The 57671-nt window shown below is 72.7% G+C and carries 23 protein-coding genes (2 of these 23 only partly in view); 12 read left to right on the top strand and 11 right to left on the bottom strand.

Features of this window, described 5'->3' with window-relative positions:
* From G3I56_RS16100 to asnB, 6 genes are all read left to right on the top strand, one after another.
* On the top strand, nucleotides 1-4331 hold the 3' portion of the coding sequence (locus tag G3I56_RS16100; RefSeq protein WP_203690006.1) for a type I polyketide synthase. Its footprint begins 1138 nt before the window's first position; 4331 of the gene's 5469 nt are visible here — the last part of the coding sequence; the start codon falls outside the window, past its left edge; the stop codon is at nucleotides 4329-4331.
* 78 nt (nucleotides 4332-4409) lie between these two features.
* Entirely contained in the window at nucleotides 4410-10895 is a 6486-nt protein-coding gene (locus tag G3I56_RS16095; RefSeq protein WP_164409648.1) for a type I polyketide synthase, read from the top strand.
* A 49-nt stretch (nucleotides 10896-10944) separates the two neighbouring features.
* On the top strand, nucleotides 10945-16707 hold the full coding sequence (locus tag G3I56_RS16090) for a type I polyketide synthase (protein WP_343239960.1): 5763 nt from the start codon (nucleotides 10945-10947) through the stop codon (nucleotides 16705-16707).
* Nucleotides 16708-16710: 3 nt separating this feature from the next.
* Complete coding sequence (locus G3I56_RS16085) at nucleotides 16711-23790, top strand: type I polyketide synthase (RefSeq protein WP_164409646.1); 7080 nt, start codon at nucleotides 16711-16713, stop codon at nucleotides 23788-23790.
* A gap of 48 nt (nucleotides 23791-23838) precedes the next feature.
* The gene (locus G3I56_RS16080) at nucleotides 23839-24348 is read left to right on the top strand and encodes an SRPBCC family protein (protein WP_203689953.1); all 510 of its coding nucleotides are present in this window, start codon (nucleotides 23839-23841) and stop codon (nucleotides 24346-24348) included.
* Between the two features lie 54 nt (nucleotides 24349-24402).
* On the top strand, nucleotides 24403-26226 hold the full coding sequence (asnB, locus tag G3I56_RS16075; RefSeq protein ID WP_164409645.1) for an asparagine synthase (glutamine-hydrolyzing): 1824 nt from the start codon (nucleotides 24403-24405) through the stop codon (nucleotides 26224-26226).
* Between the two features lie 90 nt (nucleotides 26227-26316).
* Here asnB and G3I56_RS16070 read toward each other — a convergent pair whose 3' ends face one another.
* From G3I56_RS16070 to G3I56_RS16055, 4 genes are all read right to left on the bottom strand, one after another.
* Entirely contained in the window at nucleotides 26317-27612 is a 1296-nt protein-coding gene (locus G3I56_RS16070; protein WP_164409644.1) for a condensation domain-containing protein, read from the bottom strand.
* Between the two features lie 38 nt (nucleotides 27613-27650).
* Nucleotides 27651-30671, bottom strand: a complete 3021-nt coding sequence (locus tag G3I56_RS16065; RefSeq protein ID WP_164409643.1) for a non-ribosomal peptide synthetase — start codon at nucleotides 30669-30671, stop codon at nucleotides 27651-27653.
* 73 nt (nucleotides 30672-30744) lie between these two features.
* Nucleotides 30745-31569, bottom strand: a complete 825-nt coding sequence (locus G3I56_RS16060; RefSeq protein WP_164409642.1) for an SDR family oxidoreductase — start codon at nucleotides 31567-31569, stop codon at nucleotides 30745-30747.
* Nucleotides 31566-32273, bottom strand: coding sequence for an alpha/beta fold hydrolase (locus G3I56_RS16055; RefSeq protein WP_164409694.1), 708 nt, complete (start codon nucleotides 32271-32273; stop codon nucleotides 31566-31568). The genes G3I56_RS16060 and G3I56_RS16055 overlap by 4 nt, the downstream gene beginning before the upstream one ends.
* Before the next feature lie 620 nt (nucleotides 32274-32893).
* Between G3I56_RS16055 and G3I56_RS16050 the strand changes: the two genes are divergently transcribed.
* The 3 genes from G3I56_RS16050 (at nucleotide 32894) to G3I56_RS16040 (ending at nucleotide 46686) form a co-directional block, all read left to right on the top strand.
* Entirely contained in the window at nucleotides 32894-41764 is an 8871-nt protein-coding gene (locus tag G3I56_RS16050; protein WP_343239959.1) for an SDR family oxidoreductase, read from the top strand.
* Nucleotides 41757-45641 carry a type I polyketide synthase gene (locus G3I56_RS16045; protein ID WP_164409640.1) on the top strand — a complete coding sequence of 1295 codons (3885 nt, stop codon included), beginning with the start codon at nucleotides 41757-41759 and terminating at the stop codon, nucleotides 45639-45641. Before G3I56_RS16050 ends, G3I56_RS16045 begins: the two co-directional genes overlap by 8 nt.
* Before the next feature lie 265 nt (nucleotides 45642-45906).
* Nucleotides 45907-46686 carry an SDR family oxidoreductase gene (locus G3I56_RS16040; protein ID WP_164409639.1) on the top strand — a complete coding sequence of 260 codons (780 nt, stop codon included), beginning with the start codon at nucleotides 45907-45909 and terminating at the stop codon, nucleotides 46684-46686.
* On the opposite strand, the gene G3I56_RS16035 is transcribed toward G3I56_RS16040, so the two are convergent.
* Together G3I56_RS16035 and G3I56_RS16030 are read right to left on the bottom strand one after the other, a co-directional pair.
* A complete protein-coding gene (locus G3I56_RS16035; protein ID WP_164409638.1) occupies nucleotides 46687-47298 on the bottom strand; it encodes a response regulator transcription factor in 612 nt (203 codons plus the stop codon).
* A gap of 1982 nt (nucleotides 47299-49280) precedes the next feature.
* A complete protein-coding gene (locus G3I56_RS16030) occupies nucleotides 49281-49955 on the bottom strand; it encodes a hypothetical protein (RefSeq protein ID WP_164409637.1) in 675 nt (224 codons plus the stop codon).
* Between the two features lie 458 nt (nucleotides 49956-50413).
* On the opposite strand from G3I56_RS16030, the gene G3I56_RS16020 reads away from it, so the two are divergent.
* The gene (locus tag G3I56_RS16020; RefSeq protein ID WP_164409460.1) at nucleotides 50414-50875 is read left to right on the top strand and encodes a hypothetical protein; all 462 of its coding nucleotides are present in this window, start codon (nucleotides 50414-50416) and stop codon (nucleotides 50873-50875) included.
* Nucleotides 50876-51066: 191 nt separating this feature from the next.
* Nucleotides 51067-51906, top strand: coding sequence for an AfsR/SARP family transcriptional regulator (locus G3I56_RS16015; RefSeq protein WP_343239958.1), 840 nt, complete (start codon nucleotides 51067-51069; stop codon nucleotides 51904-51906).
* 127 nt (nucleotides 51907-52033) lie between these two features.
* On the opposite strand, the gene G3I56_RS16010 is transcribed toward G3I56_RS16015, so the two are convergent.
* From G3I56_RS16010 to ccrA, 4 genes are all read right to left on the bottom strand, one after another.
* Complete coding sequence (locus G3I56_RS16010; protein ID WP_164409635.1) at nucleotides 52034-52819, bottom strand: alpha/beta fold hydrolase; 786 nt, start codon at nucleotides 52817-52819, stop codon at nucleotides 52034-52036.
* Nucleotides 52820-52881: 62 nt separating this feature from the next.
* On the bottom strand, nucleotides 52882-53772 hold the full coding sequence (locus tag G3I56_RS16005; protein WP_164409634.1) for a 3-hydroxybutyryl-CoA dehydrogenase: 891 nt from the start codon (nucleotides 53770-53772) through the stop codon (nucleotides 52882-52884).
* Entirely contained in the window at nucleotides 53769-54767 is a 999-nt protein-coding gene (locus G3I56_RS16000) for a ketoacyl-ACP synthase III (RefSeq protein ID WP_164409633.1), read from the bottom strand. Before G3I56_RS16000 ends, G3I56_RS16005 begins: the two co-directional genes overlap by 4 nt.
* Nucleotides 54768-54829: 62 nt before the next feature.
* Complete coding sequence (ccrA, locus tag G3I56_RS15995) at nucleotides 54830-56176, bottom strand: crotonyl-CoA carboxylase/reductase (protein ID WP_164409632.1); 1347 nt, start codon at nucleotides 56174-56176, stop codon at nucleotides 54830-54832.
* A 384-nt stretch (nucleotides 56177-56560) separates the two neighbouring features.
* Here ccrA and G3I56_RS15990 point away from each other — a divergent pair, with 384 nt between their 5' ends.
* Entirely contained in the window at nucleotides 56561-57148 is a 588-nt protein-coding gene (locus G3I56_RS15990) for an RNA polymerase sigma factor (protein ID WP_343239957.1), read from the top strand.
* A 13-nt stretch (nucleotides 57149-57161) separates the two neighbouring features.
* Here G3I56_RS15990 and kynU read toward each other — a convergent pair whose 3' ends face one another.
* A protein-coding gene (gene kynU, locus G3I56_RS15985) for a kynureninase (RefSeq protein ID WP_343239956.1) crosses the window boundary here: on the bottom strand, nucleotides 57162-57671 show its 3' end. Its footprint extends 762 nt past the window's final position; 510 of the gene's 1272 nt are visible here — the last part of the coding sequence; the start codon falls outside the window, past its right edge; its stop codon occupies nucleotides 57162-57164.

Raw genomic sequence — 57671 nt, 5'->3', positions numbered from 1 at the left:
CGCTGTGGCTCGGCTCGCTCAAGTCCAACATCGGGCACCCGCAGGCCGCCGCCGGGGTGGCCGGCGTGATCAAGATGGTGAAGGCGATGGAGCACGGTGTGCTGCCGCGCACCCTTCACGTGGACGCGCCGAGCCCGCACGTGGACTGGTCGGCAGGCGCGGTCGAGCTGCTGACCGAGGCCCGGGACTGGCCGGACGCGGGACGCCCGCGCCGGGCCGGCGTCTCGTCGTTCGGCGTCAGCGGCACCAACGCGCACGTGGTGCTGGAGCAGCCGGAACAGCCGGAGCGGAGCGCCGATTCCGGGCCGCCCGCGGAGGCGGACCAGATACGGACGTGGCCGACCGGGGTGCCGTGGGTGCTGTCCGGGCGCAGTGGCGACGCCCTGCGGGCACAGGCCGAGCGGCTGGCGGCCCATGTGACGGAGCATCCGGAGCTGACACGTGCGGAGGTGGGCGCCGGTCTGGCGCGCGGCCGGTCGGTGTTCGAGCACCGGGCGGTGGTCCTCGGCTCCGACCGCACCGAACTGCTCGCGGGTCTGACGGCCCTGGCAGAGGGCCGGCCGGCGCCCGGGCTGTTCCACGGCCGTGTCACCTCCGACAGGCGTACCGTGCTGGTGCTCTCCGACCACGGTCTGGCGCGGGACATCGACTGGGCCGCACGGCTCGTGCTGACCTCGCCGGTGTTTTCCCGGCGGCTGGCCCACTGCCAGCGGGCGCTGGCCAAGGTCGGCGACCACGCGCTGCGCGGCGGTGCCTTTCCGGGAGGGGAACCGGCCGTGCGGTGGGCGGTGCTGGTGGCGCTCGCCGGGGTGTGGGAGGAGTACGGCATACGGCCCTCGGCGGTGGTCGGTGAGGGCGTGGGCGAGATCGCGGCGGCCTGTGTGTCCGGCGCGATGACGCTCAAGGAGGGCGCGCAGGCGGTGGCGCACGGCATCGGGGTGGAGCCCGGCGAGGGCCGGATTCCGGTGCTGGGGACGTCCACGACCCCGCTCAACGATGCCGTCCGCACGTTGAGCGCACGCGGGGCCGCGCTGTTCGTGGAGGTCGGTGCCGCCTCGTCCGTAGGTCCCCGTCTCACGGCGGCCCTGGAAGAGCACACGGCGCGGGTCGTCGTCTCACCGGTGGGCGGTGCGAGCGGGGCGGACGGGCTGCTGCCCGAGCTGGCTCGGCTGCATGTGCGCGACACGGCCGTGGCCTGGCCCGCCGCCTTCCCCGATCTGATCCTGGCGGGACGCCCGCCGGCCGACCTGCCGACGTACGCCTTCCAGCGGCGCCGGCACTGGCTGACCGACGGACCCCGCACACTCGACGCAGCCGCGGCGGGGCTCGCCCCCGCGGACCATCCGCTGCTCGGTGCGACCGTGGAGCTCCCGGAGGACTGCGGCCTGTTGTTCACCGGCCGGCTGTCGACGGCCACTCAGCCGTGGCTCGCCGACCACGTGGTGGCGGGCATGGTGCTGCTGCCGGGCACGGCGATGCTCGAACTGGCCCGGTGGGCGGGGGCGTTCACCGGCTGTGACCGGGTGGCGGAGCTGACCTTGCACAGCCCGCTCGAACTGTCCGCAGATTCGCGCGCGAGCCGGGTGATCCGGCTCCGGCTCACCGACGCCGATGCCACGGGCCGCCGGCGCCTCACCCTGTCCTCCCGGCCCGGCCCGGACGAGCCGTGGACGCGCCACGCGACGGGAACCCTGGACGCGGACGGCGCGGGCGCTGCTGCACCCCGGTCCGACCTGGTCACCTGGCCGCCCGCGGACGCCGACAGCGTGGACATCGACGGCTTCCACCGGCGGGCGGAGGCATACGGGATCGAGTACGGGCCCGCGTTCCGGGGCCTGCGGGCCGTGTGGCGGCGCGGCGACGAGGTGTTCGCCGAGGTCGCCCTGCCGGAGGGGACACGGCAGGAGGCCGGGCGGTACGGAGTGCACCCGGCGCTGCTCGACGCCGCGCTCCAGGCCTGGTACGCGGCGGGCCCCGAGGCGTTCGAGCGGCGGCTGGTGCCGTACGCCTGGCATGGCGTCACAACGTCGGGTGCCACCGGACCGAGTGTGTTGCGGGTGCGGCTCGCGCCCGTGGTCGGGTCGGCACCTGGCACGGACGGCAGCGCCACCGGCACCGGCACCGGCACCGGCACCTCAATGTCCATGGAGGTCACCGACGCGGTCGGCGTACCGGTGGCGGCGGTAGCGGCGCTGCACCTCAGGTCCCTGGGGCGGGGATCGGCCGACACCGTAGGCGCGGGCACCTCGGGCAGCGCCGGATCGGGCACCGCAGGCGCGGGCACGCTGCTGCGCACCCGGTGGGTGCCGTACGCCGGGCCGGGCCTGCCGGGCGCCGCCGGGGTGGTCGCCGCACTCGGGGGGCGGGACGCGCTGCCGGTGACCGTCGATGCCCGGTACGCCGGTCTCGACGCCCTCGGTTCGGCACTCGCCGCCGGGGCAACCGTGCCGGACGTGGTCCTGCTGCCGGTCACCTCGGACGGCGGCCTCGCGGATGTCCCGGGAGCCGTGCGCGCGGCGACCGCCGATGCCCTGGCCGCGCTGCAGTCCTGGCTCGCCGAGCCGGCGCTGAGCGCGAGCAGGCTGGTGGCCGTGGTGCGGGAGCGGGACGGCGAGGCCCGCCTCGTCGACGACGCCGTCCGCGGACTGATCCGCAGCGCGCGCACCGAGCATCCGCGCCGGTTCGGGCTGCTGTCCCTCGCCGACGGCGAGGCGCCGACGCCGGAGGTGTTCACACAGGCGCTGGGCGCCGTCCGGGAGGAGCCGGAGGTCGCCGTCCGGGACGGGCGACTGTGGGTGCCGCGCCTGTCGGAGGTGGCGGCAGCACCATATACGGGGACACCGCGCGACCAGGGCGGCGAGACCCCGGCCCGTGCCCTGGATCCCAACGGCACCGTGCTGATCACCGGTGGGACCGGCACCTTGGGCGGGCTGGTGGCCCGGCATCTGGTCGCCCGGGGAGTCCGGCACCTGGTCCTGACCGGGCGGCGCGGCGAAGCGGCGCCGGGGGCAGCCGAGTTGGCGGCGGAGCTGACCGCGGAAGGGGCCGAGGTCTCGGTGGTGGCCTGCGACGCGGCCGACGCGGACGCCCTGGCGGCGGTGCTGGACGGCGTGCCGAAGGAGCACCCGCTGACCGTCGTCGTACACGTCGCCGGTGTGACGGACGACGGGGCCCTCGCCTCACTGACCGACGACCGGCTCGGCACCGTACTGCGTCCGAAGGTGGACGCCGCCTGGCAGCTGCACGAGTTGACGCGCGGGCTGGGCCTCGCCGAGTTCGTGACGTTCTCGTCCGTGTCCGGCACGTTCGGCGCTGCCGGGCAGGCGAACTACGCGGCGGCGAACGTCTTCCTGGACGCCCTCGCCGGGTACCGGCGCGCCCAAGGCCTGCCCGGTCTGTCGCTGGCCTGGGGGCCGTGGGCCGAACGCAGCGCGCTGACCGGCGATCTGACGGAGACGGACTGGGCGCGCATCGGCCGGGACGGTGTCCGGGCCCTGGCCACGGAGGACGCTCTCGCCCTCTTCGACACCGCCCGTCTGATGACGGAGACCGTCGCGGAGCCCGTGCTCGTTCCAATGGGGCTCGACTTCGCGCAGGTGGAGAAGCGCAACGCCGCCGGTCGGCTCCTGCCGCTGCTGCGCTCGCTGGTGGGCGGTTCCGAGGGGGTTCCCGGAGCGACTTCCGGGACGGCTTCCGGGACTGGGCCGCGGCCGGGCACCGGCGCCGGGGTGAGCGGCCAGGCGCCGGCGTCCTCCTACGCCGAGCGGGTGCGGGCGATGCCGGAGGCGGAGCGCAGGCGGGTCCTGCTCGACCTGGTCCGCACGCACGCGGCGAGGGCGCTGGGCGAGGGGACGGCCGAGGACATCGAGGCGGACCGGGGCTTCGTCGACCTGGGTGTCGACTCGCTGGCCAGCCTGGACCTCCAGGAGAAGCTGCTCGAAGCCACCGGCGTCGACCTGCCGAGCACTCTGATCTTCGACCATCCGACCGCCGCCGCGCTCGCCGACCACCTGTGCGCGGAGCTTGGCGGCACGGCGGACGATGCCGTCTCCGCCGGGCCGGCCCTGGCCGAGGTGGACCGGCTGGAGGCGTTCCTGGCCACGTTCGCCGAGAGCGCTGACGCGGAGGCCAGGGAGACGGTCGCCCACCGGCTGCGGGACCTGGTGTCCCGCTGGCCCGGTGACACGGGACCGGACGACCGCGTCGGTACGGACGGCGATGGATCACAGCCGGCGGACCTCGCGTCGGCGTCCGACGACGAACTCTTCGAGGTTCTCCAGCAGATGCGCTCCGCCGACAGCGGAGCGCCCTCGAACCACCAGCGTCTTTAGGAGCAGGCTCACGTGTCGCAGTCATCGACGTCACCGTCGCAGCAATCGCCCTCACCGCAGGGGGCGTCGCAGTCGCAGGTGGACAGGTTCCGTGAGCACCTGCGCTGGGCCACCGCCGAACTGGGCGAGGCACGGCGCCGGGTGGCCGAGTTGGAGGAGGCCAAGCACGAGCCCATCGCGATCGTGGGCATGGCGTGCCGGTTCCCCGGCGGCGTCGACTCCCCCGAGTCCCTGTGGCGGCTGGTCACTGAAGGCCGGGACGCCATCGGCGCCGTACCGGCCGATCGGGGCTGGTACACCGGGGAGGTCCACGACACCGGCGACGGGCGGCCCGGCGCCTCCCACGCCTGGGAGGGCGGCTTCCTGGACCCGGTGGCCGACTTCGACCCCGCGTTCTTCGGCATCAACCCGCGCGAGGCCCTCTCCATGGACCCGCAACAGCGGCTGCTGCTGGAGGTGTCGTGGGAGGCGTTCGAACGCGCCGGCATCGATCCGACGACGCTGCGTGGCACCCGCGTCGGCGTGTACACGGGGCTGATGTACCACGACTACGCCACCCGCCTGGACGAGGCGGACGAGGACGCCGCCGGTTTCCTGGGCAGCGGCAACTGGGGCAGCGTCGCCTCCGGCCGGATCTCGTACACGCTGGGCCTGGAGGGTCCGGCCGCCACCGTCGACACCGCCTGCTCGTCGTCGCTGGTCGCCCTGCATCTGGCCGTGCAGGCGGTACGGCGTGGCGAGTGCACCATGGCGCTGGCGGGCGGTGTGACCGTGATGGCCACGCCGGGCACCTTCTTGGGCTTCGGCCGGCTGGGCGGGCTGGCACCCGACGGGCGCATCAAGTCCTTCGCCGCCTCCGCCGACGGTACGACGTGGAGCGAGGGCGCCGGCATGCTGGTCGTGGAACGGCTGTCGGACGCGCGGCGGGCCGGTCACCGGGTCCTGGCCGTCGTCCGCGGCTCCGCGGTCAACCAGGACGGCGCGACGAGCAGCCTGTCCGCGCCGAACGGTCCCTCTCAGCAGCGGGTCATCCGGGCCGCGCTGGCCGAGGCCCGGCTCTCCCCCGACCTGGTGGACGCGGTGGAGGCGCACGGTACGGGCACGAAGCTGGGTGACCCGATCGAGGCGCAGGCGCTGCTCGCGACGTACGGCCAGAACCGCGGGCGGCCGTTGTGGCTGGGCTCGATGAAGTCCAACGTCGGGCACACGCAGGCCGCCGCCGGTGTCGGCGGCGTCATCAAGATGATCATGGCCATGCGCCACGGCATCCTGCCCCGAACCCTCCACATCGACGCACCCACCCCGCACGTGGACTGGTCGGCGGGGAAGGTGCAGCTGCTGACCGAGCAGCGCGAGTGGCCCGACACGGGCCGGCCCCGCCGCGCCGCCGTGTCCTCCTTCGGCGTCAGCGGCACCAACGCGCATGTGGTGCTGGAGCAGGCGCCCGCCGAGACGCCGGAAGCGGCGGGCGAGCCTTCCGCGCCGCTGGGACCGCAGGTTCCGCTGGTGCCGCTGGTGTTCTCCGCCCGTGACACCGTCGCGCTGCACGCGCAGGCCGAGCGCCTGGCCGACCGTCTCGCCGACGGCCCGTCGGACGTACGCTCCACCGCCCGCGCCCTGCTGACCGGGCGCGCCGCGTTCGGCAACCGGGCCGTGGTCCTCGGCCGGAACCGGGACGAACTCCTCGCCGGTCTGCGGGCGCTGGCGGCCGGATCCGAAGCCCCCGGAGTCATCACCGGGCAGGGTGCGTACGAGCGTCCGGTGTTCGTCTTCCCGGGCCAGGGCTCGCAGTGGGTCGGGATGGCCACCGAGCTCCTGAAGACCTCCGAGGTGTTCGCCCGGTCCATCGCCGACTGCGACAAGGCACTGTCCGCTCATGTCGACTGGTCCCTCACCGAAGTCCTGGGCCGCGGAGAGCCGTTGACCCGGGTCGATGTCGTGCAGCCCGCTCTGTTCTCGGTGATGGTCTCCCTCGCCGCCCTGTGGCGCTCCCTGGGCATCGAACCCGCCGCCGTCATCGGCCACTCCCAGGGCGAGATCGCCGCCGCCGTCGTCGCGGGGGCCCTCACCCTGGAGGACGGTGCCAAGGTCGCCGCGCTGCGCAGCCGGGCCATCCTCAAGCTCGCCGGACACGGCGGCATGGTCTCCCTGCCCCTCCCCCACGACGAGGCCACCGACCTGGTCAACCCCTGGCGCGAGCGGATCAGCGTCGCCGCCCGCAACAGCCCCCACACCACCGTCGTCGCCGGTGACACAGAAGCGCTCGACGAACTCCTCGCCCACTGCGAGGAGAAGGAGATCCGCGCCCGCCGGATCGATGTCGACTACGCCTCCCACACCCCGCACGTCGAAGCCATCGAGGACGATCTCGCCCGCCTCCTCGCGGGCATCACCCCTCGCACCGGCACGATCCCCTTCTGCTCCACGGTCACCGGCGAACTCATCGACACCGCCGAGCTCGACACCGGCTACTGGTACACCAACCTCCGCCGGACCGTCCGTCTGACCGACGCCCTCCACACGGCACTCGCCGCGGGCCACACCGCCTACATCGAGTGCAGCCCGCACCCCGTCCTCACCCACGCCATCGACGAGGTCCTGGAGGACGCCGACGCCTTCACCGTCGGCACGCTGCGCCGCGACGAGGGCGGCTGGACCCGCTTCCTGACCTCCGCCGCCCACGCCCACGCCCATGGCCTCCCGGTCGACTGGACCGCCGTCCTGGGAACCGGCGACCGGGACCCTGACCTGCCGACCTACCCCTTCCAGCGCAAGCGCTACTGGCTGGACGCCTCGCCGAGCGCCACCGCCGACGTCCGCGCCGCCGGACTCGACCCCGCCGACCACCCCCTGCTCGGCGCCACGCTCACCCTCGCCGACGACGAGGTGGTGCTGACCGGCAGGCTGTCGTCGCAGGCGCAGCCGTGGCTCGCCGATCACACGGTGTGGGGCACGGTGCTGGTGCCGGGAACGGCTCTGCTGGACCTCGCCGTACGGGCCGCCGACCAGGTCGGGTGCACGATGCTGGAGGAACTGACGCTCCAGGCGCCGCTCGCCCTGCCCGAGGACGGTGCCCTGCGGCTCCAGGTCACGGTCGGCGGGGCCGACGACAGCGGTCGGCGGTCGGTGGCCCTCCACTCACGGCCGGAGCGGGCGGCGGGCGATACGCCCTGGACCTGCCATGCGACCGGCTTCGTCGCCCCCGGCGCCACGCGGCCGGACTGGGATCTGGCGCAGTGGCCGCCGGCCGGTGCGGAGCCGGTGGATCTGTCCGGGCTGTACCCGCGGCTCGCGGAGAGCGGGCTCGGCTACGGGCCGGTGTTCCAGGGGCTGCGCACACTGTGGCGGCGGGATGACGAACTGTTCGCCGAGGCCGTGCTCCCGCAGGAGCAGCACGACGCGGCCGGGGGTTACGGGATCCACCCGGCCCTGCTCGACGCGGCGTTGCATGCCAGTCTTGCCGAGGGCGTCGACACGGTCAGGCTGCCGTTCTCGTGGACGGGCGTCTCGCTGTACGCGACCGGTGCCACCACCCTGCGCGTACGCCTCACTTCCCGGGGCGAGGACGGGCTCTCACTGGCCGTCGCGGACCAGGACGGGGCTCCGGTCGCCGAGGTCGAGTCGCTGGTGACCCGGGCGGTGGGCGAGGAACAGCTCGATGCCGCCCGCGCGCCGGAGCGGGACGCGCTGCTGACGGTGGACTGGGCCGGGTTTCGGCTCCCGGACACCGAGCCGGACCGAGTGGTCGTCCTCGGTTCGGACGACCTGCGCCTGGGCTTCGAGAAGTGCGCCGACCTGGATGCCCTGGTGGCGCTTGCGCCCGGGGCGACGGTCGTGCTGGCCTGCGGGCCCGTGGCTGGGGCCGAGGCGGACACGGCCGGAGCGGTGCGTGCAGAGGTGCACCGTGTGCTCGGCCTCGTGCAGCGGTGGCTGGCGGACGAGCGGTTCGCCGAGGGCCGCTTTGCCGTGGTCACCCGGGGCGCGGTCGCGGCGGGCGACGGCGAGAGCGTGCGGGACCTGGTGCACGCGCCGCTGTGGGGTCTGCTGCGCTCGGCGCAGTCCGAGTACCCCGGCCGGTTCGTGCTGGCGGATGTGGACGGGCGGGAGTCCTCGCGGGCCCGGCTGGGCCGGGCCCTGGCGTCCGGTGAGCCGGAAGTCGCGCTGCGCGACGGGCGGTTGTCGGCACCTCGGCTGGTACGGGCCTCGGCCGGGCAGACGCTTCGGCCGCCGGCGGACGGCTCGACGTGGCGGCTGGACACCGCGGGCAAGGGCACGTTGGAGAACCTCGCACTGTTGCCGTACCGGGAGGCGTCGGCGCCGCTCGCCCCGGGGCAGGTGCGGCTCTCGGTGCGGGCGTCCGGCATCAACTTCCGCGATGTGCTGCTGGGCCTCGGTGTGGTCGACCAGAACATCATGGGCGGCGAGGCCGCGGGCGTGGTTGTGGAGGTGGCGCCGGACGTCACGGACCTGGCGCCCGGGGACCGGGTGATGGGCATGGTCCGGGGCTCCTTCGGTCCGGTCGTGGTCGTCGACCGCCGGCTGCTCGTGCCGCTGCCGGAGCACTGGACGTACGCGGAGGGCGCCTCGGTGCCGGTCGCGTTCCTGACCGCGTACCTCGGCCTGGTCCATCTGGCGGGCCTGCGCGCCGGTGAGTCGGTGCTGATCCACGCGGCCACCGGCGGTGTGGGACTGGCCGCGCTGCAACTGGCCCGGCATCTGGGCGCCGAGGTGTTCGCGACGGCGAGCCCCGCCAAGTGGGAGACGCTGCGCGCACTGGGTGTGCCCGAGGACCGGATCGCCTCGTCCCGGACCCTGGACTTCGAGGAACGCATCCGGTCGGCGGCCGGAGGGCGTGGCGTGGACGTCGTACTGAACTCGCTCGCGGGCGAGTTCGTGGACGCCTCGCTGAGGCTGCTCACCTCCGACGGCGGCCGGTTGCTGGAGATGGGCAAGACCGACATCCGTGACGCCGAGCGGGTCGCGGCCGACCACCCGGGCGTCGCGTACCTCTGGTACGACCTGGTCTCGGCCGACGTCGAGCACGTCGGCCGGATGCTGGCCGAGATGATGCCGCTGTTCCACAGCCGGGAGCTGCGGCCGCTTCCGACATCGGCCTGGGACGTCCGGCGCGCCGTGGACGCCTTCCGCTTCATGAGCCAGGCCCGGCACACCGGCAAGCTGGTGCTCACCATGCCGTCTACCGCGTTCGACCCGAACGGCACGGTGCTGGTCACCGGCGGTACGGGCGCACTGGGAGGGTTGGTGGCGCGCCGGCTGGTCACCGAACACGGCGTACGGCATCTGCTGCTGCTCGGCCGCCGTGGCCTCGCGGCCGAGGGCGCCGACGCCCTGTGTGCCGAACTGGTCGCGGCGGGCGCGGAGGTGACCGTCGCGGCCTGCGACAGTGCCGATCGCGAGGCGCTCGCGGCCGTCCTGGCCGAGGTGCCTCGGGAGCACCCGCTCACCGGTGTGGTGCACGCGGCCGGTGTCCTCGACGACGCAAGGGTGGGCAGGTTGACGCCGGAGCGGGTCGACGCGGTGCTGCGGCCCAAGGTGGACGCGGCCTGGCATCTGCACGAACTGACCCGGGACATGGATCTGGCCGCCTTCGTCCTGTTCTCCTCGGCGTCGGGCACGCTGGGCACCCGGGGGCAGGCCAACTACGCGGCGGCCAACGTGTTCCTCGACGCCCTCGCGGAGCAGCGGCGGGCCCAGGGTCTGCCCGGTGTCTCGGTGGCCTGGGGTCTGTGGGGGCGGGCGAGCGGGATGACCGGCCATCTGGACGCCGCCGATCTGGCACGGCTACGCCGGGTCGGGGTGGGCGCGCTGACCGATGCCGAAGGGCTGGACCTGTTCGACGCGGCGCTGAGCGCGGATCGGGCGACGGTGGTGGCGATGCGGCTCGACGTCGGCGCGGTCCGCGCGTCGGGCACCGTCCACCCCCTGCTGCGGCAACTGGTCGGCGCCCCGGCCCGGCGGGCGGTGGCGGCGGGCCCGGCGGGTGCGGTGCCGGGCGGCCAGAGTCTGCGGGACCGGCTGGCCGCGCTGCCGGCCGCGGAGCGCGGCCGGACGCTGCTGGATCTCGTACGCGATCAGGCGGCCCTCGTCCTCGGGCACGAGACGAGCGCGGCGATCGGCCTCGACCAGGCGTTCAAGGAGCTCGGCTTCGACTCCCTCACGGCGGTGGAGCTGCGCAACCGCCTGAACACGGCGACCGGTCTACGGCTCCCGGCCACGCTGATCTTCGACCATCCCACGGCGGCGGCCCTGGGCGAGCACCTGCTGCGCGAACTGGGCCCCGCCCCGGTGCCGCAGGCGCGGGCGGACATCCCCGACGACGACGTACGCCGGTTGCTCGCCACGATCGCGCCGGACCGGTTGCGGGAGTCCGGCCTGCTGGCGGCCCTGCTGGAGCTGGCCGAGCCCGCCGAGGAAGCGTCCGGCGGCCCCGCGACCACGGTCAACAGGGGCCCGGCACCTGCGGCGCACGGCGGCCCGGACGACATCGACGACCTGGACGCGGACGACCTCATCGAGCTGGCGCTCGGCGCGGGCGAGCAGTGACCGCGCACGGACTGCGGAGAGAACGACCATGAGCGGAGAAGGAATCCCCGTGACGCAGGACACACAGGACATGCCGGGCACGCGGGCCGAGGAAGGTGTCGGGACGAGCGGTCCGGGCGACGACCGGACCGAGCGGATGATGGAGGCGCTGCGCCACTCCGTGAAGGAGAACAAGCGTCTTCAGCACCAGAACCGGCAGCTGGTGGAGGCCCGCCACGAGCCGATCGCCATCGTCGGCATGGGGTGCCGCTTCCCGGGCGGCGTGTGCTCGCCCGAGGACTACTGGCAGTTGCTGGCCGAGGGGAGGGACGCGATCACGCCGTTCCCGGCGGACCGCGGCTGGGACGTGGAGTCGCTGTACGACCCGGACCCCGACCGGCCGGGCCGCACCTATGGGCGCAGCGGCGGGTTCCTGCGGGACGCCGGCCGGTTCGACGCCGGCTTCTTCGGGATCAGTCCGCGTGAGGCACTCGCCATGGACCCGCAGCAGCGGCTGCTCCTTGAGACCTCCTGGGAGACCGTCGAGCGGGCCGGTATCGACCCGACGTCGCTGCGCGGCAGCCGCACGGGCGTGTTCGTCGGCGCGGCGCAGCTCGGCTACGGCCCCGGGACGGGGACCGCGCCCGAGGGCACCGAGGGCTATGTACTGACCGGCACCACGACCAGTGTCGCCTCCGGCCGCCTCGCGTACACGTTCGGGCTGGAGGGGCCGGCGATCACCGTCGACACGGCGTGCTCGGCATCCCTGGTCGCGCTGCATCTGGCGGCGCGGTCGCTGCGGGACGACGAGTGCGAACTGGCGCTGGTCGGCGGGGCGTCCGTGATGGCCAGCCCGTTCCTGTTCATCGAGTTCGGCAGGCAGCGCGGGCTCGCGCCCGACGGCCGCGTCAAGGCGTTCGCCGCCGCCGCGGACGGCACGAACTGGGGCGAGGGCGTCGGGGTGCTGCTTGTGGAGCGGCTGTCGGACGCGCGGCGGAACGGGCACCGGGTGCTGGCGGTGCTGCGCGGCAGCGCCGTCAACCAGGACGGCGCCTCCAACGGCCTGACCTCGCCCAGCGGACCCTCCCAGCAGCGGGTGATCCGGGCGGCCCTCGCCGACGCGCGCCTCACGCCGGCCGACGTGGACGCGGTGGAGGCGCACGGCACCGGCACGAGGCTGGGCGACCCGATCGAGGCGCAGGCGCTGCTCGCCACGTACGGGCAGAACCGGGCGGAGCCGCTGTGGCTGGGCTCGGCGAAGTCCAACATCGGGCACACCTCGCACGCGGCCGGTGTCGCCGGGGTCATCAAGACCGTGCTGGCGATGCGGCACGGCGTCCTGCCCGCGACCCTGCACGTGGACGAACCGACCCCGCACGTCGACTGGTCGAGCGGGGCCGTGCGGCTGCTGTCCGAGCGGCGTGAGTGGCCCACGGCCGACCGGCCCCGTCGCGCGGCGGTGTCGTCCTTCGGGATCAGCGGCACCAACGCGCACGTCGTCCTGGAACAGGCCGAGGAGTACGACGAGGAGTGCGCCGCCGGGGAGGCCGACGCGCAGGGCACGTTCGGCGAGGAGATCCGGACCGCCGCCCCGGCGCTCGTGCCCTGGCAGCTGTCCGCCGCCGATCCGCTGGCCCTGCGCGCCCAGGCCGAGCGGCTGCACGACGCGGTCGTCGCGCATCCGGACCTCGATCCGGCCGCTCTCGCCCTGCCGCTGGCCACCGCGCGGGCGAGCCTCGCTCACCGGGCCGTGATCGTCGGTGCCGGCCGGGACGAGCTGCTCGCCGGGCTGGACGCGCTGCGCGGCACCGGTCCGGCCGAGACCGGTCGGGTCGTCACCGGCACGGCGGCGCCGGGCACCGGCCTGGCGTTCCTGTTCACCGGCCAGGGCGCGCAACGGGCCGCCATGGGGCGGGAGTTGTACGCCGCCCAGCCGGTGTTCACCGAGTCCCTCGACCGCATCTGCGCGCTGTTCGCCGAGCGGGCCGGAATGCGGCTGCGCGAGGTGCTGTTCGCCGACGAGGGATCGACGCAGGCGGCACTCCTGGACCGTACGCAGTGGACACAGGCCGCGCTTTTCGCCATCGAGGTGAGCCTGTACCGGCTGGTCGAGTCCTGGGGGCTGCGCCCCGGCCATCTGCTGGGCCACTCCGTCGGCGAACTGGCCGCCGCGCATGTCGCGGGCGTCTTCTCACTCGACGACGCGGTCACCGCGGTGGCGGCACGCGGCCGGCTCATGCAGGAACTGCCGGCCGGCGGGCTGATGGCAGCCGTGCAGGCCACCGAGGACGAGGTCACCGAACTGCTCGCCGGCCACACAGACCTGGCCGGCATCGCCGCGGTCAACGGCCCGGCCTCCGTGGTCGTGTCGGGTGACGAGAACGTCGTGCGCACGCTGGCCGAGACGCTGCGCGCGCGGGGACGACGGACGAAGGAACTGGCCGTGAGCCACGCGTTCCACTCGCCGCGCATGGACGGCATGCTGGACGCCTTCCGCACGGTCTTGTCCTCGCTGACCCTGCGCGAGCCGCAGATCCCCGTCGTCTCGAACGTCACCGGCCGCCCGGTGACAGCGGCGGAGATCCGCTCCGCCGACTACTGGGTGCGGCACGTCCGCCAGGCGGTGCGTTTCCACGACGGTGTGCGCACGCTGCTGGGCCTGGGGGTGCGCACGTTCCTGGAGCTGGGGCCGGACGGGGTGCTGTCCGCGATGACCCGCGAGGGCGTGCCGCCCCAGGAGGAGCACGCCGACGTTCTCGCGATGCCGCTGCTGCGCCGCAACCGCTCCGAGGTCCGCACGGTCCTCACCGCCGTGGCCGAGGCGCACGTCCGGGGCGTCACCGTGGACTGGCGGGCGTACCTCACGGCCGCCGGGGCCGGGGCCGGGGCCGGGGCCGGGCGGCGCCTGCCGCTGGAGCTGCCGACGTACGCGTTCCAGGGTGAGCACTACTGGTTGTCCGCGAGGGCAGCCTCGCCGGTCGGGCCGGGCGATCTGGGGCTGGACCCGGCCGGGCATCCGCTGCTCGGTGCTGTGCTCACCCCGGCGGACGGCGGCGGGCTGATCCTCACCGGCCGGCTGTCGTCCCGTACGCAGGGCTGGCTCGCCGACCACGTGGTCCTGGGCTCGACCGTGGTCCCAGGCACCGCGTACCTCGAACTGGCCCTGCACGCGGGCGGGTTGGCGGGCTGCGGCACGGTGGAGGAGCTGATCCAGGAGAGCCCGCTGATCCTCGACGAGGACGACGCCGTCCACATCCGGCTCACCGTCGGCCCGGACGACGGCGACGGCCGCCGGCGGTTCACCGTGACCTCCCGGCCGGCGTCCGCGGCGCTCGCGGAGGGCGAGGCGGCCACGCCGCCCTGGACGCGCCATGCCGACGGTGTGCTGTCCGACGCCGACACCAAGGTTGCTGTCGGCAGCGGCCTGACGGGCGCGTGGCCGCCCGCCGGGGCCGAGCCGGTGGACCTCACCGGCTTCTACGACGCGGTCGCCCTCGACGGCTTCACGTACGGGCTGTCCTTCCAGGGGCTGCGCTCGATGTGGCGCTCGGGCCGGGACCTCTTCGGCGAGGTGGAACTGCCGGAACCCTTCCGCGCTGAGGCGGCCCACTACGGCGTACACCCCGCGCTGCTGGACGCCGCCCTGCACACGGCTCTGGTCGGCGCCACCGGCGAACAGGTGCGGCTGCCCTTCGCCTGGCAGGGCGTACGGCTGCACCGCACCCGCGCCGCCGCGTTGCGGGTGCGGCTGTCGCCGGCCGGCGACAACGCGCTGGCGGTGCTGGTGACGGACGCGGACGGGGCGCCGGTCGCCTCGGTGGAGTCGCTGCGGATCCGGCCGGTCTCCGTCGAGCAGCTGCGGGCCGCCTCCCGGCCCCGGCACACGGACAGCCTGTTCCACGTCGAGTGGCAGCCGTCGGCCGCCTCCGGCGTTGGGACGGTCCGGGACGTCGTCGCCGTGGGCGACGGCACTCCCCCGGACAGCCTCCCGGACGGCCTGGTCGACGAGGCGTTCGCCGATGTGGCAGCGCTGGGGGCGGCCGTGGCGGTCGGCCGGCCGGTGCCCGGCGCGGTGGTGTGGGACTGCGCGGCGTCGGTGCCCGCCGGCGCGGACGTCCCAACGGCCGCACGGGCCGTCGAGCGTGCGGCGCGGTCCGTGCTCGTGGCCTGGGCGGCGGATGAACGGCTCACCGGGGCACGGCTGTTCGTGGTGACACGGGACGCGATCGCCGTCGACACCGCCGACGACGTACGGGGACTGCGGCAGGCACTGGTGTGGGGGCTCGTGCGGGCCGCTCAGGGCGAGCATCCCGACCGGTTCGTCCTGTTGGACGTGGACGAGGCCGCGACGCCGGACGGGGAGCTGTGGCGCGCGGCGCTCAGCTGCACCGAACCTCAACTCGCCCTGCGGAGCGGCATGTTGCTGACGCCTCAGCTCGTGCGCACCCCGGCTCCGACCCCGGACGGTTCGGCACAGGTGGCCGGGCCTGGCCCCGACGGCACAGTCCTCGTCACTGGCGGCACGGGCGCCCTCGGCGGTCTCGTCGCCCGTCGTCTCGTGACGGAGCACGGGGTGCGCAGGCTGGTCCTGCTGAGCCGCGGCGGGTCGCGGGCCGCCGGAGCCCGGGAGCTGGCCGACGCGCTGGGCGCACTGGGCGCGGACGTGACCGTGGAGGCATGCGACGCGGCCGACCGCGACGCGCTGTCGGCCGTACTGGACCGGATTCCCGCCACGCACCCGCTGACGGCGGTGATCCACGCGGCGGGTGTCGTCGACGACGGCGTGCTCGACGCGGCGACCCCCGAAGCCGTGGACGCCGTGCTGCGGCCGAAGCTCGACGCGGCCTGGCATCTGCACGAACTGACCCGGGACATGGACCTGGCCGCCTTCGTCCTGTTCTCCTCCGCCACGGCCACGCTCGGCGCAGCGGGCCAGAGTTCCTACGCGGCCGCCAACGCCTTCCTCGACGCACTCGCCCAGCACCGCGCGTCCCTGGGGCTGCCGGCGGTCTCCCTGGCCTGGGGCGCGTGGGACGCGGGCATGGCGGCCCGGCTGGACGACACGGCCGTACGGCGGATGCGGCGCTCCGGTGTCCTCGCGCTGTCTCCGGAGGACGGACTGGCTCTGTTCGACGCGGTCCTGACGACACATCAGCAGAGGCGTCGTACGCTGCTCCCGGTCCGCCTCGACACGGCCGCGCTGCGCGGCGCCGGCGGCTCCGTTCCCGCGCTGCTGCGCGGGCTGGTGCGCACGTCGGCCCCGACGGCGACGGCCGACGCACCGGCACGTGAGGACGCCTCCGGTGAACTGCGGCGGCGCCTCGTCGGCGTCGACGCGGAGGAGCGGGAGCGGATCCTGCTCGACGTGGTGCGCCGCACGGTCGCCGAGGTGCTCGGGCACACCGGCAGCTCCGCCGTCGCACCGGGGCGCGCCTTCAGCGACCTGGGCCTCGACTCGCTGACGGCCGTGGAACTGCGCAACCGGCTGGGCGCCGTCACCGGGCTCCGGCTGCCCGCGACCCTCGTCTTCGACCATCCGACGGCCCAGGCTCTCGCCCGGTATGTGGACGGCTCACTGCCGCGGGACGTCGTCCCGTCGGCCGAGCCGTTGCTGGCCGAACTCGACCGGCTGGAGCGTTCCCTGGCCGGCGTCGCGGCCGATCACCCCGACCGCGCCCGGATCACCGCGCGGCTGCGCACGGTCGTCACCGACTGGGGTCTGCAACCGGCGGCGCACACCGAACCACCGCCGGACGCGGCGGCGTTGCACCTCGACTCGGCCGACGACGACGAAGTCTTCGACTTCATCACCAACGAACTCGGGATCTCCTGACCCGTGCGGAACAGAGAGGACGGCGCCACCGTGGCGAACGGCGAGAGCACCGAGGACAAACTCCGCTACTTCCTGAAGAAGGTGACGGCCGACCTCCGCCAGAGCCGCGCACGGCTGGCGGAGCTGGAGTCCGTCGAGGGCGAGCCGATCGCCGTCGTCGGCATGTCATGCCGGTACCCGGGCGGCGTCGAGTCGGCGGACGGACTGTGGCAACTGGTCCTGGAGGGCCGGGACACGACGACCCCCTTCCCGGCCGACCGGGGCTGGGACCTCGAATCGCTGTACGACCCGGACCCGGACGTGCCGGGGACGACGTACAACCGCGAGGGCGGCTTCCTCGACGAGGCCGGTCACTTCGACGCCGGTTTCTTCGACATCGCCCCGCGCGAGGCCCTCGCCATGGATCCGCAGCAGCGGCTGCTCCTGGAGACCGCGTGGGAGGCGTTCGAGCACGCCGGCATCGACCCGACGACGCTACGGGGCAGCCGTACGGGCGTGTTCATGGGCACCGGCCAGCAGGACTACTCCGCGCTCGTGCGGCGCACCCCCGAGCTGGAGGGCTATCTGATCGGCGGCCTCGCCGCGAGCGTCCTGTCGGGACGGCTGTCGTACTTCTTCGGTCTTGAGGGCCCGGCGCTCACCGTCGACACGGCGTGCTCGGCGTCGCTGGCCGCCCTGCACGTGGCCGTTCAGTCGTTGCGGCGCGGCGAGAGCGAACTGGCCCTGGCCGGCGGGGCGACCGTGATGGCCGGGCCCGGCATGTTCACCGCGACGGCCCGCCAGCGCGGCGTGGCACCCGACGGCCGCTGCAAGGCCTTCGCCGCCGCCGCGGACGGTACGGGCTTCAGCGAGGGCGCCGGTGTCCTCGTACTGGAACGTCTGTCGGACGCGCGACGGAACGGGCACCGGGTCCTGGCCGTCGTACGCGGCAGCGCCGTCAACCAGGACGGCGCCTCCAACGGCCTGACCGCCCCCAGCGGGCCTTCCCAGCAGCGCGTCATCCAGCAGGCCCTCACCGACGCACGCCTCACCTCCGCCGACGTGGACACGGTGGAGGCGCACGGCACCGGCACCACGCTCGGTGACCCGATCGAGGCGCAGGCGCTGCTCGCGACGTACGGCCGGGACCGCGAAGAGCCTCTATGGCTGGGCTCGTTCAAGTCCAACGTCGGGCACACGCAGGCCGCCGCCGGTGTCGGCGGCGTCATCAAGATGATCATGGCCATGCGCCACGGCATCCTGCCCCGGACCCTCCACATCGACGCACCCACCCCGCACGTGGACTGGTCGGCGGGGAAGGTGGAGCTGCTGACCGAGCAGCGCGAGTGGCCCGACACGGGCCGGCCCCGCCGCGCCGCCGTGTCCTCCTTCGGCGTCAGCGGCACCAACGCGCATGTGGTGCTGGAGCAGGCGCCCGCCGAGACGCCGCAGGCGTCGGACGAGACCCCGGAGGGGTCGGACGAGGCCACTCCGTCCAACGCACCCCTCGCACCCCTCGCACCGGTCGTCCCACTCGCCCTCTCCGCCCGTGACACCGCCGCGCTCCGCGCGCAGGGCGAGCGCCTGGCCGCGCGCCTCGACGACCTGCCGGGCGTACGCGAGGTCGCCCACGCCCTCCTCACCCAGCGGGCCGCCCTCGACCACCGCGCGGTGGTCCTCGGCACCGACCGGGTCGAACTCCTGGCAGGACTTGAGGCGTTGGCCACCGGTGCCCCGGCTCCCGGGGTCATCACCGGGCAGGGTGCGTACGAGCGTCCGGTGTTCGTCTTCCCGGGCCAGGGCTCGCAGTGGGTCGGGATGGCAGCCGAACTTCTGAAGACGTCCGAGGTGTTCGCCCGGTCGATCGCCGACTGCGAGGCGGCCCTCGCCCCGTATGTCGACTGGTCCCTCACCGAGTTGCTGTGCGGCGAGGAGCGGATCTCCCGCTCCGATGTCGTGCAGCCCGCCCTGTTCTCGGTGATGGTCTCCCTCGCCGCCCTGTGGCGCTCCCTGGGCATCGAACCCGCCGCCGTCATCGGCCACTCCCAGGGCGAGATCGCCGCCGCCGTCGTCGCCGGGGCGCTCACCCTCAAGGACGCGGCCAGAATCGTCGCGCTGCGCAGCCAGGTCCTGCTCGCCGTCTCCGGACGGGGCGGTCTGGTCTCCCTCGCGGTGTCCGAGGAGCGGGCGGGCGAGCTGATCGCGCCCTGGGAGGGGCGGATGTCCGTCGCCGTCCTCAACGGTCCCGCCGCCACGGTCGTCGCCGGAGAGCCCCAGGACCTCGACGAACTCGTCGCCCTCTGCGAGGAGAAGGAGATCCGCGCCCGCCGCGTCGACGCCGACTACGCCTCCCACTCCCCGTACGTCGAACCGGTCAAGGACGACCTCGTCCGGGCCCTCTCGGGCGTCACGCCCCGTTCGAGCACGATCCCGTTCTACTCGACGGTCACCGGCGAACTCGCCGACACGGCCGGGCTCGACGCCGACTACTGGTACAGCAACCTCCGCCAGCCCGTCCGTCTCATCGACGCGGTCCGCACCGCGTTCGCCGAGGGCCACACGGCGTTCATCGAGTGCAGCCCCCACCCGGTTCTCACTCTCGCCCTGGAGGCCAACGCCGAGGAGTCGGAGCGCGATGTCTTCGTCACCGGCACCCTCCGCCGCGACGAGGGCGGCTGGACCCGTGTCCTCACCTCCGCCGCCCAGGCCCACACTCATGGACTGCCCGTCGACTGGACCGGGTTCACGACACCGCCCGGCCGGATCCTGGATCTGCCGGCCTATCCCTTCCAGCGCAGGCGCTACTGGGTGGACGCCCGGCCGGCGGACACCGTCCCCGCGCACCTGGGCGCCGTCCCCGCGTTCGCGTCGGCGGGCGTCAGCCAGGAATCCGAGGGCCACGCCGAGGGCACGGACCTGGCCCGCCGACTGGCCGGGCTGCCCGAGGCCGACCGGCAACAGCTGGTGCTGGACCTGGTGGTGGACGAGGCCACGGCCGTGCTGGGCCATCAGGCCCCCGTCGCGCCCGACAGCACCTTCAACGACCTCGGCTACGCCTCGATGACCGCGGTGGAGCTGCGCAACCGGCTGCGCGCCGCGACCGGCTCCCGGCTCCCGGCGTCCGTCGTCTTCGACTACCCGACGCCGCAGGCCCTCGCCGGGCATCTGCTCGACCGGCTCTCCGGCACCCGGGACCGTGCCCCCGTGGCACAAGCCGACGCGTCCGTGGACGGCGACCCGATCGCGATCGTCGCGATGGCCTGCCGCTATCCCGGAGGCGTACGGGGACCGGAGGACCTGTGGCGGCTGGTCGCGGACGGCACCGACGCGATCTCGTTCTTCCCCAAGGACCGCGGCTGGGACGTGGAGGCGGTCTACGACCCGGACCCGGAGCGCGTCGGCCACACGTACACCCGCGAGGCCGGCTTCATCGACGACGTCGACCGGTTCGACGCGGCGTTCTTCGGGATCAGTCCGCGTGAGGCCCTCGCCATGGACCCCCAGCAGCGGCTGCTCCTGGAGACCTCCTGGGAGCTGTTCGAGCACGCCGGCATCGACCCGACCACCCTGCGCGGCAGTCGTACCGGCGTCTTCGCGGGTATCAGTGGACAGGACTATCCGCAGCTGATGGCGGGGACGTCCGCGCGGCAGGGCGTCGAGGCCTTCATGATGACGGGCAGCGCGGCGAGCGTGCTGTCCGGCAGGCTCTCGTACACCTTCGGTCTGGAAGGCCCGGCGGTGACGGTGGACACCGCGTGCTCGTCGTCGCTGGTGGCGCTGCATCTGGCGGCGCAGTCGCTGCGGGCCGGCGAGTGCGAGATGGCGCTGGCCGGCGGCGCCACCGTACTGTCGACGCCCGAGGCGTTCATCGGTTTCAGCCGGACGCGCGGACTGTCCCCGGACGGCCGGTGCAAACCGTTCTCGGCCGACGCCGACGGTACGAGCTGGGGTGAGGGCATCGGTCTGGTGCTGCTGGAGCGGTTGTCGGACGCCCGGCGCAAGGGGCATCGCGTACTGGCCGTCGTCCGCGGCACCGCCACCAACCAGGACGGCGCCAGCAACGGGCTGTCCGCGCCCAACGGCCCCTCCCAGCAACGCGTCATCCGCCAAGCCCTGGCCAACGCCCGGCTCGTCCCCGCCGACGTGGACGCCGTGGAGGCGCACGGCACCGGCACCACGCTCGGCGACCCGATCGAGGCGCAGGCGTTGCTGGAGACCTACGGGCAGGACAGGCCGGCCGAGCGGCCACTGTGGGTGGGGTCGGTGAAGTCCAACATCGGGCACACGGCGGCCGCCGCCGGTGTGGCCGGTGTGATCAAGATGGTGAAGGCGATGGAGCGGGGCGCGCTGCCGCGCACGCTGCACCTCAGCGAGCCGACCCCGCACGTGGACTGGTCCGCGGGTGCCATGGAGCTGCTGTCCGAGGCGGTCCCGTGGCCGGAGACCGGGCGTCCCCGGCGCGCCGGTGTCTCGGCGTTCGGCATCAGCGGAACGAACGCGCACGTGATCCTGGAGCAGCCGCCCCAGGAGGACGGACCCCCGCGGGCCGAGGGGGCCACGACGGCGCCCGTGACTGGACCGGGCTCTGCACCGGGGCCCCTGCCGTGGCTGCTGTCGGCGCACAGCGCGGCGGCCCTGCGGGCGCAGGCGGAGCGCCTGCACGAGCACCTGTCCGCGTGGCCCGGGACAGACCTGGTGGCCGTGTCCGGCACGCTGGCCTTCACCCGTGCCGCCCTGCCACACCGCGCGGTGGTCGTCGGCGCGGACCGGGCTGACTTCGAGGCGGGTCTCGCGGCCTTGGCGTCGGGCGAGTCGGTTCCCGGCCTGGTGCGCGGTACGCCCGCCACCGGCCGCCTCGGTTTCCTGTTCCCCGGCGAGGGCAGCCAGTTCTCGGGCATGGGACGGGAGTTGTACGAGCGGTACCCGGTCTTCGCGCGGGCAGTGGACGAACTGTGCGCCGTGCTGGACCGCGAGCTCACCCCCAAGGGCGACGCGACCCGGGACGAGCCGCGCGAGGTGCTGAACCGCGAGGGAGACTCGCTCCGCCCCGGGCTGCGCGAGGTTCTGTTCGCCGAGGCCGGGTCCCCGGAGGCGGCCCTGCTGGACGAGACCGGGTACGCCCAGGCCGCGCTGTTCGCCGTCGGCGCCGCGTCCTTCTGGCTGCTCCAGTCCTGGGACGTCGTCCCGGACGTGCTGGGCGGCCACGCGGTCGGCGAGCTGACGGCTGCGTACGCGGCGGGCGTGCTGTCGGCCGAGGACGCCTGCCGACTGGTGGCGGCGCGCGGGCGGCTGATGCGGGCGGCGTCCGGCGGGAGCGGGCGGCAGCGGTCGTCGCGGGAGTCCAGCCCGGGTTTGCGGGAATCGCGCTCGGGTTGGCCCGACGGCGCCCTGGAGGAGTTCGGCCGGCTGGCGAGCGCGCTGGCCTTCCAGCCGCCACGCATCGCCCTGCTGTCGGGCGGCACGGCCGAGGAGACGGGCACGCCCGAGTCCTGGGTGAGCCGGCTGCGCGAGGAGGCCGGTGCCCGCGAGGTCGTGGGCGCGCTGCTGGACGCCGGGGTCACGACGGTGGTCGAGCCCGGCGCGGGCGGTGTGCTGACGGCGCTCGTCGAGGACGTGGCGGCCGAGCGCCCGGGCCCTGCCGTCGAGGCGGTGCCGCTGCTGCGGCGCGACCACCCGGAGCGGCACAGCGCGTTCGAGGCGCTGGCCCGGCTGCACGTCCGCGGGGCGCGGGTCGACTGGTCCGCCGTCCTGGACGTCCCGGCCGGCCCCCATGTCGACCTGCCCACGTACGCGTTCCAGAGCCGCCGTTTCTGGCCGGACGGCACGCTCCCGGCAGCGGGCTCGACAGCCGGCGGCGCGGGCGAGGAGCGGTCGCCCGACGACGCGGCGGCCCGCCTCCACGAACGTCTGGCCCCCCTCACTGGCGGCGCCCGCGAGGACGCCCTGCGCGCCCTGGTCGCCCAGCATGTCGCCACGGCCCTCGGCCACACCGACACCACTGAGGTCGACGAGGCGTTCAGCCTCCCGGAGCTGGGCATCGAGTCCGTCATGGCCGCGGAGATCCGCGGCCACCTCCAGACGGCCACCGGAGCGCAGTTGCCCTCCACGGCCCTCTTCGAGCACCCCACGCTCGACGGCTTCGCCGCCCACCTCCACACACTGCTGGTCACGGCCGCGCTGCTTCCGCCGCCCGGGAACGAGGAACCCGGTGAGTCCCCCGCCCCCACGCCCGAGGCACCCTGCCCGGAGCCCACCGGCGCGGGCGTCCTCGCCTCACTGGCCGCGCGGGCCGCGAAGGACGGCCGCTTCGCCGAGTTCACCACCTTCCTGGAGGACACCGCCCGGTTCCGGGAGACGTTCGACGCGGCGGACGTCGAGGCCGACACGGTACGGCGGCCCGCGCCGGTGCGGCTGACGCGCGGCGGTGCGGGACCCGCACTCGTGTGCTTCCCGTCGTTCGCGGGCAAGTCCGGCGCCCACCAGTACGCCCGGCTCGCCGTCGGCGCGCGCGGCGAGCGGGACGTGTGGGTGCTGCCCGCGCCCGGCTTCGTCGCGGGCGAACCTCTGCCCGCGGACCTCGACGCGCTGGTCCGGCTGCACGCCGACGACGTCGAACGGTGCACGGACGGCGCGCCCTTCGCCCTCCTCGGACACTCCGCCGGAGGCTGGCTCGCGAACGCGGTGGCCGCGGAGCTGGTGCGCCGGGGACCACGTCCGGCGGCCCTCGTCCTGCTGGACAGCTATGCGCCCGGCAGTCCCGTACTGCCGCACATCGGGGAGTACATCGGCCGCCGGATGGTCGAGTCCCCCGCCGAAGGTGCCGCCGCCCTACTGGACGACACCGTGCTGACCGCGATGGGCGGCATCGCCCGGGTCTTCGCCGGCTGGCGCCCGGCCGACCTCGATATCCCAGCCCTCCAGGTCCGGGCGACGGAGACGCTGCCGGAACCCGGGTTCCCCGAGGCCGGCTGGCAGGCGCACTGGCCCGGCCGACCCGCGCCCGTCGAGGTGGACGTGCCCGGCGACCACTTCACGATGATCACCGAGCACGCCGCGACCACGCTCGACACGGTCCGCGCCCACCTCGTGTCCCTGCCCCGGTGACCCTCACCGCCCTCCCCCTCCCCCCGGACTCCGGAAGGACGCCCCCCGATGCCCACCCGCTGGTACCCGGTCGAAGAGGCCGACGACTCGCTCCTGTCCACCGCGTCCCTCTACATGACGCGTTCCGTCGACATTCCCTACCCGGCCGAGGAGACCTGGGCGGCCCTGACCGACGACAGCGGCCCGGCGCACTGGACGAAGGGCGTGAAGCGGCTGACCTGGACCTCTCCCCGGCCGTTCGGGGTCGGCACGACCCGGGAGGTCGAGACGCTCGGCGGCTTCGTCCTGCGGGAGCGCTTCTACCGCTGGGACGAGGGACACCGCAAGACGTTCACCGTCGTCGCGAGCACCCGCAACCTGTTCCGGCACCTCGTGGAGGACTACGTCGTGGAGTCCACCCCCGACGGCTCCCGGCTCACCTGGCAGTGGGCCGGCGAGCTGAACCGCCCGTGGTCGTACCTGAAGCCCGTGCTGAAGCGGCTCGTCCTGGAGCCGACCGCCCGCTCCCACATCGACGGACTGCCGGCCCACATGGCGGCCATGGCCGCCGGCCGCTGACACCCGCCCGCGCCGCACCGACACCGAACGAAGCATCAGCAGGAGAGGACGCACATGTGTGGGATCGTCGGCTGGATCGCCTTCCAGCGTGACCTGGAGAAGGAACGCCCCACCCTCGACGCGATGACCGCCACCATGGCCTGCCGCGGCCCGGACGCCGGGGGCACCTGGGTGTCGCCGCACGCCGCCCTGGGGCATCGCCGACTGTCGGTCATCGACCTGGAGGGCGGTGTCCAGCCCATGTCGGTGGACACCCCGGAGGGCCCGGTGGTGATGACGTACAGCGGTGAGGCCTACAACTTCCGGGAGCTGCGCGACGAACTGCGGCGCCGTGGCCACGCGTTCCGCACCTCCAGTGACACCGAGGTCGTCCTGCGCGGCTATCTGGAGTGGGGCGAGGAGGTCGCCGACCATCTCCTCGGCATGTTCGCGCTGGGTATCTGGGACGGCCGTAAGGACCGCCTGATCCTGCTGCGCGACCAGCTAGGCATCAAGCCGCTGCATGTGTACGAGACCGAGGACGGCGTCCTGTTCGGCTCGGAGGCCAAGGCCGTCCTCGCCCACCCCGCCGTGGAGGCCGTGGTGGACGCGGACGGCTTCCGGGAAATGATGGGGTACGTCAAGGAACCGGGCCGGACGCCGTGGAAGGGCATACGGGAGGTCAAGCCGGGCACTATGCTGATCGTCGACCGGGGCGGGGTGCGCGAGCGGGTCTACTGGCGGCTGGAGGTCGAGGAGCATCACGACGACACGGAGACGACGGTACGCCGGGTCCGTGAGCTGCTGGAGGACAGCGTCAGCCGGCAGTTGGTCGCTGACGTACCGCTGTGTCTGCTGCTCTCAGGCGGTCTGGACTCCAGCGCCCTGACGGCCATGGCCGCCCGGAAGCTGGCCGAGGAGGGCCGGCAGGCCAGGACGTTCACGGTCGACTTCGACGACGCGGACGACTTCCGCGGGGACGAGTTCCGCAGTTCGCCGGACGCCCCGTTCGCCCGCGAGGTCGTGGATCACGTCGGCACGCTGCACAGCGACATCCGGCTGGACCACCAGAAGCTGGCCGACCCCGACGTACGCCGGGCCGTGATCGCGGCCCAGGACCTTCCGTTCGGCTTCGGCGAGGGCGACAACTCCCTGTATCTGCTGTTCAAGGCGATCCGCGAGCATTCGACGGTGGCCCTGTCCGGCGAGTCCGCCGACGAGACGTTCGGCGGCTACCCGTGGTTCCACATCCCCGCGGTGCAGCAGACCGCGATGTTCCCCTGGCTGACGGCCGCGCAGCCCGCCAGGACGTACGACCGGGAGCTGACGCTCGACACCCTGGACCTGCCCGGCTTCTGGGCGCAGCGCTGGTCCGACACGGTCGCGCGCGTGCCGTCCCTGCCCGGCGAGGACGCGCTCGAGCGCCGTATGCGCGAGTTCTGCTACGTCCATGTGACCAACTGGCTCGGCACGTTGCTGGACCGCAAGGACCGGATCAGCATGGCGGTCGGGCTGGAGGTGCGGGTTCCGATCTGCGACCACCGGCTGGTGCAGTACGTCTTCAACACGCCGTGGTCGATGAAGACGTTCGACGGCCGGGAGAAGAGCCTGCTGCGTGCCGCCGTGCGCGACACGCTGCCGGCCTCGGTGGCGGACCGGGTCAAGGCGAGTTTCCCGCTGACCCAGGAGCTGAGCTACCTCGGAGAGGTCCAGCGCCAGGCCGGTCAGCTGATGTCGGACGACCACCGCGCGGTGGAGTTCTTCGACCGGGCGGTGCTCGCCGAGGCCGTGCGCGGGAAGCCGGAGGCCATGACACGTGACGGCCGGGACGCGATCGAGCGTGTCCTCGACCTGGCCGTCTGGTTCGACCTCTACCGCCCCACCATCAAGCTTTCCTGACCCCGCGTCACCGAGCCCGTCGAGGGGCACGCACAACCCGAAGACCGCCGACAGGGCCTGGCCCTGTCGGCGGTCTTCGGGTTGGCGGGGTCAGACGGTGGCGGCGGGGTGCAGCTCCCCGTCGGACTTGGCGAGCGCGAGCAGGCTCGTGTGGACCTCGTCGCCCAGCTCGCGCATGAACGGCCGGCTGAAGCAGGCGGTGTGGTGCGGGAACTCGATGGCGAGGCGGCCGTCGAACGTCGCGACGCAGGCCATGATCGGGCTGCGGCCGGCCTGCGGGAAGTAGTTCTCGCGGGCGGGCGCGAGCCGTACGTCGGTGACGCGTGTGCCCTCCGGGAGGCGCGGGCCGGGCACGGGCCCCATGTTGGTGACGATGACCGTGCCGAGGTGGAGTGTCGGATGGAGCGGGGTCGACGGCATGATCCGTATCTCCTGGAAGTGGTCGCCCCGGTCGAGGAAGTCCCGCAGACCGTCGCCGACTTCACGCGCCAGCTCCAATACGTCGGTTTCCTCGCCGACGGGCAGGACCTGCAGGTGCATGGTGACGGCGGCGATCATGACGGCGGCGGACACCGGCGGCGACAGACGCGAGCGCAGATCGACCGGTGACAGGCAGCCCAGGAGGCGCGGGTCCGGGCCGTCCAGGCGCCGGCGGGCGGCGAGCAGCACGGCGGCGCTGATCAGACTGTGCACGGACACACCTTCCGCGCGGGCCCGCTCGCGCAGCCGGGCGGTCTGATCGGTGTCGAGCAGCAGCCGCCGGACCTCGATGCGGTGGGGCTCCCCGGGCACCTCCTCCGTCGACTTCACGTCGTACGGGACGAGTTCGGCCGGGTGGCGGCCGACCTTCTCCACCCGCCGTTCCAGGTACTTCGCCGTGTCGGCCGCGTCCGAGTGGGGTAGCAGCGCGCTGATGGGTTCGGGGAATTCGGCCACGGGCGGGAGCGGGGCCGAGACGCCGCCGATGAGCTCCCGGTAGCGGTCCCAGACCGTGTTGAGCAGGGCGACCGCACTGTGTCCGTCGGCGATGACGTGGTCGATGCTCAGGAACAGGGTGTGCCGCTCCTCGTCGGGGTCGGTCACGAGGACCGCCCGGGTCAACGGACCGCCCACCGTCAACGGGGTGTTGAGCTCCTCCCCGTGCACCTCCTCGCCGCCGGCGCGCACCCGCAGCCGGGGCCGCTCGGCCTCCGGGAGGAATTCGAGGGCGTGGCCGTCGCCGTCCGGGACGATGCGCGTCCGTAGCTGCGGCTGCTCCGCCGTGACCGCCTCGAACGCCGCGGACAGGACCGCCGGGTCGACGGGACCGTGCAGGGCACAGGAGAGGATCGCCCTGCTTCGCTGGGCGACATAGATGTTTTCCACGGGACACAGCACGCGTCGCATGTGAACAAGCCTTTCTGAAGAAGCGGATGCCGGACCGGTCACCGGTCCAGCAGTGCGGCGATCGCACGCGGAGTGGGATTCCGGTACATGTCACGCGTCTGCAGGGGGGGCAGGCCCTTTTCCCGGAAGACGGCCGACAGCCGAGTGGCGAGCAGGGAGTTGCCGCCGATGCCGAAGAAGTCGTTGTCGGGCCCGACGGTGAATCCGAAGACCTCGCTCCAGGTCGAGCAGACCAGTGCGAGCAGCCCGGAGTGCTCTGCTGTTTCGGATGTGGATGCTTCGGATCCGGACACCTTGTCGGCGGGTCGGGCGTTTTCGGGCATGGCGGGCCGCGGCGCCGGGAGCTTTCCGACGTCCAGCTTTCCGTTGATCGTGCGGGGGATCTCGGACATCGGCGTCCATGTGCTGGGCAGCATGTACTGCGGCAGGACCTTGGCGGCGCGCTCCTGCACCTCCGCCGTGCCGTACGCGGTGCCCGCGCCGTCACGGAAGATCAGATAGGCGTCGAGCCGGAGTCCGCCCGCGTTGTCGGGTCCGGGGATCACCACGGCGTCGGACAGTGCCGGGTCCTCCAGCAGGACGGCCCGTACCTCGTCCGTCTCGATGCGGTAGCCGCGTATCTTGACCTGGTTGTCCAGGCGGCCCAAGTGCTCGATACGGCCGTCGGGAAGAAACCTGCCGGCGTCGCCGCTGCGATACATTCGGCCGCCGGTGACCGGGTCCTGGAGAAAGCGCTCGGCCGTGAGCTCCGGGCGGTCGAGATAGCCGAGCGCCACCCCGGCCCCGCCGACGTGGATCTCGCCCCGTACGCCCTGCGGGAGCAGTCGGCCCCCGCTGTCCCGGACGGAGACGCTCCAACCCGGCAGCGGACGGCCCACCGACCGGTCACCGTGCAGTATCTCCGCCCGTGTCACGGTCTGGGCCGTGACGTGCACCGTGGTCTCGGTGATGCCGAACATGTTGACGAACCGGCACTGCGACCAGCCGTCCGCGTCCAGGCAGGGCCTGAGGATGCGGGGGTCCAGCGCCTCTCCCCCGAAGACGAGCAGCCGCACCGACACCGCCCCGTTCGCCGGAGCCGTGCTCGTGCCTGCGCCCATGTCCGCACCGCCCGCCGCGACGGGCCGGCTGAGCCGGACCAGCTCGCTGAACGCCGACGGCGTCTGGTTCAGGACGGTCACCTTCTCCGACACCAGCAGTTCGAGGAACGACTCCGGTGACCTGGCCGAGAAGTACGGGACGAGCACCAGCCGTCCCCCGGTGAGCAGACAGCCCCAGATCTCCCACACGGAGAAGTCGAACGCGACCGAATGGAACTGCGACCACACGTCACGGGCCGAGAACGCGAAGTCCGAGCGGGTGGCCTCGACGAGCGCGGTGACGTTCCGGTGCGGAACGACCACTCCCTTGGGCTGGCCGGTGGTACCGGAGGTGTAGATGACGTAGGCCGGCTGTCCGGGGTCGGTTCGGTCGGGGCCGGTTCGGTCGGTCACGGGGGTGTTCCGTAGCGGGTCGGCGCTCAGCGCCAGGTCGGCGACGGACACCGTGCGGACCGAGGGGATGCCGGGATCCGACGCGTCCTCGGGGCCGATCACGAGGCGCAGACCGGCGTCCTTCGCCGTGTAGGCGAGCCGCTCCATGGGATAGCCGACGTCCATGGGGACGTACGCCGCTCCGCTCTTCAGAACGGCCAGGAGCACCACCACCAGATCGGTGGAGCGTTCCATGCAGACGCCGACCCGGTCCCCGTGCTGCACGCCGAGGGACCTCAGCGAGTGGGCGAAGCGGTTGGCCCTCGTGTCCAGCTGCCGGTAGGTGAGCGCCTCCCGCTTGTGGCTGACCGCCACGGCGTCCGGCTGGGCGGCGGCGACCTCCTCGAAGGCATGGTGGACACAACGGGGTTCGGTGTCGAGCGGGCCGCCGTCCGCCAGTTCCCGGATCGAGGCCTCCTCGTCGTCGGCCAGGAGCCGGAGCCGGTCCACGGGCGTCGCGGGCGGCTGTGCGAGAAGTTGCCCGAGGACCGAGGCCAGGTGCAGGCAGAACTGTTCGACCAGCTCCCGGCCGTAGCGGCTCTCGTCGAAGAGGCACACCGCTTCCTCGCCGAACCAGTGGACTACGAGGGGCGTGCCGGGCCAGGTGCCGGGGAAGTACGACGCCTCGTAGCCGAGGCCGGGGCTCTCCTCGTCGAATGCCACGGTGATCCGCGACGGCCCTCGCTCGTGGCCGCCCCGGGCCAGGTCGTCGAGCGCGGTCTGCACCCGCACGAGCAACTCACCCGTCGTACCGGCCCCCGTCAGCGTCAGCGGCACCGCCTCTTCCGCCGCGCCCAGGACCGCGGCGCTCCGGTGGCGGCGCCGCACCACGCCCACGGTCACTTCCGTACGGTCGAGGTAGCGCATCGCCGTGTACGTGACCGCGGCCAGCTGCGCGGCGCGGAGTGCCGGCGCGCCCGGCGCTGTGGGGACCGTGAACCGGTGCGCCGCACGGCGGCCGGGACCGCCACCGGCGTCGGGAGCGCCGGCGTGGGCTGCCTCCGAACCGCCCGCCCCCTCGTCAACGCCCGCCCCGTCGTCCGGCCTCGTAGCCGGAAGGTCCCACCACAGCCGTCGCGTGGAGCTGTCGGGGCCACCGGCCACGGCCCGGGCGACCGAGGTGAGGGACGCGCGGTCGAGGCACCACCGAGCCGCGGTGAAGACGAGTTGGTCGGCGTCCTCGCAGCGCAGGACCACGAGGCGCACCGGCGCCGGGCCGAACCGGGGTACCGGCCGCAGCAGTTCCCGGTGCAGGGTCCGCAGCGCCCGGGGATCGTCCGACCGATACGGCACCTTCTCCAGCCACACGGTCCCGGGTTCCTCGACGCCCTGCCGAACCGCTGAGCAGAGTGCTCGCTCATCGGGCACAGGGCACCCGGCGAGGACGTCCCGCAGTCGCTCGGCGAGGGCCTGCGGGTCCACGCGCGGACCGCCGCTCAGGACGATCGCGTGATGGTCGAGGGGTCTGGCGCGCTCGGTGGGCGGGAGTGCGTCGTACGACTCGTAGGCGGTCAGGACCGCTGACATCCGGGCTCCCTGTCTGAACTGCCGTGCCTCTGTGCGGGCTCGGTTCCGAGGTGCGGGTTCGGTGCTGCCGTGCCTACTTGGCCGTGAATCCGCCGTCCACGGTGACCACGCTGCCGGTGACCCCGCGTGAGCCGTCACCGACCAGCCACAGCACCGCTTCGGCGACGTCGCCCGCCTCGACGAGCTCGTTCGTCGGCTGGGCCTGGACGAAGATCTCCTCGTGCTCGGAGACGGACACGTCCAGGGACTTGGCTATCTCGGAGAGCATCCGTCCTTCGAGCACCGGGTCGTCCCGTACCGACCCGGGGCACACCGCGTTCACGCGTACCTTGAGCGGCGCGTAGTCCAGGGCGGCGGCGCGGGTCAGACCGATCAGCCCGTGCTTGGCGGTGACGTAGGCGGCGAAGTTGCGGTAACCGACCAGCCCCGCGGTGGAGGAGATGTTCACGATGCTGCCGGAACGCTGACGGGCCATCACCTCGCCGACCGCCCGCGTCATGCGCCAGGCGCCGAAGAGGTCGACGTCCAGCATGACGCTCCACTCGTCCTCGCCGATCTCGTGGACCGCCTTACCGGAGGGGGCGGCGATGCCGGCGTTGTTCACCACAGCGTCGACGCGTCCGAAGCGCTGGACGGCCGTAGCGACCGCGGCCTCGACCGCACGGAGATCACGGACGTCGGCCGGGCAGGACAGGACGGCGGCGCCGTGCGCACGGCACAGCTTCTCCGTGTGGGCCAGCTGGCCTTCGGTGCCGAGTGGGTACGGAACGAGGGGGAGGTCGTCGGCGACATCGACCAGCACCAGATCGGCGCCTGCGGAGGCGAGCAGTTCGGCGCAGGCACGGCCGATGCCGCGGGCGGCGCCCGTCACGATGACCGTCTTGCCGCGCAAACTCATGCCCATGCCTTGAGTTCGTCGTCGATGAGCTTGAGCAGCGGCCCCGGGTACTCGGTCAGGTACATGTGGCCGCCGGGCAGTTCCTCGAATCGGAACCCGGACCGGGTGACCGGTTCCCACTGCTGTGCCTGCTCGGCCGAGACCAGTGTGTCGTCGAGGCCGCGCAGGGATGTGAGGGGCGCGTCGAGCGGTTCGTCCGCGGTCGAGACGTACGCCTCGTGCATCTCCACGTCGGCGCGGAGTGTCGGCAGCAGAAGCTCCAGCAGCTCCGGGTCCTGCAGGGTCGGGTGGTCGTATCCGGCGAACTCACGCACCCGGGCCAGGAATTCCTCGTCCGGGAGCCCGGTGGCACCGGCCTCGCGCCTGGTCGTGGGGCCGGCCGAACCGCTGACGAAGAGGTGGGCCACCGGTATCCCCTTCACCTCGCGCAGGTGGTGTGCCATTTCGTAGGCGAGTACGGCTCCGAAACTGTGGCCGAAGAGGGCCACCGGTCCCGACGCCAGGTCCGCCTCCGCGACGAGTTCGTCGGCCAGCGACTCGACCGCGGTGAGGACGTCGGGGAAGAGCGGATCGTCAAGGCGCCTCTCCCGGCCGGGGAGTTGGACGGGACGGATCCGGGTGGCCTTCAGGTCGTAACGCTGCCACGGGGTGAAGAAGCTCGCGCCTGCTCCGGCGAAAGGGAAGCACAACAGCGGGACAGTCATGGTGGGCATGGCTCCTGTCAGTCGCCTGTACAGGCTGTCGGTCGAGGGTGGGATGTCCGCGGGCGACGGGTGGTCCGTACGACAGTCACCACGGCGACGTGCCTGCCACCACGGCGTCGTGCCTGCGGCGCGCGAGGCGAATTCACCGTGCCCAGGCGTGCTCGAGCTGCCCTGGAGCCTCCCTGGAGACGACCGGACGACCGTGCCTTCGAGGTGTCCCGGACGCCCGTGACGCTCGCACAACCCGGCCGACCAGCCCGGTGTGTTCCCGCCTCGGCCGTGCCCTGCACCGTTTCTTGACCGGTGCTCTAGCCGGGGTGCCGAAGCTGGGTGTCCGCGGACGAGCGGGGTCGGCCGAGGGGAGGCGGTCCGCCATGCCTGTCGGCGGACTCTCGCCGCGGCCGGCCACCGGGGCAGGACGGCCCCCTCCGACCCGGCCGGCATCGGTTCGCGGCACCGTCCTGCCCGAGTCGGCCAGGGCCCCCCGTGCCATCGCTCCACGGCGTGCGACACCACGCAGGCCGTTGTCCATTTGTCTGACGAGGATGATAACCGTGCTCCAAGACGCAGACGGATCCAACGCTTCCGCATCGCCGCCGCGGAACGCTCCCGAGCCGACCGTGACCTCAGCCCCCGCGCCGCGGGCCGCGAAGGACCACGCGCTGCTGGGCCTGACCGGAGCACAGGGAGGCTTCTGGTACGCGCAGCAGCTCGACCCGCGGAGCCCGGCCTACAACACGGGTGAGTACCTGGAGATCCACGGACCGGTCGACACGGACCTGTTCGAGACGGCGCTGCGCCGCACCGTCGCCGAGGCGGAGGCGTTCGGGCTGCTCTTCGTCGACACGGCCGAGGGACCGCGCTGCACGCCGGCGCCCACCGCCGACTGGGTTCTGCACATGCGGGACGTGAGTGCCGCGCAGGATCCCACGGCGGCGGCCGAGGAATGGATGCGCGCCGACCGCGCCACCGCCGTGCCGGTGAGCGAGGGCCCGCTGTTCACCCATGCCCTCTTCAAGGCCGCCGACGACCGCTACCTGTGGTACATGAGGGCCCATCACATCCTCCTGGACGGTTACGGCTATCTGCTCGTCTTCCGCAGGACCGCCGAGATCTACAGCGCGCTCGCGTCCCGGCAGGAGGTGCCCGGCACGGCCTTCGCCCCCGTCCGGACACTCCTGGACGAGGAAGCCGCCTACCGGGCCTCGGACCGGTACGAGCGTGACCGCGCCTACTGGACCGAGCGCTTCGCGGGCCATTCCGGGGCCGTCACCCTCGCCGAGGGCACCGCGCCGCCGTCGCCCGCCTTTCTGCGCCGTACGGCGGCCCTGTCCGCGTCCGCCGCCGAACGGCTCTCGGCCGCCGCGTCCGCGGTGGGCGCGAGCAGGGCCGAACTGCTGCTCGCGGCCGTCGCCATGTACACGCACCGGGTGACGGCATGCGAGGACGTGATCCTCGGCGTGACCACCATGAGTCGGCTCGGTTCCGCCGCCCTGCGGACCCCGGGCACGGTGTCGAACAACCTTCCGCTGCGGTTGTCGGTGCGACCGGACACCGCCGCGGGCGAGCTGATCGCGGCGGCGACCGCCGAACTGCGTGCCGTCCGCAGGCACCAGCAGTACCGCGGTGAGGATCTCCGCCGGGATGTGAAGCTCCTCGGCGGTGACCGGCGGCTGTTCGGCCCACTCGTCAATCTGGTCCCCTTCTCCCACCGGCTGCGGTTCGACGGCCACCCCGCGACGCCGCACCACCTGTCGGGCGGCGCGGTCGACGACCTGCTGATCACCGTGCGGCCGGGCGTCGACGGCACCGGCCTGGGCTTCGCCTTCGACGCCAACCCGGCGCTCTACACCGAGGACGTGCTCGCCGGTCACCTGGAACGGTTCCTGACACTTCTGGACCAGCTGGCCGACGCCGAACCGGGGCTCACGGTCGCCGGAGCGAACCTGCTGCTGCCGGGTGAGGACCCGGCGTACGCGTCCCCCGAGCCGGTGCCCGCCACGGCGGACGCCACCGTGCCCGCGCGCTTCGAGGCCCGGGCCGCCGAAGCTCCCGAGGCCACGGCCGTCACCCACGACGGCGACGCCCTGAGCTACGCGGAACTCAACGCCCGAGCCAACCGACTGGCCCGGCTGCTGGTCGCGCGCGGGGCGGGCCCCGGCCGGACCGTGGCCGTGGCGCTGCCCCGCTCCGCGGAGCTGGTCACGGGGCAGCTGGCGGTGCTGAAGTCCGGCGCCGTCTGCCTTCCGCTGGACCCGGCGCACCCCGCCGGACGCCTGCGCGCGCAGGCGTCCGGCGCCGCGCCCGCACTGGTGTTGACCGACGTGAGTGCGGCCGGCGCGCTGTCCGGCACGGACATCCCCGCCGTCGTGCTGGGTGACCCCGCCACCGACGGCGAGTTGGCCGCACACTCCGCCGCGAACCTCTCGGACACCGACCGCGGTGCGCCGCTCACACCGGACACCGTGGCCTATGTCTTCCCCACCCCGACGGCCGATCCGGACGCCACGGGAAGCACGAAGGGTGTGCTCGTCCCGCACGGCGACCTCACCGGACTCTTCGAGGCGGCCGCCGCGCACGTGCCCTCCGGTCCTGACGACTCGTGGGCGCTGTTCCACTCGTGCGCCTCCCATGTCGGCGTCTGGGAGGTCTGGGGGGCGCTGCTGCACGGCGGCCGACTCGTCGTCGTGGACCACGACACCGCCCGGTCGCCCGAGGAACTGCTGGACCTGCTGCGCCGCGAGCGCGTCACCGTCCTCAACCAGTCGTCCTCCGCCCTGCCCGCACTGGTCCGGGCCGACCAGGAAGCCGCGCCCGGCTCCGGGCCGGGCACGCCCCGGCTCGCGCTGCGTCACCTCGTCATCGCGGGCGAGGCGCCGCCCGCCGACCTGAGCCCCTGGATCGAGCGGTACGGGGACGAGGCCCCAATCCTGGTCACCTTGTACGGCGACGCCGAGACCACTGGTCCGGTCGCCTTCCAGCGGGTGAACCGCGATCTGATCGGGCAGGGGCGCCGCGTCCTGGGCACCCCGCTGCCGGACGTACGGCTCTACGTGCTCGACCACTGCCGGCGGCCGGTGCCGCCCGGCTGGGTGGGCGAACTGTACGTGGCCGGGTCCCGCCTGGCCCGCACCACCGAGCCGGGCGACGAGCGGTTCGTCGCCGATCCCTTCGGGCGGCCTGGCGAGCGGCTGTACCGCACCGGCGACCTCGTCCGCCGGTGCGCCGACGGCATCCTGGAGTACGTCGGCCGGACCGACGAGCAGGTGCGGACCGGGGGGTTCCGCGTCGAGCCCGGTGAGATAGAAACCGCCCTCCTGCGCCATCCGGCCGTCGCGCAGGCCACCGTGGTCGCCCGGGACGGGCACGACACCGGCAGCCGGGCCCTCGTCGCCCACGCCGTGCCCGGACCGGGGCGCCGCCCGACCCGCGCGGAACTGCTCGCGCATCTGGCCCAGGTGCTGCCGGAGCACATGGTTCCCGGCGCCTGTGTGCTGGTGGACACCCTTCCGCTGACCGCCGACGGCACACCGGACCGGAAGGCGCTGGCCGCCGCCGACGCCGAGGCCCCGGGCAGCGCCGCAGCCACCGGGGCCGAGGCCCAGGTCTGCCGCCTCTTCGAGGAACTGTTGGGGTTGCCCGCGGGCGCGGTCGGTCCGGACGACGACTTCTTCGACCTCGGCGGGCAGTCCCTGCTCGCCACAAGGCTGCGGACCAAGCTGCGGGCCGTCACCGGCGCCGAGGTGTCCCTGCGGACGCTCTTCACCGAGCCGACCCCCGGCCGGATCGCCGCGCGGCTGTCGGTCCCGACCGCCACGGCGGCCCCCGCGCGGCCCGCGCTCGTACCCGCCGAGCGGGGGGACCGGATCGCGTTGTCCTCCGCCCAGCAGGGGATGTGGTTCCTCAACCAGCTCGACACCACGGCCGCGACCTACAACATGCCGCTGGTCGTGCGGCTGGAGCGACCTGTCGCCGACGAAGCCCTGCGGGCGGCCCTGTCGGACGTCGTCGACCGGCACGAGAGCCTGCGCACCCTCCTGCCGCAGGCCGACGGCACCCCGTACCAGGACATCCGCGCGCCCGGAACCGTGCGCCCGGACCTGGAGGTGGTGGACTGCCCCGCCCAGGAGGTGGAGGCGTATGTCGCGGCCGCGCTGCGCCGCCCGTTCGACCTGACGCGGGACATCCCCCTGTGGGCTGGGCTGTACGGCCCACAGAACGGGACCCGCGCGCTGGTCCTCCTCCTGCACCACAGCGCGGCCGACGGGTGGTCGCTGGTGCCGTTCGCCAAGGACCTCTCGGCGGCGTACGCCGCCCGCCTGCGGGGCCGGGCGCCGGACTGGGCGGCGCCCATGGTCCAGTACGCCGACTACACGCTGTGGCAGGAGCGGCTGCTCGACGGGCTCCGCGATCCCGCCGCCCCGATGGGCCGGCAGCTCGCGTTCTGGAAGGAGGCCCTGGCCGGGCTGCCGGAGGAGATCCCACTGCCGGCCGACCGGAGCCGTCCGGCCGTGCCCAGCCGCCGCGGCCGGGGCCTGACCATCGGCATCGACTCCGACCTTCACCGCGCCCTGCTGCGGCTGGCCGACGCCGGCGGGGCCAGCCTGTTCATGGTCCTGCAGAGCGCCCTCGCCACCCTGCTCACCCGCTGCGGCGCCGGTGGCGACATCCCCGTCGGCACTCCGGTCGCGGGACGCTCCGACGAGGCCCTGGACGACCTGATCGGCGTCGTCACCAACACCCTCGTCACCCGCACCGACACCTCGGGGGACCCCGCGTTCCGCGAACTGCTGGCCCGGGTGCAGACCTTCGACCTGGCCGCCTACGACCACCAGGACCTGCCGTTCGACCGGCTGGTGGAGGAGCTGAACCCGGCCCGCGCGGCCGCCCGGCATCCGCTGTTCCAGGTGATGCTGGCCCTGCAGAACAACACGGAGGCGGTCGTCCGGCTCGGCGGCAACGAGGCCCCCCTGCATCCCACGGCCACCGGCACCGCGAAGTTCGACCTGTTCGTCGAGTTCACCGAGCGCCGAGGCGCCGATGCGGCACCCGACGGGCTGACGTGTCATGTCGAGTACAGCACCGACCTCTTCGACGAGGCCACGGTGCGCCGGCTGGCCGACGGTCTGCACGAGACGCTCGCCGCCGTGGCCGCGGACCCGGACCTGCGGATCAGCGGGCTGCCCGACCCCGGCCCGCTGCCGTCGCGGGCCACGGCGGCGGACCAACCGTTCGACGCGCAGGCGCTGGAACGGTCGGTGCTCGCGGTGGGCGGTATCCGGGAGTGCCTGGTGCTGCCGCCGCAGGACGGCGACGCCGGCCCGCCGACCGTCCTGGCCGTACCCACCCGGGCGAACGCGGCCGGGCAGGCGGAGCGGGCACTGCGGCGTACGGCCCCGGACGGGCGGGCACCGCGGGTCGTGGCCGTATCCGACCTGCCCCGCACCGCCGACGGGGCCCTCGACGCCGCCACGTCGGCGCAGCTGCCGAGGATCGGCACGGAACAGGCGGAGCGGTGGCAGCGGGCACTGGCGGAGGTGCCCGGTGTGGACGCGGTCACCGTCGAACTGGAGGAGGACACGGAGCCCCTGGGCCGGCTGCACGCGGGGCCGGCCGCCTCCGGCCCGTCCGAACGCCCCGGCGCGGCGGCCGAGGGGTCCGAGACGATCGCGTTCGGTTCCACCGCGCGGGAGGCGGTTTTCTCGGTCAGCGAGGGGCCCACGCTGGCCGAGCCGACCGTGCGGACCTGGGCGGAGGCCCTGCGCCGGGCGGCGGCCGGCGGACCGCACGCCGAGGTGGTGCACGTGCGGGCCGACGGCAGCACCGTGCGCCGCAGTTATGCGAGCCTCGCCGAGGAGGCGTCCCGGGTCCTGGGCGGGCTGCGCGGGCTGGGACTGCGCCCCGGCGACCAGGTGATCCTCCAGTGCGACGACACCGAGGACTTCCTGGCGGTCCTTTGGGGCTGCATACTCGGCGGGTTCGTCACCGTACCGCTGACCGTCCCAGCCTCCTACGAGGAGAACTCCGCGGCTGTGAACAAGCTGGAAGGCGTCTGGCGGATGCTGGGCCGCCCGTGGATCGTCACCTCGGGCGGGCACGAGGACGGGCTGCGCGCTCTCGCAGAGCGGCGTGCCTGGCCGGAGTCGCGGCTGACCACGGTGGACGTGCTCCGCTCCGGACCCGCCGACACCGAGTGGCATCCGGCGCAGCCCAGTGACCTGATCCTCATGCTGCTCACCTCCGGCAGCACCGGCCTGCCCAAGGCGGTCGAGCTGAACCACCGCAACGTCCTCACCCGGTCCGCGGCCACCGCTCAGGTCAACGGCCTGACGGAAGACGACGTGTCGCTGAACTGGATCCCGCTCGACCATGTCACCGGCGTCGTGATGTTCCACCTCCGGGACGTGTTCCTGGGCTGCCGGCAGGTCCACGCGCCCACGTCCTGGGTGCTCCAGGACCCGCTGCGCTGGATGGACCTGGCGGATCGTCACCGGGTCACTGTCACCTGGGCCCCCAACTTCGCCTTCGGTCTGCCCGTCGAGCACGCGGACCGGATGGGCGACCGCCGGTGGGACCTGTCGCCGATGCGCATGGTGATGAACTGCGGAGAGGTCGTGGTGGCCGCCACCGTCCGCCGTTTCCTCCAGGTGCTCGCACCGTTCGGGCTGCCGCCGACGGTCGTGCACCCCGGCTGGGGGATGTCCGAGACCTGCTCGGTGGTGACGGACGCCGTGCTGCCGGCCGAACCGGCGGTGGGCGAGGACACCTTCGTCAGCTGCGGGCTGCCCTACCCCGGGTTCGCCATGAGGGTCGTGGACGACCAGGGCCGGGTCGTGCCGGAAGGCACGGTCGGGCACTTCCAGGTCCGCGGCACATCGGTGACCTCCGGATACCACGACAACCCGGCCAAGAACGCCGAGTCGTTCACCGACGACGGCTGGTTCGACACCGGTGACCTGGCCTTCCTGCGCTCCGGCGAGCTCTACATCACCGGCCGGGCCAAGGACGTCATCATCATCAACGGCGTCAACCACTACAGCCACGAGATCGAGGCCTGCGTGGAGGAACTGCCGTTCGTGGAGCGGTCGTTCACGGCCGCGTGCGCGGTGCGGCCGGACCCGGCGGCGGACACCGACGAACTGGCCCTGTTCCTCCATGTGCTCCCCGGCACCGACCTGGCCGACGCGCTGCGCACGGTACGCGGCAAGGTGACCCGGGAGATCGGCATCACCCCCGCGCATCTGGTGCCGGTGGAGCCGGGAACCATACCGAAGACCGAGATCGGCAAGATCCAGCGGACACAGCTGCGCACACGTTTCGAGGCGGGCGAGTTCGACGAGGACGTACGGCGCACCGAGGTGCTGCTGGGCACCGCGGCGACCGTACCGGACTGGTTCCTACGCCCGGTGTGGCAGCGCGCGCAGCGCCCGCACCGTACGGCGTCCCCCGCGCGGCACACTCTGGTGCTCGCCGGGCGGGACGCGTTGGGCGCCCGCGTCGCCGAGGCGGTGGCCGGGGAGCTGTGGCGAGGCGGTGCCCTGTGCACGGTCGTCACCGCTGCCGACGAGTTCCGCCGCGTCGGCATGGCCCGCTACCACGTCCGCGTCGACCAACCCGAGGACTACGAGGCGCTGTTCGCGGGCCTGGCCGCGGACGGCCGCCCGGTGGACACGGTGATCCACCTGGGGTCGCTGACCGCCGGCGGCGACCCCGAGCGCGTGAAGGACCTGCGGGAGGCCCAGCGGGACGGCGTCGACAGCCTGGTGTGCCTGGCCAAGGCCCTGTCGTCGAGCGGCAACCCGGACCACTCCGTCAGCCTCCACCTGGTGACCGGCGGAACCCAGGACGTGCTGCCCGAGGACCGTCCCTCCGGCCTCCACGCCGCCGCGGGCGGCCTGTTGAGGAGTCTGCGGGAGGAGCTGCCCTGGCTGACGGCCTGCCGCCTGGACCTCCCGGTCGCCGACCACGGAGAAGCCGGCCGAGCGGATGCCGCCCGGCTGATCCTCACCGAGGCCGGCGGCCCGGTGACCGACGCCGAGGTGGCCTACCGGGACGGACAGCGCTGGGTGCGCCGCCTGGCGCAGCTGCCCGACCCGCTGCCCCGCAAACGGCCGGCCGTGGCCGACGGCTTCCTCCTGGTGAGCGGCGGACTCGGCGGAGTGGCCGCCCTGGTCGCCGAGCATCTACTGAAGGCACCGGGTACCCGGCTGTTGCTGGTCGGCCGCACGGAACTCCCGCCCGAGCACACCTGGGACGACCCGGCCGCGCGGGACGGTGAGACGGCCCGCCGGATCGAGGCGTACCGCAGGCTGCGCGAGCGCGGCGAGGTGCGCTACGAGTGCGCCGACATCACCGATCCCGCGCAGGTGCGCGCCGTGGTGGACAAGGCCGCCGCCGCGTGGTCGGCCCCCCTGGCAGGGGTGGTGCACCTCGCGGGCGCGTTCGACCAACGGCCCGTCGCCGAGTACGACCTGGAAGCGTGGCGTGCCGCGCTCGACGCGAAGGTCACCGGCGGCTGGGTGCTGCACCGGCTGGCCGAGGAGTGCTCGGCGTCGTCGTTCCTGTCCTTCTCGTCGGTCAACGGCTTCTTCGGCGGCTCCATGACCGGCGCGTACTCCGCCGCCAACGCCTTCCTCGACGCCCTGGCCGTGTACCAGCACCGCCGGGGCGGGATGGCCGCCCACAGCCTGTCCTGGAGCATGTGGGACGACATCGGCATGAGCCGGGGCTACGGGCTGCGGGCTCTGACCGAGGCGCGCGGCTACCGGGTCCTGGAGCACACCGCCGGTCTGCGCTCCTTCGACCTCGCCCGGAGCCTGGACGACCCGCACATCCTGATCGGCGTCGATCGCGGCGCCCCCTGGGTGCGCGGCCACCTCCAGGGTCCGGCGCGCCCGGTGCACCGGCTGGCGGCCCGCGTGACGCTGCGTGACGGCACCGACATCGGGGCGCTCCACCGGGCCGCCGAGGACAGCGCCCGGCTGTCGGGGGCGGCCGACGGGTGGGTCCTGCGGGCGGCCGGGACGGCTTCCACCGGTGCGTCACCCGGCGGTTCCTCCGTCCGGCCCGCCGACCCGGACACCGACCGGCGTCGGGCGCTGGAGGACACCCTGTGCGACATCTGGTGCCGGGTCCTCGACCGTGACCAGGTGGGTGTCGACGACAGCTTCTTCGACCTCGGGGGCACGTCCCTGCTGCTGGTCCGTGCGATGACCGAGGTCAATCGGGAACTGGGCTGCGACCTCACCGTCGTGGACCTGTTCAGTCATCCCACGGTCGAGGCGCTGGCCCGCCACCTCGCCGACCGGGTGCCGGTCCCCGCGACCGCGGACGGCCCACCCGCCCCAGCGGGCGTAGCGGCCGACAGCGGGACAGCCGCGCCGGTCGGGGCCCTGGCACGCGCCCGGCAGCAGGCGCAGCGGCAACGCGCCGCACGGAACAGGCCCATTCGGCAGAACAAGCAGAACAAGGGGAATGACGGCGATGACTGACACGCCGGAGAACGAGAACGGGCACAACGGGTTCTCGGACAACGACATCGCCGTCATCGGCCTCGCGGGGCGCTTCCCCGGAGCCGACACGGTGGAGGAGTTCTGGGAGAACGTCGCCGCCGGCAAGGAGTCGGTGCGCCCGGTCGGCGAGGAGGAGTTCCTCGCCGCCGGCGGGGACCCGGCGGACCTGGCGGACCCCTCCCTGGTGCGCAGAGCCTCGGTCATCGAGGGGATCGACCTGTTCGACGCGGCCTTCTTCGGCTACAGCCCCGCCGAGGCCGCCATCGTGGACCCGCAGCAGCGGCTGCTGCTCGAGTGCGCCTACCACGCACTGGAGGCCGCGGGGTACGCGGCCGACCGGGAGGGGCGGACGATCGGTGTCTACGCGGGCGCCGGGGACAGCCGTTACTACGCGTCCCATGTGTACCCGAGGTTCGCCGGCCAGCCCGGCTCGGTGGAGCTGGTCCACACCACCGCCGCCAACTCGCTCGGCACCCTGGCCACCAGGATCTCGTACGAACTCGGGCTGACGGGCCCGAGCCTGTCCCTCCAGACGGCGTGCTCCACCGGTCTTGTGGCGATCCACACCGCCTGCCAGGAGCTGCTGAACTTCGCCTGCGACATCGCGTTGGCCGGGGCGGTCTCGGTCAACCCCTCGGCCAAGCTCGGCTACCGCTACGTCCCGGGCGGCGTTTTCTCCCCGGACGGCAGCTGCCGGGCCTTCGACGCGGAAGCCGCGGGCACCGTGCCGGGCGACGGGGTGGGCGTGGTGGTCCTCAAGCGTCTGGGGGACGCCCTGGCGGACGGGGACCGGATCCGAGCCGTGGTCAAGGGCTCGGCGGTCAACAACGACGGCCGTCGGAAGGTGGGTTTCAGCGCGCCCAGCACCGAGGGGCAGTCCGAGGCGATTCTCCTGGCCCAGACGCTGGCCGGCGTCGACGCGGACTCCATCGGTTACCTGGAGGCCCACGGCACGGGCACGAACCTCGGCGACCCCATCGAGGTGGAGGCGCTGACCCGGGTGTTCCGGGAGACCACCGACCGCAGGCAGTACTGCGCCCTCGGGTCGGTCAAGCCCAACATCGGCCACCTCGGGGCCGCGGCCGGTCTGGCGGGATTCATCAAGACCGTGCTGGTCCTGGAGCACCGGCTGATCCCGCCGGTCGCGCACTTCGACCGCCCGAACCCGCTGATCGACCTGGCCGGGAGCCCGTTCCGGGTGCCGTCCGGCCCGGAGCAGTGGCAGCCGGGGAGCGGTCCGCGCCGCGCCGGCGTCAGCGCCTTCGGTATCGGCGGTACGAACGCGCACGTCATCCTGGAAGAAGCGCCGATAGCGCCGGCGACACCGGAGCGGGAGCGGCCCGTGTCTCAGGACAACGGCCCCGGCACACGGTGGCAGGTGCTGCCGCTGTCCGCCCGGACCCCCGGGGCGCTGCGCGGTCAGTGCGACGGTCTCGCCCGGCACCTGGCGGACCACCCCGGCCCGGACCTGGCCGAGGTGTCCCACACCCTGCGGACCCGCCGCCCCGCGATGCCCCACCGGGCCGCGGTCGTCGCCGGGAGCGGCCAGGACGCCGTCGAGCTGCTGCGCCGTCCGCTGTCCGACTCTCCCCCGCAGGGCGCGGACCGGCCCCCGCGCCTGGCGTTCCTGCTGCCCGGCGGCGGCGCCCAGTACACCGGCATGGGCGCGGAGCTGTACCGCGGCTGCGCCCCGTACCGCGACGTCGTCGACCACTGTGCCGGAATCCTGCGGCCCGTGCTGGGCCGGGACCTGCGGGACACGCTGTTCGGCTCCGGCACCACCGACCCCGGGGTGCTGGGGCTGCTGTCGGTGGTCGTCACCGAGTACGCCCTGGCCACCGTGCTGATGGAGCGCGGGGCCCGTCCGGACGCCATGATCGGCCACTCCGTCGGCGAGTACCCGGCGGCCTGTCTCGCCGGGGTCATGGATCTGGAGGACATGCTGCCGCTGGTGGCGGAGCGCGCGCGGCTGATGGTCGCGGCCGGTGGCGCCACCGTCAGCGTGGCCCTGGGCGAGGCGGAGCTGCGCCGCCGGCTGACCGGCGGCCTCTCGCTCAGCGTGGTGAACGGACCGGACGCCTGCACGGTCGCGGGCGACGAGGAGGCGGTGGCCGCGCTGGAACGGCGACTGGCGGCCGAGGAGATCCCGCACCGTCGGCTGACGCTGTCCCTCGCGGCCCACTCGCACATGCTCGACCCGATTCTCGGCGACTTCGCCGACGCCGTGCGCGGCGTCACACTGCGGCCGCCCCGGATCCCCTACGTCACCGACACCACCGGCACCTGGATCACCGACGAACAGGCGACCAGCGTCCAGCACTGGGTCGACCAGCTCCGCGAGACCGTGCGCTTCGCCGACGGTGTCGCGGCCCTGTGGCGACGCGGCGAGCCGCTGATGGTGGAGGTCGGCCCCGGAGACACGCTGTCGAAGCTGACCCGGGCGTGTCTGCCGGAGGCGGGGCCGACCACCGTCCTCACCATGCGGCACGCCAAGTCCGCGCGGTCCGACGTCCAGGTGTTCACCGAGGCGCTCGCCCGGTTGTGGACGGCCGGAGTGCCGGCCGACCTCGCGCCGCTGAGCGGGGCCCGGGACCACGGGCCGGGGGCCCCGCTGCCCGGCTACGCCTTCGACCACCGCAGCCACTGGATCGACCCGCCGCGGGTCTCCGCCCGCCTCGCGGCCGACGGCGCCCCGCAGCACGCCGCGGACGCTCCGGAGACGGAGACCGCAGCCGCCTCGACGGGCGGGCCGACGGCCCGCTCCCTGGCTCCCCGGCCGTATCTGCAGACCGCGTACGTCGCCCCCCGCGGCGACCTCGAAAGTGTGGTCACCGAGCAGTGGCAAGAGGTCCTGGGGGTGGAGCCGATCGGCGTCCACGACAACTTCTTCGACCTGGGCGGCGACTCCATGCGCGGGGTGATCCTGGCCGGCCGGCTGCGCAAGTCGGGAGTGCTCGACGTGCCGGGCTCGGCGGTGCTGGCCTCCCCGACCGTCGCGGGGCTGCTGGACCGCGCGGGCCGCCGCGGCGGCGGCCGGGACGCCTTCGCCCCGGTTCTCCCCCTGCGCACCGCGGGCGATCGGCGTCCGCTGTTCTGCCTGCCCCCCGGAGGCGGCATCGGCTGGCGGTATGCCGGGCTGCTCGCCCACCTCGGGGAACAGCAGCCGGTCTACGCCATCCAGGCGCGCGGGCTGGACGGTGTCGCACCGCCCGCCACCGACGCGAAGGACATGGTCGGGTTCTACCTGGGGCTGCTGCGCGAGATCCAGCCGGAGGGCCCCTACCGGCTCCTCGGCTGGTCCTACGGCGGGATGGTGGCCCACGCCATGGCCACCGCGTTGCAGGGCGAGGGCGAGCGGGTGGAGCTGCTGGCCATGCTGGATTCCCCGCTGCTGCACCTTCACCCCCCGTCCCCGGAGGTGGGCGAGCGGCAGGTGGCGGCCCTGATCTCCAGGCTGACCGGCGTCCACCTGCCGGACGGTGCGCCGGCCGACGTCGGCGCCCTGCTGCGGCTGCTCGACTCCTCCGGCCCGACACCGGGCGCGGAGGTGACGGCCGAGGAGGCGGCCGACATCGCCCGTGTCATGCGCAACAATCTCCGCGTCGCGCCCGAGTTCACCCTCGACGTGTTCCACGGCGACGTCCTGTTCTTCAGCGCCGTCGGCGGTGCGGCCGATACCGGCGGCTCGGACGATCCGTCGGACGCCCCCGACAAGGCCGAGGAGTGGCGCGCGTATGTCGACGGCTTGGTCGACGACCACCAAGTGCCCTGTGGCCACTACGAGATGACCGAACCGGAACCGATCGCCCGGATCGGCGAGGCCGTGGCATCCGCCCTGCGAGCAGCCGAGAACTGACGGGACGTCCGGGACGTCGAACGTCGGCGGCAGGGCACAGGCAATCCCCGGCGGTTGTGGCGTTGCTCACGCCGTTGTCGCGCGGGGCTTGGGATTGCGAAAGCCGCGCCGGCACTCCTCATTCAGTGAAACCACGTTGAGGAACTGACGGCCGGACACACCTGGCCTGCCGCGCGACGCGTCCGGAGTCGGACGGGACAGCGCTGGCCTTCGACATCTGAGTACCGATCACGTGCCGCCGGGTGCTGCCAGCGGACGCCGGAGAATGGGGACCACAGTGGGTAGGCTTTCGGGCAGGACGGCGCTGGTGACGGGCGGCAGCCGGGGTATCGGCAAAGCCGTCTCGATGCGGCTGGCGGCTGAGGGCGCGCTGGTTGCGGTGCACTACGGCCACGACGCGGTGGCCGCCAAGGAGACAGTCGAGCAGATCACCTCGGCGGGCGGGCGGGCCTTCGCCGTCCACGCGGAACTCGGCGTGCCGGGGGACGCCGCCACACTCTGGACGGCCTTCGACAAGGGCCTGGCAGGACACGGCTCCGGGGACGGGCTGGACATCCTGGTCAACAACGCGGGCATCACGCTCCCCGTGGAGATCTCGAAGGTGACCGAAGCCGAGTACGACCGGGTCTTCGCGGTCAACACCAAGGCCCCCTTCTTCGTCGTACAGCAGGCTCTCGGCCGGATGAGGGACGGCGGCCGGATCGTCAACATCTCCTCGGTGGTCACCCGCGTCGCCTTCTCCTGGGTCATCGCCTACTCGATGTCGAAGGGGGCGATGGACGTACTCACCCGCACTCTGGCCAAAGAACTCGGCCCTCGGGGGATCACCGTGAACGCGGTCTCCCCCGGTATCACGGAAACGGGGATCAACCCGACCTTGAAGCAGCCCGAGGTGCGCGCCCGCTACGAGTCCCTCTCCGTGTTCAACCGCCTGGGCAAACCCGAGGACATCGCGGACGTGGTCGCCTTCCTGTCGAGCGACGACGCCCGTTGGGTGACGGGCCAGTGCCTGGACGCGAGCGGTGGCCTGCTGCTGGGAATCTGATCAGAGCAACCAGCCCTGGTCGTAGGCGATGCGAACGGCGTCGATGCGGTTGCGTGCGCTGAGCTTGGTGACGACGGAGGTCAGGTAGTTCTGCACGGTTCCTTTCGACAGGCACAGGCTGTTCGCTATGTCGCCGACGTCGGCGCCTCGGGCGGCGTGCCGCAGGACCTCCGTCTCCCGGGCCGAGAGGGGATTCTCCTGGCAGTTCCAGGCGTCCAGCAGCAGTTCGGGGTCGATGGCGCGTTGACCGGCGGCGACCGCGCGCACCGACTTGGCGAGCTGGCTCGGCGGGGCGTCCTTGAGGAGGTACCCCCGTACTTGCGCGGCCAGCGCCCGTCGCAGCAGGCCCGGGCCGCTGAAGGAGGTAAGGATCAGGGTGCGGCAGCTCGGGAGCTTCTGATGGAGTTCCGTCGCCGCGGTGAGCCCGTCCGTGCCGGGGAGATCGATGTCGAGCACCGCGACATCGGGCCTGGTTTCGAGAGCAGTCGGTACGATGTCGTCCCCCCGGCTCACCGAGGCCACGACGGTCAGATCCGCTTCCAGCTCCAACAGAGCGGCCAGCGCTCCGCGGACCATATAAAGATCCTCGGCAAGCAGGATTCTGGTGCGCATGATCGTTTACCTTTGTTCCGCGCGCTCCGGCCCCACGCCGGTGCACTTTCCCTGACCCCCGTTGCCTGGACAGCGGCCGCCTGACGTCCGAGGGCGGCAGTGGTGCCTCCACTACGAGATGGAAGCGGCCATCCTCGCCGACTCCCGCCTGCTTCCGGCCGTCGAACTCCGCCAGGCGGGCGCCGGGATTGGCCAGTCCGTGGCCGCCGGGCAGTCCGGCGGCCAACGGCGTCGTTCACCATGACAAGCCGCGCGGTGCCGCTGGACACGGTCGGTGTCAGTTGACACTTCCTGGCCTGGCTGTGCTTGAGGATGTCGGTGGTTCCCTCCCTCAGCACGATGGCGAGGACGGCGCCGGGCGCCGGGTCCAGCCGGTCGCGGTCGGCCACCACGGTCACTTCCACGCCGGCCGTGGCCAGGACCGACCGCACCGACTCCTGCTCGGCCGCGAACGGCAGGCGGGACCGGTAGCCCTTGACGACCAGACGCAGGCCGGTGAGAGCCTGGCGCGAGATGTCCGGCATCGCCCCGATCTCCTGCCGGGCACGCAACGCCTGCGCCGCAACCAGCCGATGGGCCGGTTCCCCCTTCAGGACGACGGCGCAGAGACTGCCCCCTCAGCAGGTCATGGAGGTCCCGTGAGAAGCCCAGCCGCTCCCGCGTCACCGCCGCCCCGGCCAGTTCGCTCCGCTCGGCATGCACCTCGACCACGGGACTGGAGAGTCTGCCCGATCCCAGGATCATCCATCCCGCCAGCACCGTGGAGACGGCGTACGAGACAGCCGTGAGGAACGGCACCTCCACCCAGGCGATGCCCTGAGCGCCGGCGGCGACCAGAGACCAGGGGAGCCAGACCCCGCGCATGTCGACCAGCAGGACCGAAGCGACCGGCGGCCCCGTCATACGGGCCCAGGATGTGCCGTACCAGAGGATGGGCAGACAGGTCAGCGCGGCCTGCGCAGCGAGGATCGCCGGAAAAAGACCGTTCGTCCGGCACCGTGCCCCCACCGTGACGACGGCCGTCTGAGCGGCGAACACGAACGGGAAGAGCACGAAGAGGGCGACGATGACGGACCCGGGTCGGGGCTCCTCGGCCAGCGCGTCGAGCAGGCACCGCGAGGCAATCCACGCGAGCGGAACGACCGTGATGATCCGGGTCAGCCGGTAGGTGGGGATGTCATGGTCCGGCAGAGGGCCCAGTCCGTCCGGCCACCGCTCCCCGAGTACTTTGGGGAACGTCTTACGCAAGGCGCCGATGTGCGTTCCCTTACCCCGGGCAGCACCCACGATTTTGTCTCCTCACGAGCCCCGGCCTTCGCGGTACGGCAGCGGCCATGGCTCAAACGTGCCGCGCAATGCGGGAGTTCCCGCCTTTGAGACTGACCGGACATCAGGACGGCCGCCGCCCGCCTCCCTGAATATGGCGTTCATGCCACACGATCGCCATTTCCGATCGCCCGGGGACGGCCACGTCGAGGACGGCCGACGGCGTGTGGATTTTCACGAGGAGATGAAATAATCAGGGCAGAACAAAGACACGGAGGCGAAAGCCGAGGATGCGCCCCGGTATTCCGCTCGTTACGCGAGATCCATTCCCCACGGGTTCCGGCGGCAACCGCCCGGCGGACCTGAAAGTGGCGCGTGTCACCGATGGCACATGCGCCCCGACGACCCGACTGCGGCACCCCCGGGTAAGTGATGAATAAAGACCCCCGATTCCGATACCTACCGCACGGGGGTAATTCCGACATAACAGCAATGGGGCATCGGGCGGGGAGGATGCTCATGGAGCCATGATGGAGGGCATTGAAGCCTTCGTGCAAGATCTTGAAAGTTAATAGTCCAGTTCCCGTTGTGAACGGATCATGCCCTCATGGGCAGGATGTCCAACAGGTGACCAGGACTCGCCCGGGTGGACACAACGCATCCCCGGGACCACGGCCTCGGCGTAGTTCCTCTCTGTCCGGTTTGGTGATGGTCGATCAGATGCCGTAGACGGCGAAGGCGTCGTGGTGGTTGAGGAGGTCGCGGCGGGCGTGGGCGATGCTGGCGCGTCCGGCGGGACGGGTGGTGCTGATGGCGAGGTTGCGGAAGGTGGCCATCGCTCGGGGTGCGGTTCCGGTACTGAGCTGGGAGTTGTCCTCGTGGAAGGTGACGTCCCGCACCAAGTCGATCTTGGGGTCCAGTGCGATTTCTCGTAATGGTTGAGGTGGGTGGGGCCTGCAAGGCCGGCGGGCAGATTGGTGACGCCATGGACGATTTCCTTGCTCGTCCAGTCGCCGTCCAGGTCGCCACTGTCGCGGCGGGCCTGAAGACCTGGGCGGCGGGAAGAGGGAGTCATCAACGGGGGCGGTGCGGATGGTGCGGCGCTCCACGCGTCTGTGCCCTCGGCCGTGTGCGACGGCGGTGGTCTCGGTCCATTCGACGTCGGGGCCGGTCAGCAGGGTCTGGGCGGCAAAACGGGCCAGCGGCTGGTTGCCCTTGAAGATCAGGACGTAGTGGGTGTGGAGGTCTTCGATGATCCGGCGGGCGGTCTTCTTCGTGGTGTGCAGGGCGTTCAGGGTGAACACCCGTCCGAGCAGGCCGAGTTGGGTGAGCGGGGTGCGGGCGGGCTCGCCCTCGCCGCGCTTGTCGGGGACCTGGGTGTGCCGGCCCAAGGACCATAACTCGGGACGTGGTCGACCGCGCCGACCAGGAAGATCCGTCCGTTCTCGGTGCGGGCGCCGGTCAGGCCTTGCCGTCGAGTGCGGCCTCGGGCAGCAGTCCGGTCGGGGCCGGACGCGTCACCGCACGGGCGGCGGCGCGGCGCGCTGCTCGCGTTCAGCCGGCCCCGGCGTGCGGGGGATGGCTGGTGGCGGGGCGTGTCCGGTCGCGGTGGCCGCGATGAATCCGCAGGTCGCCGCGTCGGGGGTGTCGGCGTCGAGATCGCCGAGGACGCGCCGGGAGGTGCGCTCGCTGGGGCCAGGCGCCGGCCGGTCAACGGGTCACGCCGGGCGTCGATCGTGGCGAGCTTGTTCTGCGGGGAGAGTGCCGCCCACTGCCGGATCGCCGTGATCGAGTCACTGCCGACCACCAGCGTTGTGCATACGGCCAGCACCAGAACCACCGTCAAGGGGTGCCGCCGCCCCCGCTTCGCTCGCTGGTCAGGGATCTGCCGCAACCTCCTGACCAGCACGGACTCCACACCCATGGGGTCCAAGGAGAGATCTGGGCCCACCTGACCGTCCATCACTGTCTCAACCGGATCATTGTGCGGCTGGCCGACGGCGAGGGCCTGGACCCCGACCGGATCTCGTTCGTCAAGGTCCTCAAGCACACACGACGCGGCGTCGTTCTCCAGGCGGGCCAATCGACCCGCCGTCTGCGGCAGTGCATGAAGCGGATGGCCACGAAAGTCGTGCGCGAGCCCGACAACAGGCTACGGCGGCCACGCGCAGCGGACCGCTACACCCGCCATCCGGTGTCGCAGTACATCGTGCGCAAGCAAGACCAGACCAGGCGAGGCACACGACGAGTTCCCGAGAAGGTCATCACCCTTGCGCCCGCGATACTTCAGCAGCTCAAGCAACGGCATTGACTCAAGCCCACGAGGTGGCAGGAACACCAGCAGACGGGCTCAAGCTGGAACTACGCCGGGGCCGTGTCCCCGAGGCCGCTTGAGCCATGACATGACATATTCACGACGGACTCATGATTGTGGCACTGGGCCCCACGGCCCGATCCTGCAAGTCTTCGTGGCACCTTCCCGTAAGACAGCAGAGGACGCAGATGATGGGCATCACGGTTCTCGGGCCGTTCACCGCCACCTACCGACAGTCGTCATTCGCCCCCAGCGCCACCAAACCCCGCCAGGTTCTGACGCTCCTGGCACTGCAGGCCGATCACGTCGTCACCGTGCCGACCCTGATGGAGGAGATCTGGGGCGAGGAACTGCCCCGCAGCGCCGCCACGACACTGCAGACCTACATCCTGCAGTTGCGCCGCAAGCTCTCCGCTGCCCTGGAGTGCGACGCGGTGGACGCGAAGGACGTGCTGGTGACACGGCACGGCGGGTATCTCCTGCGGGCACGGCCCGGGCGGTCGGACGCACAAGAATTCGAGCAGCTGGCCGACTTGGGAGGCAGAGCCCTCGCGGCGGGTGACGACCGCACGGCTTCCAGGCTCCTCGGCCAGGCGCTCGGACTCTGGCTCGGGCCCGCACTGGTGGATGTGAAGGTGGGCCGTGTGCTGGAGCTGGACGTCGTCCGCCTGGAGGAGAGGCGGATGGCCGTCCTGGAGCAGCGGATCGCCGCGGACCTCCAACTGGGCCGTCCTGGCGAACTGGTCCCGGAACTCTTCGTGTTGGCCGCCCGGTACCCCCTGCACGAGACGTTCTGCGCACAGCTCATGACGGCTCTGTACCGGTCCGGCAGCTCATGGCGGGCCCTGGAGGTCTACCAGCGGTTGCGCTCGGCCCTGGTGAAGGAACTGGGCCTGGAACCCTCGGAACGGCTGAAGCGGCTGCACCAGGCGGTGCTGTCCGGCGAGGAGATCCCCGACCAGCGCGGCTTCGCCACATCCCACAGCCCCACCGCAGCCCGACTGAGCGGCCGCCCGACCGCCGCCTGAGGCCGCGCGCCCACCGGGGACATCCGCTCGCCACGTCCTGCGCGAGCGTCCCCGTGTCCCTGTGTCCCCTGAACCGGCACGATGTTGACGCCCCGTCAGGCGGACAGTCGCCGACCGCCCGCCTGCGTCAGTGCGGAGCGGAGCGCCGGCCCGGCTCGGTTGCCCTCCCGACGGCCGGTGGGCCGATGCGGCCGAGCCGGGCCGACAGCGCCGTGCCGAACTCCGGTTCGTCGAGGAAGAAGTGGCCTGCGCGCAACAGCGTCAGGTCGAAGGGGTGTGAGGTCTGCTCGGCCCAGGCCCTCATGCCCGCCGGATCGGTCAGCCGGTCCCGGAGTCCCGCGAAGGCGGCCACCGGCACGTCCAGCGGCTCGCTGTGCGTGTGTGCGTAGGTCTCGACCATCCGCAGGTCGGCGCGGAGCGACGGCAGGTACACATGCAGCACCGCCGGCTCCGCGAGCAGGGCCTGCGGAATGCCGCCCATCCGGCTCAGCCCGGCCGTGAACGACGGATCCGGAAGCAGGTGGAGCGGCTCGTGGGACAGCGGCCATGCGGGGCTGTTGCGCGCGGAGACGAGCAACAGTTCGGGCGGTGTGCCCAACTGCCGCAGACGCCGCGCGGTCTCGTAGCCGACGAGTGCGCCGAAACTGTGGCCGAACAGGGCGAAGGGCTGCCCCTGGTCCTGCCTGCCCTCCCGGTCCTCCCCCATCAGACGGATCACCTCGACCACAACCTGCCCGATGTCCCGCAGCGGGCGCTCGCGCAGCCGTCTCCCGTGGCCGGGCAGTTCCAGCGGGACCACCCGCACTCCCCGTGGCACCGCGCCCTCCAGGCGGCCGTACGGCCGTGCGCTGCCGCCGGCGTGCGGCAGGCAGTAGAGGGTGAGCCAAGTCTCAGGGGAGGAGACCTGCGTCATGGATCGTCTTCCTTCCGGCGGCACGGAGAAGCCCGTGCCCATCGCTCGTCAGTGGGGCCGGGTCACCCGTAGCGGTAGAATCCGCGCCGCGTCTTCTTGCCCAGGAGGCCGCCTTCGACCATGCGCGTCAGCAGCGGCGGCGGGGCATAGAGCGTCTCCTTGAACTCGTCGTAGAGGGCCTCGGCCACCGAGTGCAGGACGTCCAGGCCGATCAGGTCGGCGAGCTTGAGCGGGCCCACGGGGTGGGAGCAGCCCAGGGTCATGCCGCGGTCGATGGTCTCGGCGGAGGCGAAGCCCGACTCGACCATCCGCATGGCGGTCAGCAGATACGGCACCAGCAGCCCGTTCACCACGAAACCGGTACGGTCCGCCGACCGGATGGCCTGTTTGCCGAGGCCCACGGTCACGAACGCCTCGGCCCGGGACAGGACCGACTCCTCTGTGTGCAGGGAGGAGATGACCTCGACGAGCGGGATGAGCTGCGTCGGGCTGAAGAAGTGCAGACCCAGGACCTGACCGGGCCGGTCGGTCGCGCTCGCCATGGCCGTGATGGACAGGGAGGAGGTGTTGGAGGCCAGGATCGCCTCCGGATCCTCCAGCGTCTTGTCGAGCAGGGCGAACAGTTCGACCTTGGCGGCTTTGTCCTCGGCGATGCTCTCGATCACCAGTTGACGGTCCGCCAGGCCGATGAGGTCGGTGGTGAAGGAGATCCGGCCCAGCGCGGCCTCTCGCTCGGCCGCACCGATCCGCTCCGCGCGCACAGCCCGGTCGAGGGAGGCGAGGATGCGGCCGCGCCCGACGGTGAGCGAGTCCTGCGAGGAGACCGCCACCCGTACGTCGTACCCGGCCAGCGCCGACAGTTCGGCGATGCCCGAGCCCATCAGCCCGCAGCCGACGATGCCGACCCGCTCCACCTGGCCGACCGCTTCCTCGTGGGGTGCCGTCGGCGTCATGCGGCGGCACCCCAGCGCAGATAGGCGGCCGCCATCGACATGCCCCCGCCGAAGCTGCCCAGCATGACGAGGTCGCCCGGGCGCAGGTGTCCCGCACGGTTGGCGTCGTCCAGGGTGACCGCGACCGAGGCGCTGCCGGTGTTCCCGTATCGCTCCAGTGTGCGGTGGGTGTGCGCGTGGGCCAGGCCCCCGGCTTCGACGAGTTGGGAGAGCAGCACGCCGTTGGGCTGGTGCGGAACGAAGTGCCGCACCTCGCTGAGCGGGATGCCCGTCCTGTCGGCCAGGCTCTGGGCGAAGGGCGGAAAGTTCTCCATCACGAAGTCCCGCACGCCCCGCCCGTCCATGCGGAAGAAGTGGTCACCGCGGGCGACGGTCTCGGCGGACGCCGGGAGCCGGCTGCCGCCCGCGTCCACCCGGATGAGCCGCTGGGCATCACCGCGGCTGGTGAGTTCGAAGTCGACGAACCCGAACCCGTCCCGCGTCCGGCCGACGAGCGCGGCCCCGGCAGCGTCGCCGAGCAGCACCGCCGTGCGGCGGTCGGAGAAGTCCAGACACCGGGAGTACAGGTCGGCGGCGACCACGAGGACAAGGCTCTCCGGTCGCTGGGCGACCAGGGCACGGGCGAGCGCGAGGGCGTAGACGAAGCCGCTGCACACCACGTTGATGTCGAAGCAGGCGGCACGGTCGGCACCCAGGAGGTCCTGCACCAGGCAGGCGGTGGGGGGCTGCGGCGAGTCCCCCGTCGAGGTGGAGACGATCAGATGGTCCACGTCCTCGGCCGACACACCGGCGCGATCCAGTGCCTCGGCGGCCGCGCGGGCGGCCAGATCGGACGTCGCCTCGTCAGGTGCCGCGTAGCGCCGGCTCCTGATCTGTGTCTTGCGCTCGATCCATCCGGTTTCCACTCCGACGCGTTCGGCGACCTCGGCGTTACTCACCTCCTGCTTCGGGAAATACGAACCCGTGCTCAGGATTCCTATGGACTGGGAGGTCATGGGGGTGATGTCTCCTTCGGGCGGGATTCCGGATTCATGCCGGTTCCAGGTCGGGCAGTACTTCAGGCGAGGGCGGAATTCCGAGCGGGACTCCGCAGCAGGTTGAGCCGCTTCTCCCCGATCCGCGCCCGCAGTTCGGGATCGGTGACACCCAGTCCCTCGCGAGGGGCCAGGCAGAGCACCCCGACCTTTCCGACGTGCCGGTTCTGCTGCACCAGGCGTATCGCCTCACCGACGTCCTCCAGCGGAAAGACGTCGGACAGCACCGGAACCAGTTTCCCGAGGCCGAACAGCCGGTTGCACTCGGCCATCTCCTGCAGGTTCGCGGCGTGGCTGCCCACGATGCGCTTCAGGTTCATCCACAGATAGCGGTTGTCGTACTGGTGCTGGTAGCCGGTGCTCGATCCGCAGGTGACAACCGTGCCGCCGCGGCGGACCACGAACACCGAGATCCCGAAGGTCGCCCTGCCGACGAAGTCGAAGGCCACGTGGGGGTCTTCGCCGGTCGCCTTGCGGATGATGCCGCCCAGACGTTTGCCCAGGGTGATCGGGTCCTCGGACGTGTTGTCGCCGCCCATGCCGATCTCCGCGCGGTTGACCACCACGTCGCAGCCGAGGGACCGCACCAGCTCCGCCTTCTCCTCCGAGCCGACCACGCCGACCGGGATGCCGCCCGCGTTCTTGACCAGTTGGACGGCGTAGGCGCCGAGGCCGCCGGCCGCTCCCCAGATCAGGACGATGTCGCCGAGCTTGATCCGGGCCCCCCGCTCGCTGATCAGCATGCGGTAGGCGGTCCCGGCGGTCAGCAGGTTGACGGCCGCCTCCTCCCACGTCAGATGGGCCGGCTTGGGCAGGAGCTGGCTCGCCCGGACCACCGTGTAGTGCGCCAGTCCGCCGAAGTTGGTCTCGAAGCCCCAGGCGCGCTGTCCGCTGCCGAGCACACCGTCGGCGTGGGTCAGCGGCTCCTGGTCGTCGACCTGCATGGGGCTGACCACGACGTGGTCGCCCACCCGCCACCTGCGGGTGCCGGAGCCCACGCGGACGATGACGCCGGCGGCATCGGACCCGATGACGTGGTGGGGCTGGTCGTGGCGGGCGGCGTGGCCGCCCTCCCTGCCGTAGCGCTCCAAAAAGCTGAAGGTCGGTATCGGCTCGAACATGGCCGACCAGACGCTGTTGTAGTTGACCGAACTGGCCATCACGGCCACCAGCACCTCATCCGGGGCCAGTTCCGGCATGGGCACCATGCCCACGTGGAGCGACTTCCGAACGTCCTTGTCCTCGACCCCCGTGAAGATGGCCACGTCTTCCTTGCGAAGGTGGGCGGCAAGGTATTCGTCCGGAACCTTCTCCCGTCGCAGTTCTTCCGGGTCCGCACCGGCCAGTACTGCCTCGGTCAGGGAAAACATGGAATTCCTCCGATGCCACTCAGAACAGCTTCTTTCCCACGGCTTTGGCCTTGCGCGTTTCGGCCAGGCACGGACCGGATCACACCACCGGCGGGTCGTACTTCGGCGGATATCCGCTTGAGGCCGGGCGCGAACGCTTGGCGCCCACCCTCCACGGGCTGCCTGGAACGCCCCTCAAACTCCACTGGACAGCACGCCCCGCAGCCGTTCCGCCCGGGCTCGAGGCAGATTCCAGGCGGCCTGGACAGGCTCGAAGCATGAGAGATCCCGAGGTCCGAGCTCACCCGGCGCACGACGTCGCGGCGCTCGGCGGCAGACGCTGAGGGACGTCCTGAAGGCCGAGCAGACCAGCCCCCGACCGCCCGCCGCACTCGTGGGAGCACCGTGTCCAGCACCCTTATGTCCAGCACACCCGAGACCGGCGCAGAGCCCCGCGGCGCCGATGTCATCGCCCTCCGCGACCGCCATGTCCCGGAGGTCGGCGTCCTGTTGCCACGCGCTCAGGCCGGCGACCGTCAGGCGATGAACGACCTGTTGCAGCACGTGGCCCCGCTGGTCGTACGGGTATGTCAGCGGGTCACCCGGCGGCACGGCCTGGATGCCGCGCAGGAGGCCATGCTCTCGATCTACCGTGGCATCCACGGACTGCGCGAGCCCAACGCCTTCCACGCCTGGGTCCGCGCCATCGCGGTACGGGAAGCCGTCCGCACCCACCGGCGGCTGGGGGACTTCGCGGCCGAGGATCTGCCCGACCTGGCCCAGGACACCAATCCCATGGCCGTCGTCCACATCAGCGACGTCCTGGACCGGTTGCCGGACCACCATCGCGAGGTCCTCACCCTCCGTGTGGTCTACGGTCTGGACGAGCAGGAGATGGCGACCGCGCTCGCCCTGCCGCTCGGGACGGTCCGCTCCCGGTTGTACCGGGCCCGGCGGAACTTCCACGACGCCTGGCATCAGCAGTCCGCCTGACGGGCCCGGCCCGTCAGGTGACGGCGGCGCGCTGCCGGAAGCGCGGGTCCCGGTGCTCCTCGTGGGTCACGGCCTCCCTCAGGTGCCGTACGGCCGTCAGCATGTCGTCGTAGGAGACGTACAGGGCGTTGACGCCGAACCGCAGCAGGTCCGGAGCCCGCATGTCGCCGATGACTCCGCGGGCGGCGAGCGCGCGCACCAGCGGATACGCGTCCGGGTGCCGGAGGGCCACCTGGCTGCCGCGCCGGTGCGGTTCCCGTGGGGTGACCACGGTGAAGCCGAGACCGTCCAGCAGGGTGTCGGCGCAGTCGATGAAGAACCCGGTCAGCGACAGGCTCTTGGCCCGGATCTGTTCCATGCTGGTCCCCTCGAAGGCGGTGAGGGCCGCCTCCAGCGCGAGCAGGGAGAGGATCGACGGGGTGCCGATCCGGGCCCGCTCCACTCCCGGGGCAGGGGTGTAGTCACCGCTCAGGCCGAAGGGGTCCGCGTGCCCGTTCCAGCCGGTGAGCGGCTGGTCGAAGGC

It is taken from the genome of Streptomyces sp. SID12488, assembly GCF_010548275.1.
Lineage (GTDB): Bacteria > Actinomycetota > Actinomycetes > Streptomycetales > Streptomycetaceae > Streptomyces.
Note: the sequence above shows the minus strand (reverse complement) of the source record. Positions and strands in the feature narration are given on the sequence as shown.

What these genes read in the sequence shown, in the direction of transcription:
- G3I56_RS16080 (WP_203689953.1), top strand. Translation starts at nt 23,839, where the DNA reads ATGCCCACCCGCTGGTACCCGGTCGAAGAGGCCGACGACTCGCTCCTG.
- asnB (WP_164409645.1), top strand. Translation starts at nt 24,403, where the DNA reads ATGTGTGGGATCGTCGGCTGGATCGCCTTCCAGCGTGACCTGGAGAAG.
- G3I56_RS16070 (WP_164409644.1), bottom strand. Translation starts at nt 27,612, where the DNA reads ATGCGACGCGTGCTGTGTCCCGTGGAAAACATCTATGTCGCCCAGCGA.
- G3I56_RS16065 (WP_164409643.1), bottom strand. Translation starts at nt 30,671, where the DNA reads ATGTCAGCGGTCCTGACCGCCTACGAGTCGTACGACGCACTCCCGCCC.
- G3I56_RS16060 (WP_164409642.1), bottom strand. Translation starts at nt 31,569, where the DNA reads ATGAGTTTGCGCGGCAAGACGGTCATCGTGACGGGCGCCGCCCGCGGC.
- G3I56_RS16055 (WP_164409694.1), bottom strand. Translation starts at nt 32,273, where the DNA reads ATGACTGTCCCGCTGTTGTGCTTCCCTTTCGCCGGAGCAGGCGCGAGC.
- G3I56_RS16045 (WP_164409640.1), top strand. Translation starts at nt 41,757, where the DNA reads ATGACTGACACGCCGGAGAACGAGAACGGGCACAACGGGTTCTCGGAC.
- G3I56_RS16040 (WP_164409639.1), top strand. Translation starts at nt 45,907, where the DNA reads ATGGGGACCACAGTGGGTAGGCTTTCGGGCAGGACGGCGCTGGTGACG.
- G3I56_RS16035 (WP_164409638.1), bottom strand. Translation starts at nt 47,298, where the DNA reads ATGCGCACCAGAATCCTGCTTGCCGAGGATCTTTATATGGTCCGCGGA.
- G3I56_RS16015 (WP_343239958.1), top strand. Translation starts at nt 51,067, where the DNA reads ATGATGGGCATCACGGTTCTCGGGCCGTTCACCGCCACCTACCGACAG.
- G3I56_RS16010 (WP_164409635.1), bottom strand. Translation starts at nt 52,819, where the DNA reads ATGACGCAGGTCTCCTCCCCTGAGACTTGGCTCACCCTCTACTGCCTG.
- G3I56_RS16005 (WP_164409634.1), bottom strand. Translation starts at nt 53,772, where the DNA reads ATGACGCCGACGGCACCCCACGAGGAAGCGGTCGGCCAGGTGGAGCGG.
- G3I56_RS16000 (WP_164409633.1), bottom strand. Translation starts at nt 54,767, where the DNA reads ATGACCTCCCAGTCCATAGGAATCCTGAGCACGGGTTCGTATTTCCCG.
- ccrA (WP_164409632.1), bottom strand. Translation starts at nt 56,176, where the DNA reads ATGTTTTCCCTGACCGAGGCAGTACTGGCCGGTGCGGACCCGGAAGAA.